Source organism: Bradyrhizobium sp. 23AC, from assembly GCF_054863025.1.
In genome coordinates this window covers 1-56,620 of record NZ_JAVAYN010000026.1, presented here as the reverse complement: position 1 = coordinate 56,620, position 56,620 = coordinate 1, and the positions used below count along the sequence as shown (strand labels likewise).

The 56,620-nt window shown below is 63.7% G+C and carries 51 protein-coding genes, 1 tRNA gene and 1 pseudogene (1 of these 53 cut by a window edge); 17 read left to right on the top strand and 36 right to left on the bottom strand.

Annotation, left to right across the window (positions count from 1 at the left end):
• Nucleotides 1–340, bottom strand: partial view of an HIT family protein gene (locus RAD10_RS37045; protein WP_461621322.1) — the 5' portion only. Its footprint begins 86 nt before the window's first position; the window shows 340 of its 426 coding nt (coding positions 1–340); the start codon lies at nucleotides 338–340; its stop codon lies beyond the left edge, outside the window.
• A 90-nt stretch (nucleotides 341–430) separates the two neighbouring features.
• Here RAD10_RS37045 and prmC point away from each other — a divergent pair, with 90 nt between their 5' ends.
• The gene (gene prmC / locus RAD10_RS37040) at nucleotides 431–1,327 is read left to right on the top strand and encodes a peptide chain release factor N(5)-glutamine methyltransferase (RefSeq protein WP_091966061.1); all 897 of its coding nucleotides are present in this window, start codon (nucleotides 431–433) and stop codon (nucleotides 1,325–1,327) included.
• Between the two features lie 462 nt (nucleotides 1,328–1,789).
• Nucleotides 1,790–2,578 (top strand): DUF4167 domain-containing protein, encoded by a 789-nt coding sequence (locus tag RAD10_RS37035; RefSeq protein WP_461621321.1) that lies wholly within the window; start codon nucleotides 1,790–1,792, stop codon nucleotides 2,576–2,578.
• Nucleotides 2,579–2,671: 93 nt separating this feature from the next.
• On the opposite strand, the gene RAD10_RS37030 is transcribed toward RAD10_RS37035, so the two are convergent.
• Nucleotides 2,672–3,418, bottom strand: coding sequence for a methyltransferase domain-containing protein (locus RAD10_RS37030; RefSeq protein ID WP_038972812.1), 747 nt, complete (start codon nucleotides 3,416–3,418; stop codon nucleotides 2,672–2,674).
• A gap of 108 nt (nucleotides 3,419–3,526) precedes the next feature.
• Here RAD10_RS37030 and gloB point away from each other — a divergent pair, with 108 nt between their 5' ends.
• Together gloB and RAD10_RS37020 are read left to right on the top strand one after the other, a co-directional pair.
• Entirely contained in the window at nucleotides 3,527–4,294 is a 768-nt protein-coding gene (gloB, locus tag RAD10_RS37025; protein ID WP_461621320.1) for a hydroxyacylglutathione hydrolase, read from the top strand.
• Nucleotides 4,295–4,317: 23 nt separating this feature from the next.
• Nucleotides 4,318–4,740 (top strand): cupin domain-containing protein, encoded by a 423-nt coding sequence (locus RAD10_RS37020; RefSeq protein WP_104465135.1) that lies wholly within the window; start codon nucleotides 4,318–4,320, stop codon nucleotides 4,738–4,740.
• A 48-nt stretch (nucleotides 4,741–4,788) separates the two neighbouring features.
• Here the strand turns inward: RAD10_RS37020 and yddG are convergent, their stop codons facing one another.
• From yddG to RAD10_RS37005, 3 genes are all read right to left on the bottom strand, one after another.
• Entirely contained in the window at nucleotides 4,789–5,658 is an 870-nt protein-coding gene (gene yddG, locus RAD10_RS37015) for an aromatic amino acid exporter YddG (RefSeq protein ID WP_461621319.1), read from the bottom strand.
• 114 nt (nucleotides 5,659–5,772) lie between these two features.
• Complete coding sequence (gene phbB / locus RAD10_RS37010) at nucleotides 5,773–6,498, bottom strand: acetoacetyl-CoA reductase (RefSeq protein ID WP_461621318.1); 726 nt, start codon at nucleotides 6,496–6,498, stop codon at nucleotides 5,773–5,775.
• A gap of 253 nt (nucleotides 6,499–6,751) precedes the next feature.
• Complete coding sequence (locus RAD10_RS37005; protein WP_091966056.1) at nucleotides 6,752–7,930, bottom strand: acetyl-CoA C-acetyltransferase; 1,179 nt, start codon at nucleotides 7,928–7,930, stop codon at nucleotides 6,752–6,754.
• Between the two features lie 316 nt (nucleotides 7,931–8,246).
• Between RAD10_RS37005 and phaR the strand changes: the two genes are divergently transcribed.
• On the top strand, nucleotides 8,247–8,843 hold the full coding sequence (phaR, locus tag RAD10_RS37000) for a polyhydroxyalkanoate synthesis repressor PhaR (protein WP_461621317.1): 597 nt from the start codon (nucleotides 8,247–8,249) through the stop codon (nucleotides 8,841–8,843).
• 189 nt (nucleotides 8,844–9,032) lie between these two features.
• A complete protein-coding gene (locus RAD10_RS36995) occupies nucleotides 9,033–9,650 on the top strand; it encodes a class I SAM-dependent methyltransferase (protein WP_461621316.1) in 618 nt (205 codons plus the stop codon).
• A gap of 191 nt (nucleotides 9,651–9,841) precedes the next feature.
• On the opposite strand, the gene RAD10_RS36990 is transcribed toward RAD10_RS36995, so the two are convergent.
• Nucleotides 9,842–10,729, bottom strand: a complete 888-nt coding sequence (locus RAD10_RS36990) for a branched-chain amino acid aminotransferase (protein ID WP_461621315.1) — start codon at nucleotides 10,727–10,729, stop codon at nucleotides 9,842–9,844.
• A 120-nt stretch (nucleotides 10,730–10,849) separates the two neighbouring features.
• On the opposite strand from RAD10_RS36990, the gene RAD10_RS36985 reads away from it, so the two are divergent.
• Nucleotides 10,850–11,785, top strand: coding sequence for an alpha/beta hydrolase (locus RAD10_RS36985; RefSeq protein WP_461621314.1), 936 nt, complete (start codon nucleotides 10,850–10,852; stop codon nucleotides 11,783–11,785).
• Nucleotides 11,786–11,794: 9 nt separating this feature from the next.
• Here RAD10_RS36985 and RAD10_RS36980 read toward each other — a convergent pair whose 3' ends face one another.
• Complete coding sequence (locus RAD10_RS36980) at nucleotides 11,795–12,040, bottom strand: hypothetical protein (RefSeq protein ID WP_091966051.1); 246 nt, start codon at nucleotides 12,038–12,040, stop codon at nucleotides 11,795–11,797.
• 218 nt (nucleotides 12,041–12,258) lie between these two features.
• On the opposite strand from RAD10_RS36980, the gene RAD10_RS36975 reads away from it, so the two are divergent.
• The gene (locus RAD10_RS36975) at nucleotides 12,259–13,131 is read left to right on the top strand and encodes a hypothetical protein (protein ID WP_461621346.1); all 873 of its coding nucleotides are present in this window, start codon (nucleotides 12,259–12,261) and stop codon (nucleotides 13,129–13,131) included.
• A gap of 232 nt (nucleotides 13,132–13,363) precedes the next feature.
• On the top strand, nucleotides 13,364–14,947 hold the full coding sequence (locus tag RAD10_RS36970) for a sensor domain-containing diguanylate cyclase (protein WP_461621313.1): 1,584 nt from the start codon (nucleotides 13,364–13,366) through the stop codon (nucleotides 14,945–14,947).
• Between the two features lie 16 nt (nucleotides 14,948–14,963).
• Here RAD10_RS36970 and RAD10_RS36965 read toward each other — a convergent pair whose 3' ends face one another.
• The 3 genes from RAD10_RS36965 to RAD10_RS36955 all read right to left on the bottom strand — a co-directional run bounded on the left by RAD10_RS36965 (nucleotide 14,964) and on the right by RAD10_RS36955 (nucleotide 17,304).
• Complete coding sequence (locus RAD10_RS36965; protein ID WP_461621312.1) at nucleotides 14,964–15,524, bottom strand: carboxymuconolactone decarboxylase family protein; 561 nt, start codon at nucleotides 15,522–15,524, stop codon at nucleotides 14,964–14,966.
• 108 nt (nucleotides 15,525–15,632) lie between these two features.
• Complete coding sequence (locus RAD10_RS36960; RefSeq protein ID WP_461621311.1) at nucleotides 15,633–16,796, bottom strand: PLP-dependent cysteine synthase family protein; 1,164 nt, start codon at nucleotides 16,794–16,796, stop codon at nucleotides 15,633–15,635.
• Nucleotides 16,797–16,839: 43 nt separating this feature from the next.
• Nucleotides 16,840–17,304, bottom strand: coding sequence for an Lrp/AsnC family transcriptional regulator (locus RAD10_RS36955; protein WP_461621310.1), 465 nt, complete (start codon nucleotides 17,302–17,304; stop codon nucleotides 16,840–16,842).
• 158 nt (nucleotides 17,305–17,462) lie between these two features.
• Here RAD10_RS36955 and RAD10_RS36950 point away from each other — a divergent pair, with 158 nt between their 5' ends.
• The gene (locus tag RAD10_RS36950; protein WP_461621309.1) at nucleotides 17,463–18,479 is read left to right on the top strand and encodes a 1-aminocyclopropane-1-carboxylate deaminase; all 1,017 of its coding nucleotides are present in this window, start codon (nucleotides 17,463–17,465) and stop codon (nucleotides 18,477–18,479) included.
• 209 nt (nucleotides 18,480–18,688) lie between these two features.
• Here the strand turns inward: RAD10_RS36950 and recQ are convergent, their stop codons facing one another.
• The 6 genes from recQ to RAD10_RS36920 all read right to left on the bottom strand — a co-directional run bounded on the left by recQ (nucleotide 18,689) and on the right by RAD10_RS36920 (nucleotide 27,188).
• The gene (recQ, locus tag RAD10_RS36945) at nucleotides 18,689–20,554 is read right to left on the bottom strand and encodes a DNA helicase RecQ (protein WP_461621308.1); all 1,866 of its coding nucleotides are present in this window, start codon (nucleotides 20,552–20,554) and stop codon (nucleotides 18,689–18,691) included.
• Nucleotides 20,555–20,890: 336 nt separating this feature from the next.
• Complete coding sequence (locus RAD10_RS36940) at nucleotides 20,891–21,634, bottom strand: polysaccharide deacetylase family protein (RefSeq protein WP_461621307.1); 744 nt, start codon at nucleotides 21,632–21,634, stop codon at nucleotides 20,891–20,893.
• A 105-nt stretch (nucleotides 21,635–21,739) separates the two neighbouring features.
• Nucleotides 21,740–22,738 (bottom strand): homoserine O-succinyltransferase MetA, encoded by a 999-nt coding sequence (gene metA / locus RAD10_RS36935; RefSeq protein WP_461621306.1) that lies wholly within the window; start codon nucleotides 22,736–22,738, stop codon nucleotides 21,740–21,742.
• 12 nt (nucleotides 22,739–22,750) lie between these two features.
• A complete protein-coding gene (locus RAD10_RS36930; protein WP_461621305.1) occupies nucleotides 22,751–24,052 on the bottom strand; it encodes an O-acetylhomoserine aminocarboxypropyltransferase/cysteine synthase family protein in 1,302 nt (433 codons plus the stop codon).
• 262 nt (nucleotides 24,053–24,314) lie between these two features.
• A complete protein-coding gene (locus RAD10_RS36925; protein WP_461621304.1) occupies nucleotides 24,315–25,886 on the bottom strand; it encodes an amidase family protein in 1,572 nt (523 codons plus the stop codon).
• 120 nt (nucleotides 25,887–26,006) lie between these two features.
• Complete coding sequence (locus RAD10_RS36920; RefSeq protein WP_461621303.1) at nucleotides 26,007–27,188, bottom strand: MFS transporter; 1,182 nt, start codon at nucleotides 27,186–27,188, stop codon at nucleotides 26,007–26,009.
• Between the two features lie 98 nt (nucleotides 27,189–27,286).
• On the opposite strand from RAD10_RS36920, the gene RAD10_RS36915 reads away from it, so the two are divergent.
• The 3 genes from RAD10_RS36915 (at nucleotide 27,287) to RAD10_RS36905 (ending at nucleotide 30,220) form a co-directional block, all read left to right on the top strand.
• Nucleotides 27,287–28,240, top strand: coding sequence for a LysR family transcriptional regulator (locus RAD10_RS36915; protein ID WP_461621302.1), 954 nt, complete (start codon nucleotides 27,287–27,289; stop codon nucleotides 28,238–28,240).
• A gap of 156 nt (nucleotides 28,241–28,396) precedes the next feature.
• Nucleotides 28,397–29,074, top strand: coding sequence for a nitroreductase (locus tag RAD10_RS36910; RefSeq protein ID WP_038950243.1), 678 nt, complete (start codon nucleotides 28,397–28,399; stop codon nucleotides 29,072–29,074).
• A gap of 33 nt (nucleotides 29,075–29,107) precedes the next feature.
• A complete protein-coding gene (locus tag RAD10_RS36905) occupies nucleotides 29,108–30,220 on the top strand; it encodes a L,D-transpeptidase family protein (protein WP_461621301.1) in 1,113 nt (370 codons plus the stop codon).
• 277 nt (nucleotides 30,221–30,497) lie between these two features.
• Here RAD10_RS36905 and RAD10_RS36900 read toward each other — a convergent pair whose 3' ends face one another.
• The 13 genes from RAD10_RS36900 to RAD10_RS36840 all read right to left on the bottom strand — a co-directional run bounded on the left by RAD10_RS36900 (nucleotide 30,498) and on the right by RAD10_RS36840 (nucleotide 46,087).
• Entirely contained in the window at nucleotides 30,498–31,205 is a 708-nt protein-coding gene (locus tag RAD10_RS36900) for an HpcH/HpaI aldolase family protein (RefSeq protein ID WP_461621300.1), read from the bottom strand.
• A gap of 16 nt (nucleotides 31,206–31,221) precedes the next feature.
• Entirely contained in the window at nucleotides 31,222–32,022 is an 801-nt protein-coding gene (locus tag RAD10_RS36895) for an SDR family NAD(P)-dependent oxidoreductase (RefSeq protein WP_461621299.1), read from the bottom strand.
• Between the two features lie 7 nt (nucleotides 32,023–32,029).
• Nucleotides 32,030–33,712, bottom strand: coding sequence for a hydantoinase B/oxoprolinase family protein (locus RAD10_RS36890; protein ID WP_461621298.1), 1,683 nt, complete (start codon nucleotides 33,710–33,712; stop codon nucleotides 32,030–32,032).
• 12 nt (nucleotides 33,713–33,724) lie between these two features.
• Nucleotides 33,725–35,791: a hydantoinase/oxoprolinase family protein gene (locus RAD10_RS36885; protein ID WP_461621297.1), complete on the bottom strand. Its 2,067-nt coding sequence runs from the start codon at nucleotides 35,789–35,791 to the stop codon at nucleotides 33,725–33,727.
• 177 nt (nucleotides 35,792–35,968) lie between these two features.
• On the bottom strand, nucleotides 35,969–36,910 hold the full coding sequence (gene nac / locus RAD10_RS36880) for a nitrogen assimilation transcriptional regulator NAC (protein ID WP_461621296.1): 942 nt from the start codon (nucleotides 36,908–36,910) through the stop codon (nucleotides 35,969–35,971).
• Between the two features lie 78 nt (nucleotides 36,911–36,988).
• Nucleotides 36,989–38,197, bottom strand: coding sequence for an aspartate transaminase (locus RAD10_RS36875; protein ID WP_461621345.1), 1,209 nt, complete (start codon nucleotides 38,195–38,197; stop codon nucleotides 36,989–36,991).
• A 46-nt stretch (nucleotides 38,198–38,243) separates the two neighbouring features.
• Nucleotides 38,244–38,984, bottom strand: a complete 741-nt coding sequence (locus RAD10_RS36870; protein WP_461621295.1) for a branched-chain amino acid ABC transporter ATP-binding protein — start codon at nucleotides 38,982–38,984, stop codon at nucleotides 38,244–38,246.
• Nucleotides 38,977–39,747 carry an ABC transporter ATP-binding protein gene (locus RAD10_RS36865; RefSeq protein WP_461621294.1) on the bottom strand — a complete coding sequence of 257 codons (771 nt, stop codon included), beginning with the start codon at nucleotides 39,745–39,747 and terminating at the stop codon, nucleotides 38,977–38,979. Before RAD10_RS36865 ends, RAD10_RS36870 begins: the two co-directional genes overlap by 8 nt.
• On the bottom strand, nucleotides 39,744–40,754 hold the full coding sequence (locus RAD10_RS36860; protein WP_461621293.1) for a branched-chain amino acid ABC transporter permease: 1,011 nt from the start codon (nucleotides 40,752–40,754) through the stop codon (nucleotides 39,744–39,746). Before RAD10_RS36860 ends, RAD10_RS36865 begins: the two co-directional genes overlap by 4 nt.
• Before the next feature lie 18 nt (nucleotides 40,755–40,772).
• Complete coding sequence (locus RAD10_RS36855; RefSeq protein WP_461621292.1) at nucleotides 40,773–41,645, bottom strand: branched-chain amino acid ABC transporter permease; 873 nt, start codon at nucleotides 41,643–41,645, stop codon at nucleotides 40,773–40,775.
• Between the two features lie 12 nt (nucleotides 41,646–41,657).
• A complete protein-coding gene (locus RAD10_RS36850; RefSeq protein ID WP_461621291.1) occupies nucleotides 41,658–42,842 on the bottom strand; it encodes an ABC transporter substrate-binding protein in 1,185 nt (394 codons plus the stop codon).
• Between the two features lie 871 nt (nucleotides 42,843–43,713).
• The gene (locus tag RAD10_RS36845; protein ID WP_461621290.1) at nucleotides 43,714–44,628 is read right to left on the bottom strand and encodes an aminotransferase class IV; all 915 of its coding nucleotides are present in this window, start codon (nucleotides 44,626–44,628) and stop codon (nucleotides 43,714–43,716) included.
• A 4-nt stretch (nucleotides 44,629–44,632) separates the two neighbouring features.
• Complete coding sequence (locus RAD10_RS36840) at nucleotides 44,633–46,087, bottom strand: amidase (RefSeq protein WP_461621289.1); 1,455 nt, start codon at nucleotides 46,085–46,087, stop codon at nucleotides 44,633–44,635.
• A gap of 154 nt (nucleotides 46,088–46,241) precedes the next feature.
• Here RAD10_RS36840 and RAD10_RS36835 point away from each other — a divergent pair, with 154 nt between their 5' ends.
• Nucleotides 46,242–46,790: a cupin domain-containing protein gene (locus RAD10_RS36835; RefSeq protein ID WP_461621288.1), complete on the top strand. Its 549-nt coding sequence runs from the start codon at nucleotides 46,242–46,244 to the stop codon at nucleotides 46,788–46,790.
• Nucleotides 46,791–47,438: 648 nt separating this feature from the next.
• Here RAD10_RS36835 and RAD10_RS36830 read toward each other — a convergent pair.
• Nucleotides 47,439–48,224 carry an SDR family oxidoreductase gene (locus RAD10_RS36830; protein WP_461621287.1) on the bottom strand — a complete coding sequence of 262 codons (786 nt, stop codon included), beginning with the start codon at nucleotides 48,222–48,224 and terminating at the stop codon, nucleotides 47,439–47,441.
• A gap of 150 nt (nucleotides 48,225–48,374) precedes the next feature.
• Nucleotides 48,375–49,106, bottom strand: a complete 732-nt coding sequence (locus RAD10_RS36825) for an amino acid ABC transporter ATP-binding protein (protein WP_461621286.1) — start codon at nucleotides 49,104–49,106, stop codon at nucleotides 48,375–48,377.
• 378 nt (nucleotides 49,107–49,484) lie between these two features.
• Between RAD10_RS36825 and RAD10_RS36820 the strand changes: the two are divergent.
• Nucleotides 49,485–50,177, top strand: a pseudogene (locus tag RAD10_RS36820) (amino acid ABC transporter permease); the annotation flags it as partial.
• Nucleotides 50,178–50,295: 118 nt separating this feature from the next.
• Here RAD10_RS36820 and RAD10_RS36815 read toward each other — a convergent pair.
• Nucleotides 50,296–50,385, bottom strand: a tRNA-Ser gene (locus tag RAD10_RS36815).
• A gap of 193 nt (nucleotides 50,386–50,578) precedes the next feature.
• Here RAD10_RS36815 and RAD10_RS36810 point away from each other — a divergent pair.
• Nucleotides 50,579–50,920: a hypothetical protein gene (locus tag RAD10_RS36810; protein WP_461621285.1), complete on the top strand. Its 342-nt coding sequence runs from the start codon at nucleotides 50,579–50,581 to the stop codon at nucleotides 50,918–50,920.
• Between the two features lie 187 nt (nucleotides 50,921–51,107).
• Here RAD10_RS36810 and RAD10_RS36805 read toward each other — a convergent pair whose 3' ends face one another.
• The 3 genes from RAD10_RS36805 to RAD10_RS36795 all read right to left on the bottom strand — a co-directional run bounded on the left by RAD10_RS36805 (nucleotide 51,108) and on the right by RAD10_RS36795 (nucleotide 55,120).
• Nucleotides 51,108–52,571 carry a trehalose-6-phosphate synthase gene (locus RAD10_RS36805; RefSeq protein WP_461621284.1) on the bottom strand — a complete coding sequence of 488 codons (1,464 nt, stop codon included), beginning with the start codon at nucleotides 52,569–52,571 and terminating at the stop codon, nucleotides 51,108–51,110.
• A 241-nt stretch (nucleotides 52,572–52,812) separates the two neighbouring features.
• Nucleotides 52,813–53,631, bottom strand: coding sequence for a trehalose-phosphatase (gene otsB / locus RAD10_RS36800; RefSeq protein WP_091966438.1), 819 nt, complete (start codon nucleotides 53,629–53,631; stop codon nucleotides 52,813–52,815).
• Between the two features lie 4 nt (nucleotides 53,632–53,635).
• Nucleotides 53,636–55,120 (bottom strand): MFS transporter, encoded by a 1,485-nt coding sequence (locus RAD10_RS36795; protein WP_461621344.1) that lies wholly within the window; start codon nucleotides 55,118–55,120, stop codon nucleotides 53,636–53,638.
• Nucleotides 55,121–55,302: 182 nt separating this feature from the next.
• Here RAD10_RS36795 and RAD10_RS36790 point away from each other — a divergent pair, with 182 nt between their 5' ends.
• Nucleotides 55,303–55,674 (top strand): DUF3175 domain-containing protein, encoded by a 372-nt coding sequence (locus RAD10_RS36790; RefSeq protein ID WP_461621283.1) that lies wholly within the window; start codon nucleotides 55,303–55,305, stop codon nucleotides 55,672–55,674.
• Between the two features lie 181 nt (nucleotides 55,675–55,855).
• Here RAD10_RS36790 and RAD10_RS36785 read toward each other — a convergent pair.
• A partial coding sequence (locus tag RAD10_RS36785) for a methyl-accepting chemotaxis protein (RefSeq protein WP_461621282.1) occupies nucleotides 55,856–56,620 on the bottom strand: 765 nt, incomplete at its 5' end.

Sequence of the window (56,620 nt, the reverse complement as noted above, 5' to 3'; positions counted from 1 at the left end):
CGATGCCGGCCCTGACAGGCATGACGTGCATGTGAAGGTGCAGGACCACCTGCCCGCTGGCCGGCTCGCTGAACTGCTGGAGGATGATACCCTCCGCGTCAAACGCCTTCATTGCCGCAATCGCGATTCGCTTGGCCGTCCGGGCGACCGCGGCCAGATCGTCCTCCGCAATATCCAGGATGCCGCGCGCCGGCGCCCGCGGAATCACCAGCGTGTGCCCGGGCGCGCGCGGCATGATGTCGAGGAAGGCCAGACTGCGGTCGTCCCTGAAAACCTCGAAGCAGGGAATCTCGCCGCGCAGGATCTTTGCAAAGACGTTCTGATCGTCATAGGCCGCCATGGACCCCTCCGTCACTGCGAGGCGCGATCAAACGTGCTCCTTTCCGTTGACGCAAGCGAGCCGGCCGATCTATCCACGATGGCAGGCAGGATGGCTCCATTGGCGACAAATATCGATCCCGGACATAACGTCGAGAGTGCGCGGCGCGCGCTTGCGGCACGGCTGCAAGCGGCCGGCATCGAGGAGGCGGCCCTCGATGCGCGCCTGCTCGTCGGCGCCGCGCTGGAGCTCGATCTGACCGGCATGGTGACGCAGGCATCGCGACAACTCACGCCTGAGGAGACCACGCAGCTCGAACAATACGCGCAGCGCCGGCTCGCGCATGAGCCGGTCGCCCGCATTCTGGGCGTGCGAGACTTCTGGGGCATGCCATTGCGGTTGTCCGAGGCGACGCTGGTACCGCGGCCGGACACCGAGACCGTCGTCGAATTGGCGCTCGAGATCTTCCGTGGGCTGGCGATTTCGGGGCGGCGCCCGCGAATCGCCGATATCGGTGTCGGATCGGGCGCCATCCTGCTCGCATTGCTGTGGGAGATTCCCGACGCGTTTGGCGTCGGTACCGATGTCAGCCTGACGGCGCTCGATACGGCGCGCGACAATGCGGCCGCCCTCGGCCTCGCCGGCCGCGCCGGCTTCGTCGCCTGCTCCTATCTTACGGCGCTGCGCGGCCCGTTTGACCTCATCGTTTCGAACCCGCCCTACATTCCCTCCGCCGAAATTCCGAGACTGAGCATCGAGGTGCGCGACCACGATCCGCATCTGGCGCTCGACGGCGGCAATGACGGATATGACGCCTATCGCGCTCTGATCCCGCAGGCCGCCGAGCGTCTCGCCCCCGGCGGAGCGCTGATCGTCGAGGCCGGACAGGGGCAGGCCAGAAATATTGAAACCTTGATGATAGCTGGCGCGTTAACGGTGGACAGGCCACCCAAGGCCGACCTGGCGGGCATTCCGCGGGCCGTTTCGGCCCGAAAAATGCCCCCATAAAAGCCGGATTGGCTTGCAAAAAGCTCTTGGAATATCCCTTGGGAACGACTACGTTCCGATCAACACATCGGTGCCGGCCCCGTAGACCTACGGGCGAAAGCCGGGCTCTCGGGCGAGAGCTTTACTGATAAAGGTTCCAAGCCGCAGGTCCTGTGAAGCGCGATAGCCAGTGGAGCTGCGCTGCTCTCCGACCGCAAAGTGAACGAAAGCCTGATATTGCGCTTGAAGACTTACGCAACACAGCTGGGCTTGTTTCGGCAGGCAAAATGAATGGGTTCGCTGGCGATCAGTGCTGGCGGGTGGGGAACGCGTCCTTGTTGAACGCGACGGTCGACGAACATCGGCAGGGTTCGATCCGCTCTTGCGCGCGGTGCGCGCGAGCGATGTGAACCGCTGTCACCAGGTCACTCCTAGCAATCAAGTAATGCGTGCAACGTTTAGGGCTGGAATTAAAGGCAGGACATGAGAAACGGTCAGAACAAGCAGCGGATGCGCAACCGCAACAATAACAATAACAACAACAACCGGCGCAGCCAGAACCCGATGACCCGGGTCTACGAGTCCAACGGACCCGACATCAAGATCCGCGGCACCGCCTCGCACATCGCTGAAAAGTATCTCCAGCTCGCACGCGACGCGCGCTCTTCCGGCGACCCCGTTGCAGCCGAGAACTACTACCAGCACGCCGAGCATTATTTCCGCCTGATCGCCGCGGCCCAGGAACAGTTCCGCCAGAACCAGCAGCCGCGCGGTGACGAGCCGATCAGCAGCAACAGCGACGACGGCGAGGACGACGGCGAGAATTTCTCGAATTTCGGCCAAGAGCCGGGTTTCGTCCCGCAGCCGCAACAGCAGCAGCCCTTCGCGCGCGACCGCGACGGCCAGCGCGATCATCACCAGCGTGATCATCAGCAGCGCGACAACCAGCCCTATCAGCGCGATCAGCAGCAACCGCGCGAGCACCGCGAGCGCGACCATCGCTCGCAGCCGCAATATCAGCCCCAGCCGCAACCGCAGAATCAGCCGCAGCCCGTCGTCACCGACACCGGCAGCGTCGATCGCCTGCCCTCCTTCATCACCGGCGCACAACCGCAGGCGAATGGCGGCGCGAACGGCGGCCAGGCCGGTTTCGAGGGCGGAGCCGGCGGTGGCGAACGCTTCCCGCGCCGGCGGCGCCGGCCGCATGGCCCGCGCCCCGAGCGCGAAGCAGCTCCGGCCGCATCCGGCGATGATCTCGCGCCCAGCGAGTAAGTGAGCTTCTTCTGATCAACTGATCTGGAATCGTCCCGGCCTTGCCGGGACGATTTGTTTTTGACGACCATCTGTCGCGGCAACGCTTGTGACCTAGCTGCGCGTCACCGTCGTCGAGGATGGCACCAGCACGGGCTTCGCGAGCGACGGAATCAGCCGCGCCCGCTCGCGCTTGGCGGGGATCGCGCGGTAGACCTGCTTGGTCGCCTCCACGATATGGACGCCGGCAAAGGGCAGCGACAGTGCCGCACCGGCGCGCTCCCACATCTGCGCCGATTTCAGCACCCAGCCGCCGGCGTAGGGCGGCATGAACAGCGCCTCGCCCCAGGCGGTCGGCGTGAACCAGGTCTGGCGCAGCAGATCGGTGATCTGCGAGCGCGAATAGGGCCGGCCGTGGCCGAATGGCGTGCTGTCAGTGCGGGTCCACACCCCGCGCCGGTTCGGGATCACCGCGATCACGCGCCCGGACGGCGACAGCACGCGCCAGACCTCGCGCAGCAGCGCGGCCGGATCGTCCGACATCTCCAGCGCGTGGACCAGCAGGATGCGGTCGACCGCGGCGTCGGGGAGCGGCAGCGAGAATTCGTCGACCAGCGAGGCCAGCGCCGGCCGTCCCGTCGGCCATTTCAGGACGCCCTGGGCCGCCGGCATGAAGGCGAGGCAGCGCTCGGCGTCTTCGCGGAACAACCCCAGATAGGGGGTGGGATAGCCGAGGCCGAGCACGCGGTGGCCCTCCGCCCTCGGCCAGCGTTCCCTGATGCCGCGATTGATCATTTGCCGCGCCACGATCCCGAGGCGGCGGGAATAGAACTCGCGGAGGTCGACGACGTCGATGGTCATGACGGCAATGTAACATGCGCGAGACCGCGGCCGCGCGCGGAATATTGCATTGCCTGCGCAACGTTAACGCCATATTTGTCTGGCGGGGCTGAGCCCGATGGAGATGACATGGCCGCCGAAATTCGTACTTTCACCTGTTTAAACGACAATTTCGGCTATCTGATCCACGATGTGGAAACCAAGGCGACGGCGTCGATCGACGCGCCTGAGGCCGGCCCCATCCTGGCGGCGCTGGAGCGCGAGGGCTGGCAGCTCACAGACATCCTGATCACCCATCATCACGGCGATCATGTCGGCGGGGTCGCCGAACTCAAGCAGAAATACAAATGCCGCGTCGTCGCGCCGCACGACAAGACCACGAAAATTGCGGACGTCGATCTGCGTGTTGCCAATGCCGACGTGATCAAGATCGGCAATTTGCTGGCGCGCGTCCTGGAGACGCCCGGCCACACGCTCGACCACATCTCCTACGTGTTCGACACCGAGAAGACGGTGTTCGCCGCCGACACGCTGTTCTCGATCGGCTGCGGCCGCGTGTTCGAGGGCACCTATCCGATGATGTGGGATTCGCTTCTGAAGCTGCGTGCCCTGCCCGACGACTTCAAGCTCTATTGCGGCCACGAATACACGGCCTCCAACGTCAAGTTCGCGCTCACCGTCGATCCCGACAATGCGGCGCTCCAGGCGCGCGCGGCGGAGGTGACGAGGCTCCGGGCCGAGAACAAGCCAACCATTCCCACGCTGCTTGGCGACGAGAAGCGGGCCAACGTGTTCCTGCGCGCCGATGAGCCACAGGTCGCGGCGAGGCTGCACATGAAGGGCGCGGATGCCGCCGCAGTGTTCGGCGAGCTGCGCGAGCGCAAAAACAAGTCCTGAAGAACAAGTCCCGACGGGAATCGATGCCGACTGCAGCCGAAATCATCGCGCGCCTCGAACTCCGTCCGCATCCCGAGGGCGGCCACTATCGCGAGACGTTTCGCGACCAGACCACGGACGCCAACGGGCGTTCGCGCTCGACCCTGATCTACTTCCTGCTGGCACGCGGCGAGCGTTCGCACTGGCATCGCGTCGATGCGGTCGAGACATGGCACTATTACGCCGGTAGTCCCTTGATGCTGCGCATCGCCCACGACGGCTGCTCGCAGCACCAGGTGCGGCTCGGCAGTGACCTTGCGAATGGAGACCGGCCGCAGGCGATCGTGCCGGCGCAGGCCTGGCAGTCCGCGGAGACGACGGGCGAGTGGACGCTGGTCGGCTGCACCGTAGCCCCGGCATTCGAATTCGCAGGCTTCGAGCTCGCACCACAGGGCTGGGAGCCGTAGGGTCAACTGTCATTTCGGGCATCGCATGCAGCATCGAGCCAGGAATGATCATCGTTTCCGCAGCACCATATCCTTCGCGGCGATCAAACCGCCGCCGGCAATCAGGATCGCAGCAATCGCGATGTTGGCGCTGGCTTTGGCAAAACCGGCGGCGATGAGGAAGCCGGTCGAGAGCAGCGGCGTCGCGTAGGAAGCGGCGCCGAGCACACGGATGTCGCCCCGCTTCATGCCGATGTCCCAGGCGTAGAACGCGGCACCGACGGGACCGATGCCGAGCGCGATCACCGAGAGCCATTGCAGCGTGGTCTCCGGCCAGACGGTGGTCTCGAGCAGGCCATGCATCAGCGCGGCAAGCACGGCGGTGGCCAGACAGAATCCGGCGACCGCATCGGTCGGCACGGCCTTGAGCCGGCGCGACAGCACCGAATAGGCCGCCCAGACGAACGCGGCGATGAAGGCCGCGGCCAATCCCGGCATCTGCCCCGCCGCGAAGCCGGAGGTGTTGCCGGCGAACAGCAGCACGGTGCCGACGAGGCCGAGCATCGCGCCAACGATGTGATGGAGGGCGAGCCGCTCGCCCGGCAGGAAGGACGAGAACAGCACGATCAGCAGCGGCCACAGATAATTCAGCAAGCCGGCTTCGGCTGGCGGCGCGAAGCGCAGCGCGAGGAAATACAGCGCGTGATAGCCGAACAGGCCGCCGACGCCGACAGCCCAGACGACCAGCGGCTGACGCAGGCTCTTCGCCGCCTCGCCGCGGCCGATCCAGGTGAGCAGGCCGACCAGGCCGCCGATCGCGAAGGTCATCGCGGCGAGCTGGAACGCCGGGATCGTTCCGGTCGCCACCGTCATCACCGACAGCAGCGACCACATCAGGATCGCGGTCAATCCGATCAGCGTGGCTGTGCGCGGGGTCATTGACGAAGGCTCTGAGGACAACGATGCCCGGCACGAGGCCGGGCATTGTCGTCTTCACTATCGCCTTGTCGCGCCTGAAGCTACAGGCTTTTGACCTGAAGGCTTGTCGTCCTATCAGGCCTGATATTGGCCGCCATTGATTGTCATCGTCGAGCCCGTGATGAAACCGGCCTCGTCGGCCGCCAGGAACACGACCGCCCGGGCGATCTCCTCGGGCTCGCCGAGCCGGCTGACCGGGATCTGCGGGATCACGTTCTTCTCCAGAACGTCCTTCGGCACCGCCTGCACCATTTCGGTGTTGATGTAGCCGGGGCAGATCGCATTGACGGTAATGCCGCCCTTGGCATTCTCCAGCGCGAGCGCCTTGGTGAAGCCGATGTCGCCGGCCTTCGCCGCGGAATAGTTGACCTGACCAAACTGCCCCTTCTGGCCGTTGATCGACGAGATCGAGATGATGCGGCCGAACTTGCGCGCACGCATGCCCTCGATGACCGGACGCGTCATGTTGAACAGCGAGCCGAGATTGGTGTTGATGACCGCGTTCCACTGCTCCAGCGTCATCTTGTGGAAGGCGGTGTCGCGGGTGATGCCGGCATTGTTGACGAGCACCTCGACCGGCCCGAGATCGGCCTCGACCTTTTTCACGCCCTCGGCGCAGGCATCGAAACTGCTGACGTCCCATTTGTAGACGGCGATGCCGGTCTCGGCCTTGAACTTCTCCGCCGCCGTATCGTTGCCGGCGTAGCTCGCCGCAACCTTGTATCCCGCCGCCTTCAGTGCCTTGCTGATCGCAGCACCGATGCCCCGCGTACCACCCGTGACCAATGCAACACGTGCCATGTCGTATTCCTTCCCTTGGACTCTTCGGACGTTTCTGAAGCGATTGTTTTTTAACGTTGGATTATGCGGTTGGTTTGACGGACATCAAGAACAAAACGCCCGGCGTTGAGCCGGGCGTTTGTATTTAGTCGAGGCCTGCAAGATTGCGAAGAATATTTGATTTGCAACCGCTGCCTTTTTAGTCGCGTGCAACGCACTCACTGACGTGTGCAGCGCACGCGCAAACTGCGCGTAAGCTGCATGTCAGCTATCTTCAGTCGCGCGCGATGCACATCGCGATGCCCATGCCGCCGCCGATGCACAGCGTGGCGAGGCCCTTCTTCGAATCGCGCTTCTGCATCTCGTGCAGCAGCGTCACCAGCACGCGTGCGCCGGACGCGCCGACCGGATGACCGATCGCGATCGCGCCGCCGTTGACGTTGACCTTGGAGGTATCCCAGCCGAGATCCTTGTTGACGGCGCAGGCTTGCGCCGCGAAGGCCTCGTTGGCCTCGATCAGGTCGAGATCGCCGACATTCCAGCCGGCCTTCTTCAGCGCGGCGCGCGAGGCCGGGATCGGGCCCGAACCCATGATTTTCGGATCGACGCCGGCCTGCGCCCAGGACACGATCCGCGCGAGCGGCTTCTTGCCTTCCTTGGCGGCCTGCTTGGCGGTCATCAGCACCACGGCGGCGGCGCCGTCATTGATGCCGGATGCCGAGCCCGCGGTGACCGTACCGTCCTTTTCAAAGGCGGGCTTGAGCTTGGCCATGCCGTCGAGCGTGGCGCCATGACGCGGATATTCGTCGGCGCTGACGACGATGTCGCCCTTGCGGGTCTTGATGGTGACGGGAACGATCTCGTCGTTGAACTTGCCGGCCTTCTGGGCCGCTTCGGCCTTCTGCTGCGAGGCGACCGCGAACTCGTCCTGCTGGGCGCGGGTGATCTGCCACTGCCGTGCGACGTTCTCGGCGGTGTTGCCCATGTGGTAGCCGTTGAAGGCATCCCACAGGCCGTCCTTGATCATGGTGTCGACGAACTCGACGGCACCCATCTTGACGCCGCCACGCAGATACTGGGCGTGCGGGGCCATGCTCATTGATTCCTGGCCACCGGCGACCACGATTTCGGAATCGCCGTTGAGCAGCGCCTGGTAGCCGAGCGCGACCGTGCGCAGGCCCGAGCCGCAAAGCTGGTTGACGCCCCAGGCCGGGCTCTCCACCGGAATTCCGGCGGCGATCGAGGCCTGGCGGGCCGGGTTCTGACCCTGGGCGGCGGTCAGGATCTGACCCATGATGACTTCCGAGACCCGGCCGGGCTCGATGCCACCGCGCTCCAGCGCGGCCTTGATGGCGATGGCGCCGAGATCGTGGGCGGGAAGGGTCGCGAACGCTCCGTTGAAGCTTCCGACCGGGGTGCGGGCGGCGCTGACGATGACGACATCGTCTGACATGGGCATCTCCTGAGGCTTGAGGTTCTTGAAAGGGGGCAGGCGGGGCTTTGAGAAAACGGCTCGCCAGTCTCGTCAGCCATCCTGTTAACGTCGTTGAGGCATGTCAATCGGCCGGCGACCGAATTCATGCCGCAGCGCATTCAAAATAGCGTTCTTGGCGCTTTCGCAAGCAAGATTTTGCTCTGCGATTAACCGTGCCGCACAAAACGGTAGCGTGAGCCCTTTGAAAATGCTTATTTTGTTGCGTTGCGTACTCTTCCCGCCCTGCGGCATAGCCCGCTGGGTTCCCGTTCTCCGTGCTTGCAAGTGAGAGCCCATGGCGAAATCAGACCAACCCACAACCATCAAGAAATACGCGAACCGCCGGCTCTATAACACCGGAACGAGTACCTACGTGACGCTGGAAGACCTCGCCGCGATGGTCAAGGATGGCGAAGATTTCCTGGTCTATGACGCCAAGACCGGCGACGACATCACCCGCTCCGTGCTCGCCCAGATCATCTTCGAGCAGGAGAACAAGGCCGGCCAGAACCTGCTCCCGACCACCTTCCTGCGCCAGCTCATCCGCTTCTACGGCGACAGCATGCAGATGGTGGTGCCGAAATATCTGGAGCAGTCGATCGCGACCCTGACCCAGGAGCAAGAGAAGTTCCGCAAGCAGATCGCCAACACCCTGTCCGGCACTCCTTTTGCTCCTCTGGAAGAACAAGTCCGCCGTAACATGGAGCTGTTCCAGCAGACATTCTCGATGTTCAAGCCGTTTGCTCCCAATGCGGGCCGCCCGGCGACCAGCGCGGAGCCGGAGCCCGACGCGAACGCCGAGGCGCCGAAGGACACCAACATCGACGATCTGCGCCAGCAGATGAAGGACATGCAGGAGCGCCTCGAGCGCATGTCGAAGAAGGACGAGTAGGACCTTTCGCGCCGACCGGCGCGTCCGCCCGCGGCGGGCGCGCGATTGGCAATTTCGCGCGCGCCTACCATTTCTTCCTCACCGGCTTTAGCCCCGTCATCCCCGCGCAACGGCGAAGCCGTTGTCGCTGGAGGCCTCCGCTCCGCTCCGGCGCCTCAGGATGACGGCTTGACACGCACGGAGCGCGCCATGTCCGATCGCACCATGCATTGGGACAACGTCTACGCCACCAAGGGCGAGGCCGAGGTCAGCTGGTTTCAGGACAGCCCGACGATCTCGCACGACATGATCCGCGCGGCCAATCCGGATCACGACGCGGCGATCATCGATATCGGCGGGGGCGCTTCGCGGCTGGTCGATGCTCTTCTTCAAGACGGATATCGCGATCTCACCGTGCTGGACCTCTCCGCCAACGCGCTCGACGTGGCGAAGACGCGAATCGGTCAGGCCTCTTCGGCGGTCGACTGGATCGTCGCCGACGCCACGACTTGGCGGCCGGCCAGGACTTACGATGTGTGGCACGACCGCGCGGCCTTTCACTTCCTGACCGAACCCCGCGACAGGGCGGCTTACGTCGAGCGCCTGCGATCCGCGATTGCGCCTGGCGGCCAGATCATCATCGCGACCTTTGCGCCCGATGGTCCGGAGAAATGCAGCGGCTTGCCGGTGCAACGCCATGACAGCGCCAGCCTTGCTGCGGAGCTCGGGCCGGATTTCGAGCTGGTCGAGACGCGCAGCGAGACGCATCATACGCCGTGGAATTCGACGCAGGCGTTTCAGTTCAGCCGGTTTAAGCGAAGCCCTTAGAAAGGGTGTCATGCCCCGGCTTGCCGTCTTCGCTGAGCTTCGCCGGCCGAGCGCTCTTGTGGGCCCGGCGCAGCCTAGCGGAGCCGGGACCGGGGCATCCAGTACGCCGCGGCTTATCGAGAAATCACAACTGGCTCTGGAATACTGGATCGCCCGATCAGGTCGGGCGATGACAGCGGAATCAATGGCAGCTACGCCGCCAACTTCACCGCATGCGCAAAGTCCCAATAGAGCTTACGCGCTTTGGCGTAGAACGGGCCCGGCTTCAGCTCGCGCTCGTCGATGCGGATCACCGGGGCGACCTTGGCGAAATTGCCGGTGGAGAAGATCTCGTCCGCAGCCAGGAAGTCGGCATAGCGCAGCGTCTTCTCGACCACGGTGACGCCGTCGCCGCGAAGCAGGGTGATGACGCGCTGGCGCGTGATGCCGTTGAGGAATGTGCCGTTCGGCACCGGCGTATAGACCACGCCGTCCTTGGCCATGAACACGTTGGAATTGCCGAACTCCGCGACGTTGCCGAGCATGTCGAGCATCAGCGCGTTCTGGAAGCCGCGCGAGGCGGCTTCCGCGAGCGCGCGCGAATTGTTGGGGTAGAGGCAGGCGGCCTTCGCCTCGACCGGAGCGCATTCGGCGGTCGGCCTGCGGAATGGCGACAGGGTGATGGCGTTGCCGACGGGTTTGGGCATCGGCGCCTCGTAGATGCACAGGCACCAATTGGTGGTCTCTGGGTCGAACAGCACGCCGCCGCCCGAGCCGTTCTGCGCCCAATACATCGGACGGACGTAGAGCTCGGCATTGGCCGCAAAGCGGGCAATGCCTTCGGTTGCGAGCGTGAGCCAGGTGCCGGCATCGACCACCGGCTTCAGGCCAAAATTGATCGCGGATTGATTGGCGCGGGCGACGTGACGATCGAGATCGGGCGCAACACCCTCGAACGCGCGTGCACCGTCGAACACGATCGAGCCGAGCCAGGCCGCATGCGTGCGCGGGCCCATGATCGGCACATTGCCGTCGTGCCATTTACCTTCGAAGAAGGTCCAGCTCGGCGAATATTCGATCGGCTTCCTGATCTCGGCCATATCAGGCCTCCCCTTGGCGTGCTGCCGCATTATAGCGCCACTATTGGACGCAACATCTAAATGATTCCCTGCGCGGAAGTGGTGGGCTACCCTCTCCTGCCACGGGAAGAAGGAGGCAGCATGTCGCTCGATCCGCTCGCAAAGCGCTTGTTGACCATGATGGCTGCGGCTGGGCCGCGGGCGAGGGGCTGGCCGAGCGTGGAGGCGCGGCGGCAATCGCTGGCGAAGCTGATGCAGTTCGCACGCACCGATGCGCCGGATGTGACGGCGCGCGACGGGATGCTGCCCGGCCGCGCCAGCGAACTGCCCTATCGGCTCTACACGCCCGCAAATGCCGATGAGCGTGCGCCGGGCTTCGTTTTCTTCCATGGCGGCGGCCTCGTCGCCGGCGGCATTGCCACGCATGATCGCATCGCGGCGGCGCTGGCGCATGCCACCGGCTGCCGCCTCGTCTCGGTCGACTACCGGCTCGCGCCGGAGCACAAATTCCCTGCCGCCGTCGATGACGCGATTGCCGCCACAGAATGGGTCGCGCGCGAGGCCGCATCGCTCGGCATCGATGCGGACCGTCTGGTCGTCGGCGGCGATTCCGCGGGTGCAACGCTCGCGGCGATCGTGTGCCAGGAAGCGGCGCAGACCGCGGGTCTCGCCATCGCTGCGCAATGCCTGATCTGCCCGGTGCTGGATTTCGAGGAAACCTCGCCCTCACGCGAGGCCTTTGCAGAGGGCCATCTGATCGACCGCGTCACGATCGAGGCCGATCTCTCCGACTATCTGCCTGACGGTATCGACACCGCCGACCCCCGCGTTTCTCCCTTGCGGGCAACACGGCTCACCGGTCTGCCGACCGCGATCATCCACACGGCCGAGTACGATCCGATGCGCGATGAAGGCAATGCCTATGCCCGCAAGCTGCTCGCCGCGGGCGTCGCCGTCGAGCATGTCTGCCACGACGGCATGGTTCACAATTTCCACGCCATGGGCGCGATCCTGCCGCAGGCGCAGCTGGTGCTATCGCAGATCGGCGAGCAGGTGCGGCGTGCGGTTGCGAGGTGAGAGCGCGAATCAGGCGCGCGCATCGATAACGGCCCTGGCTGCCACAACATAGTCGGGCCAATGCGCGTCCGCATAACGTTCGGCCTGCCGGGCGCAGGTGACGTCGGGCGCATGCGCCGCGGCGATCATGCGCGCGAAGCGCTCTTCGGCAACCGTGGTGTCATCGGGCACTGGCGCAGATGCGGCCGCGACAGCGGTCGGAGCGACGGCGAGCCCCGCCATTCCGGCGAGCAGGATGCGGCGTGACGTGGTCATGGCTGTCGTCCTCCATAGTCCGGCCTGCACTCTGGCCGGCGAAGCGTATCGGTGCAATCACGACAGGGTAGCCGCGCGCATCGATGCAGTCCATCGTTTGCGGATAGCGCTTGACCACGGGAGCGATCACGTTCCATCTAGCACACACGATTTCGCCACACAGTCCCCACGCGTCGGATTGTCACGTGTCCCATCACAGCCCATCGCATCATCAGGCTTTGCGCGCTATCGCGATGGGACTGGCCTGTCTGACGATATCGGCCAGCGACGCCTTCTCCACCGAAGCCGAGGAGGACGCACCGGCAAAGCCGGCGGTCCCAAACATCTACCTTGATCTGCGCACGACCTATGCGACGATTCCGGCGGGCACGCTCGGGCTCGGCTTCGGCAACACGTCACTGTCGGCCGCGCTCGTGGCCCTGGCGGTGCGCAGAGGCGCAACGCTGTCGAACGGCTTGCCGGCTGCGAAATCGATTGCCGTCGACCTGCCGCTGACCGTCGATGTCAACGACCGCGTCTCGCTTTACGGCGGCGTGTCGGGCTCGACGACCGACATCGGCGGCGGCTGGTCGACCTTCGACATCACGAGCTGGAACATCGGCGTGCAGGCCGACCTCTATCAGCAGAATGGCGGAACGATCCCGACCATCACGTTGCAATCGACCCTGACGCAGTCGGTGCCGAACGAGCAGGGCATGACCAATTCGTTCAACAACATCCTTGAATTCGACTACGCACTCGATGAGGACGAGACGCGGGGCTGGCTGGCCGGCATGCAATACACTTACACCACCATCGCCAGCCCGGTCGCCAGCATCCGGCCGAACACGATCCTCTATGCCGGCGGCTATTACCAATGGCCGAGCAACTGGAAGTTCACCGGGCGCCTCGGCATGCAGTCGTTCGGCGGCGCGCAGCTCGCGGGCCGGACCCTGGCGGAGCCCTTCACGCAGCCGTTCCTGCGGCTCGACCTCGATCGCATGGACGACAACGACAACCGCCTGTTCGGCATCACCGCGCAAATCGCCTGGATGCCGAAGCCGTCCTATCAGGTGACGTTGCGAACGCCGCTCTATGCGGTCCGCAACTGACTGGGATCATGGTGGATAGCAGGTAAACCGAATCTCCCGTTTTCCGGACATCGGTACAGCGGTCGGAATAGCCCGGCATTGACGATGAAGGACTTTCGCATTCGCGGCTAGCCGTCAGCGGCCCTCCCGGGCCATGGGCTGCTTGTTGGTCCTGCCGCCTGAGCGCCCATCCGGTTACCTCTCGGCAATATGCTTGCGACAGACTGGGCCGGAGTCACGCGAGAGGCCGCGAATGTCCCATTTGGTCCCGGAACGGACGTTGCTTGCTGGGAAGATCTTCTTCAATTTCGGCCAGTCCTCGATCGATTGCGTCGTGCGGCGGCTGACCGAGGAGGCGGCGACGCTCGAGATGGAGAGCGGCCTCGGGGTGCCCGAGCGCTTCCAGCTCAGGCTCGCGGGGCGCGAGATCCTGACCTGCCGCGTGATCTGGCGATCGGACCGTCAGGTCGGCGTCGCCTTCGAGCATCCGGGCAGCGTCGAGCGCCTGGCGGGCGAGGAACGGGGGCGCTCGTCGGAAGCGCTGATGCGCAGCCAGATGCTGGCGCTGCGTGCCGCGCTCGATCATGTGCCGACCGGCATCGTGTTGCTCGACTCCAGCCTCAGGGCGCGCCTGATCAACCGGTCATTTCGTCACATGTGGCGCCTGCCTGACGAGGTCGCCGACAGCAATCCATCCATCCTCACGCTGCTCCATCACGGTCGTGACACCGGCGCCTATGAGGTGCCCGACCCCGAGCTCGATGCCCTGGTGGCGGAACGCGTCCGTGTGATCGAGGCGGGCGATCCGACGCCGATCGATCTGCGCCGGACCAATGGCGATGTCGTGCGCGTACAGGTCACGCCCCTGCCCGATGGCGGACGCATGCTGACCTATACACCCGTCACCGACATCGTGCGCGCCTCGGACGAGCTGAAGCTGCTGCGGGACGCGCTGGAGAATGTTCAGGACGGGGTGCTGCTTCTCGACCCCGACCTGCACGCCACCTTCATGAACCGGCGCATGCGGCGCTTCTGGGAGGTCAGTGAAGCCGAGGCGGGGAGCCGGCCGGCCTATTCGTCGCTCGTGCGACGCCTGCACCGTGCCAGCGCGCCCAATCTTCCGACGAACGAGCTTGCGAGATTTCCGGCGCGGCGCGTCGCAGAGGTCATGGCCGGCGACCATGTGCGTGACCTGCAAACGCCGGACGGAAGGCGCATCAGGGCCCATTGCACCACGATGTCGAACGGCGGCCGCATGCTGACCTATGTCGACATCACCGACCTGACGGAAAAGGCTGCGATGCTGGAGACGCTGGCGACCACCGACCCGCTCACCGGCCTCTACAACCGCCGCCACTTCCTCGAGAACCTCGATGCGGAATGGAGTCGATTTCAGCGCTATTATCGCTCCGTCTCGGTGCTGATGCTCGACATCGACCACTTCAAGTCGGTCAACGATCGCTACGGCCATGCCGTAGGCGATGCCGCGATCAGGGCGGTTGCGGCAGCGTGCCTCGACGGCAAGCGCAAGTCGGACATCGTCGGCCGCATCGGCGGTGAGGAGTTCGCGGTGCTGCTGCCCGAGACCAGCTTGTCGCGCGCGAGGACTGTCGCCGATCGCATCCGCAAACGCGTGATGAGCGCGCAAATCGTCGCCGGCGAAATTCAGTTCGGCCTCACCGTGAGCGTCGGCATCGCCGAGGCCGCGGTCAGCATGTCCGGCATCGACGCGCTCATGGGCGCGGCCGATCATGCGCTCTACCAGGCCAAGGCCGAGGGCCGCAACCGCTGCATCGCCTTCGCGCCTCCGCCGCCAGCAAGCAAGGCGGCGGAGTGATCCAAGGACGCGACCTTTAGTCCGGTACCGGCACGTCGAACGTGTTGAGCGTGACCGAGACCATGCAATAGACGCCGACGAGATAGGACAGCTCGGCCGCGCCGTGCTCGCCGAACTCCTTCACCGCGGCGCGCCAGGTCAATTCCGGCAGCACGCCACCCCCGACCAGCGCGGACGCCACGTCATACGCGATGGCCTCCTGCCTGGTGAGATCCACCGGCCGCTGGCCGGCGACGATGGTCGCGAGCTTTTCGTCGGACAGGCCACGCTGCTCGGCAACCAGCACATGGGCATAGAGCTCGTAGCCGGAGCGGAAATGCGAGCCGGTGACGAGGATGGCGACCTCGCGCACCGGGGCCGGCAGCAGCGGATTTGACGCGATTGCCTTGACCAGCTCCCACACCGGCTTGCCGAAGCGCGGCTCGCGGACCCAGGGATTCCAGGGCCCGAGCAGCGCGCCGTCATCGCGCATGTTCACAAAGCCCTTGAAGTGGTCCTTGATGCCGGCTCGCATGTCGTCATAGAGCGGCTTCTGCTCGTCGGTCAGATCCTTGGGATCGAGAATGGGAAGGCGCACGGCGGAGACCTCCTCGTTGAGAAGGGGTGAGGCTTGCCCGCAGCTGCACGCAACGCAAGTGAAGTTGCCGTGACATCGCACGCCAGGCGGGCGTTCCGACAAATTCGACTATGTTGCCTCGGGGCTTCGTGCGCTCTGGGGATTTGCGAAATCGTCGACGGTGAGCGTCAGCGGCTCACCTGTCGCGAGAAACGACGACAAATTGGCCTCGAACGGCGCCGGATCGAGCCCGCGCGCCTTCAGCCATTCGGGCTCGTAATAGGTCTGCCGATAGCGCTCGCCGGAATCGCAGATCAGCGTCACCAGCGATCCCGTCGCGTTCGCCTGCCGCATCTCCGAGGCAAGCCGGCACAGCGCCAGGAAATTGGTGCCCGTGGAGCCGCCCACCGGGCGACGCAGCCGGCGCGACAACACGTTCATCGCCGCGATCGTGGCCGCATCCGGGATCTTCATCATGCGGTCGACCACACCAGGCACGAAGGAGGGCTCGCATCGCGGACGGCCGACGCCCTCGATCAGCGACGGGCGGTCGCAAACACGGGAGCGGTCCTGTGAGCGGAAGCAATCGAAGAAGGCGGAATGCTCGACATCGGCGACGCACAGCCGCGTCGGATATTGGCGGTAGCGCAGATAGCGCCCGATGGTGGCCGAGGTGCCGCCGGTGCCCGCGCCCATCACGATCCAATCCGGCAACGGCCGCGGCTCGCCCTGCAATTGCGTGAAGATCGATTCGGCGATGTTGTTGTTGCCGCGCCAGTCCGTTGCACGCTCGGCGAAGGTGAACTGGTCCATGTAGTGGCCGTTCAGGCGCGCGGCGAGCGCGGCGGCCTCCGCATAGAGCGCGCGGCCGTCGTCGATCAGGTGGCAATTGCCGCCATAATGCTCGATCGCGGCGATCTTCTCGGCCGAGGTCGTGCGCGGCATCACGGCGTAGAAAGGCACGCCGATCATCTGCGCGAAATAGGCCTCCGAGACCGCCGTCGATCCCGACGACGCCTCGACGACCGGCGTGCCTTCACGGATGTGGCCATTGCAGAGCGCGTAGAGGAACAGCGAGCGCGCCAGCCGGTGCTTCAGGCTGCCGGTCGGATGGGTGGACTCATCTTTAAGATAGATGTCGATGCCTGATAGCGCCGGCACGATCAGCCGGATCAGATGCGTGTCGGCGGTGCGACACTGGTCGGCCTCGATCGCGGCCACGGCCTCGTCGACCCAGCCGCGCCGATAGGCCGGCCCGGCCGGATTGTGCTGGCGGAAGGGAAATGTATGCATCGAGCGAATCTCTCACGACACGCGTTGCGCATCAAGGGCGCGCTCAAAACTCCAGCGGCGCGTTGTCGACGACCTCCTTCATCACGAAGAAGGTGCGGGTCTGGCGCACGCCGGGCAGCGCGATCAGCTGCTCGCCGTGGATGCGGTTGAAATCCTCCATGTCGCCGACGCGGATCTTGAGGAAATAGTCGAAGTCACCGGCGACGAGGTGGCAGTCGAGCACGAATTTCAGCCTGGCGATCGCCTGCTCGAAGATGGCAAAGCTCTCCGGCGTTGAGCGGTCGAGCACGACGCCGACCATCACCAGCGTGCCCTTGGCCACCTTCTTCGGCGCGACCATGGCGCGGACAGTGGGGATGAACCCGTCCTCGAACAGGCGCTGGGTGCGGCGATGGCACGTGGCGGGGCTGATCGCGACTGATACGGCCAGCTCGGCATTGCTGAGCCGACCATTATTCTGCAGCAATCTCAATATCTTAAGGTCGGTGCGGTCGAGCCGGGCAGACATGAAAGAAGCTTCCATGAAAAGGTGATATTCTGGAAGGAATATTAGCAACTTGCGCTATTCCCGCAAGAAGTTGCGCAATATTGGCGCAAAATTCGAGAGCACCTTTTTCCGACGCGATGCTAGGCAGCTGCCAACACCAACGCCAATCGGGATGACCCATGAAGCTGGATAAATTTCCGCGCTATCCTTTGACCTTCGGCCCGACGCCCATCGAGAAGCTGGAGCGGCTGTCAAAACATCTCGGCGGCAATGTCGAGGTCTATGCCAAGCGCGAGGACTGCAATTCGGGCCTCGCCTATGGCGGCAACAAGCTGCGCAAGCTCGAATACATCATCCCCGACGCGATCGCCTCCAACGCTGACACGCTGGTCTCGATCGGCGGCGTGCAGTCGAACCACACCCGCATGATCGCCGCCGTCGCGGCCAAGATCGGCATGAAGTGCCGCCTGGTGCAGGAAGCCTGGGTGCCGCACGAGGACGCGGTCTACGACCGTGTCGGCAACATCATGCTCTCGCGCATCATGGGCGCCGACGTGCGCCTGGTCGACGACGGTTTCGACATCGGCATCCGCAAGAGCTGGGAGCAGGCGATCGACGAGGTGAAGGCCGCGGGCGGCAAGCCCTATGCGATTCCTGCCGGCGCCTCGGTGCACAAGTTCGGCGGCCTCGGCTATGTCGGCTTCGCCGAAGAGGTGCGCAAGCAGGAGAAGGAGCTCGGTTTCAAGTTCGACTACATCGTCGTCTGCACCGTCACCGGCTCGACCCATGCCGGCATGCTGGTCGGCTTCGCCGCCGACGGCCGCGCGCGAAAAGTGATCGGCATCGATGCGTCCTTCACGCCGGCGCAGACGAAATCGCAGGTGCTCGAGATCGCGCAGAACACGGCAAAACTCGTCGAGCTCGGCAAGGAGCTCGTCGCTGACGACGTCGTGCTGATCGAGGACTACGCCTATCCCGCCTACGGCGTGCCATCGGAAGAAACCAAGGAAGCGATCCGCCTCACCGCGCGTCTCGAAGGCATGATCACCGACCCCGTCTACGAGGGCAAGTCGATGCAGGGCCTGATCGACCTCGCGCAGAAGGGCTATTTCGAGAAGGGCGCGAAGATCCTGTACGCGCATCTCGGCGGCGCGCCCGCGCTGAACGGGTACGCTTACGCGTTCCGGAATGGGTGAGGCAGTAGGCTCCCGCCTCCCCTGCGCTGTCGTCCCCGCGAACGCGGGGACCCATACGCCGCAGCAATGGTTTTGCGAAGACTCGTAGTTGCCAGCGCGTCGCAGCAACTTCTCCCTGTAGTTATGGATCCCGGATCTGCGCGCGCTTTAGGCGCGCTTGTCCGGGATGACGTGTTGAGGGAGTTGGGCGCACCAACACCCTCCGCCGCCTACCGCGTCCTGACGATCTGCAGCAGATCGTCGCCGTAATGTTCGAGCTTCTTGTCGCCGATGCCGGGCACGTTGCGCAGTTCGTCGAGTGTCGTCGGCCAGGCCCGGACGATACCGTCGATGGTGGCATCGTGCAGCACCACATAGGCCGGCACGCCGCGCTCGCGCGCGACCTCCGAGCGCCATGAGCGCAGCCGCGCGCCCAGTTCGGGATCGACATCGCCTTCCGGCGCGCTGGTCGCAGGCGCAAGGTCGCCGCGGCGGGATTTGCCGCGGCTCGCGCGAATGCGCGTGCCGGGCGCTTCCTCGCGCAGCCACACTTCGGTCTCACCGCGCAGCACGCCGCGCGCGGTCTCGGTCAGCTTCAGCGCACCAAACGCTTCGCTGTCGCTCTGCAAATGGCCCATCGCCACCAATTGCCGCAGCACCGTTCGCCACTGCTTTTCGTTGAGCTCGCGCCCGATGCCGAACACGGACAATTTGTCGTGGCCGAACTGCGTGACCTTCTCGGTCAGGCGTCCGATCAGCACATCGATCAGGTGCATCGCGCCGAAACGTTGCCCGGTGCGATAGATGCAGGACAACAGCTTCTGCGCCAGCACCTTGCCGTCGCGCATCTTCGGCGGCGTCAGGCAATTGTCGCAATTGCCGCAGCTCTCGCCCATCACGATCTCGCCAAAATAGGCGAGCAGCCGACGGCGCCGGCAGTGTGGCGTTTCGGCAAGGCCGACCAGCGCATCGAGCTTGCCGATCGAGACCCGCTTGAATTCGTCGGAGGCGCTGGATTCGTCGATCATGCGGCGCTGCTGCACGATGTCGGAGAGCCCATAGGCCATCCAGGCCGCCGACGGCTTGCCGTCGCGGCCGGCGCGGCCGGTCTCCTGGTAATAGGCCTCGATGCTCTTGGGCAGGTCGAGATGGGCGACGAAGCGCACATCGGGCTTGTCGATGCCCATGCCGAACGCGACGGTCGCGACGATGACGATGCCGTCCTCGTTGAGGAAGCGGTCCTGGTTGCGCGAGCGCACCTGGCTGTCGAGCCCGGCGTGATAGGGCAGCGCGGCAATACCGGCCTCGTCGAGCGCGGCGGCGACCTCCTCGACGCGGTTGCGGGACAGGCAATAGACCACGCCGGCGTCCCCGGCATGGCGCTCCCGGATGAACTCCTTCAGCTGCGACACCGCACTGCGCTTGTCGACGATCTCGTAGCGGATGTTGGGCCGGTCGAAGCTGGAGACGAATTGCGGCGAGTCGGTGAGCTGAAGCCGCGCCACGATCTCCTTGCGCGTCAACTCGTCGGCGGTCGCGGTCAGCGCGATGCGCGGTACGTCGGGGAAGCGCTCGGCGATGATGGAGAGGCCGACATATTCGGGACGGAAGTCATGGCCCCATTGCGAGACGCAGTGGGCCTCGTCAATCGCGAACAGCGCCACCTTCGCCTGCGCCAGCAGCGACAGGCAGCGCGGCGTCACCAGGCGTTCCGGCGCGACATAGAGCAGATCGAGATCGCCCGCGAGCAGGCGCCGCTCGATGTCGGAAGCCTCCTGCAGCGTCAGCGACGAGTTCAACGCGGCGGCATTGACGCCGGCCTCGAGCAGGCCGGCAACCTGGTCGCGCATCAGGGCGATCAACGGCGACACCACGATGCCGCAGCCTTCGCGCAGCAGGGACGGCAGCTGGTAGCACAGCGACTTGCCGCCGCCGGTCGGCATCAGCACCAGGCAATTGCCGCCGTCGGTGACGTGCCGGATGATCTCGCCCTGCGAACCGCGAAAGCCCGGCAGGCCGAATACCGAATGCAGCACCGACAGCGCGTCGCGGCCGTTGGCCGGCGCAGGTCGCGGGGCGGTGGAAGGGGCTGACATGAGAGGGCTGGAACCAGGGCCGTGAGATTCGTCACAAGGCCAGTCGCATGCTGGCGCGGGCGTGGCAAGTCCATCTTCTCCCGCTTGCCGGAGGCGGTAGGGGAATCGCAGCTGGAGACGATTTCACCTGTGGCCATCCTTCGAGACGCCCGCCGTTGGCGGGCCCTCAGGATGAGGACCGGGTGTGCGGCACTCGTTTCAACGAGCGACGATGCTGCTTAGCCTCATCCTGAGGAGACCACGAAGCGGTCGTCTCGAAGGACGAGGCGCGCGCTCAGTGCGCGCAAAGCGTCATAGGGGATTGCCCTCCCGTAAGGGGAGAAGGAAGAAAGCAAGCTACGCCCCGATCCTGCGCAGCGCCTCTGCGACCGTCACGATCGGCATGTTGCGCTGTCCGGCGGCTTCCAGCGCATGACGCATCAGATCGGGGGTGCAGCCATAGGGGCTGGGCGCGTCCGCGACGTCATGGCCATAGAAGATGAGCCATCCGCCGCTCGCCACCGCCTCGTCGAAATAGCGATCGACGCCCGCCCTGTCGATCTCGCAATTGACCAAAGGCGACGCACGCAGGAACTGGAGATCGATGACGTCGCTGTTAACGCCGGGAAGGATGCCGCGCGCAGAACGGAAAGCCCTGGCGAGCTGCGGCTTGCGCCAGACCGAGGCAATCCCATAGGGATAGGCGAAGTTCTCCAGATTGATCGAGGAATCGATACTGCGAAAATAAGTGCGGTTCCGCTCGATCTCGCGAGCCATCGCGGCCTCGTCGAGCTTGGCCGAGCTCTGGTGCGAGAAGGTGTGGCAGGCAATCTCGTGACCGGCGCGGTGAAGCCGCACGATCGCGTCATCCGACAGGCCGTGCCAATGGTCCGACGGCTGGCCGATCAGGCTGCCGGCGAGATAGAACGTACCGCGGCCGCCATGCTGTTCCAGGAGCGCCGCGCCCTCGCCTGCAGCGCTATCCGGGGCATCGTCGAAGGTGAAGCTCACCATGGGCGCATGCGCGGGCAGCCGGTGCGGCGCGGCGCGGAAATGCCGGGCCAGCCGATTGCTCACGCGTCCCTGGAGTGCCGACCACACGACTGCGTTTCCCGTGATTCCGTATGCCTGTACTGAAACATTCGCGCGCTGGTCGAGGCAAGCCTAACGCCTGGGTAATCCTAACGCGGAACCAACATCCTTCGGCTAACGCGCAAGGACCGGCGCTTCGGTTTCCACACTGAGATATTGCAACCAATTGCGAAAAAGCACCGCGGCCGCGCTGCCGGCGCCGATATCGGCGCGCAAATCCAGCCCGGGCAATTCGTTGGTGAGCGCGGGATGGCGTTGGTGCGCCGCCTTCTTCTCGAAGCGGGCCAATTTGTCTTCCGTCGCTGCGTCAAAATAGCTCACGGGCAGGCGCGGATAGGTCTCGCGCTCCCGCGCAAGGTAGCGGCCGATGTCGCGCAGATATTCGCGCTGGAGCGACAGCGCGTCATATTCCGGATGCCCCTGGAAGAACACGAACCGGCTGGCATATTGGCGAACGAAAACGTCGACGCCGGCCTTCTCCGAGCGTGTCAGCACCTGATAACCGGCCTGCGCCAGGTCGCTCTCCGCGAGCTCGTTCAGGCGCGAATGCGACACCTTCAGCGGCGCCGGCGCGGTACGCGTCAGGGCATCGCTGGTCACGGCGTCGCAATCGAAGATGCCGTGGCATTTGGCCGGCAGCCGCCGTCGTTCGATGCCGTCGAGGTGCAGCACCGCCGCATGCGCGGCAAGGCACGACCAGATGGTCGATCGCGTGTTGGCCTTGGCCCAGTCAATGAGGTCGGTGAGGTCGCGCCAATAAGGCTCCTGGTCGAGCTCGGGCGCGACCGGCTCGGCGCCTGTCACGATCAGCCCGTCGAATTTCTGGCGCTTCAGATCGGAAAGGTCGGAATATTCGCTCTCGACATGCCACTTCGCCTCCGGCGAGCGCTTCACGCTCGGCAGCGAGAAGCAGTGGAAGCGGATGCGGCGCGGACCGGCCGCTGCCTGAAGCAGCTTCAAGAACTGACGCTCGGTCGCCTTCAGCGCCGGATCCGGCATGTTGTTGACGAGCCCGATCGTGAGTTCGGCGCCGTGATCTCGCGCGAGATCGCGCTCGGCCGGCACCAGCGCCGGGCTCGAGATAACTTGATCCCTGTCGATCAAGATCGTCATTGGCGAGACCGCCTACTCCGCGGCCTCGAGGCGCGCCGCCCGACAGGCCTTATCCAGCGCCTGGTCGATGTCCTCGATGATGTCGGAGACATGCTCGATGCCGATCGACAGACGGATCGTCTCCGGCAGCACGCCGGCTACGCGCTGCTGCTCTGCCGACATCTGCCGATGCGTGGTCGAGGCCGGATGGCAGGCCAGCGACTTGGCATCGCCGATATTGACGAGGCGCGTGATCAGCTTCAGCGCGTCATAGAAGGACTTGCCGGCCTCCATCCCGCCCTTGATGCCGAAGGTGAACAGCGAGGAGGCGTTGCCATCGAGATATTTCTGCACCAGCGGATAATACGGGCTGTCGGGAAAGCCGGTGTAATTGACCCAGGCGACGCGCGGGTCCTTGCGGAGGAATTCGGCGACCTTGCGGGCGTTCTCGACATGGCGCTCCATGCGCAGCGCCACGGTCTCGATGCCCTGCAGCAGCAGGAAGGCGTTGAACGGCGACAGCACCGAGCCCATGGTGCGCTGATAGACGCTGCGCGCGCGCTCGATATAGGCGGTGCGGCCGAAGCGCTCGGCATAGACGAGGCCGTGATAGGAGGCGTCGGGCTTGTTGTAGGCCGGGAAACGGTCGGCGTGCTTGGCCCAGGGGAAGTTCCCGGAATCGACGATGGCGCCGCCGAGCGTGGTGCCGTGGCCTCCGAGAAACTTTGTCAGCGAATGCACGGCGATGTCGGCGCCGTAGTCGAACGGCTTGAGCAGGATCGGGGTTGCGACGGTGTTGTCGACGATCAGCGGCACGCCATGCGCATGCGCGACCTTCGCCAGCGCCTCGATGTCGCAGACATTACCGGCGGGATTGCCGATGGTCTCGGCGAACACCGCGCGGGTGTTCTCGTCGATCAACTTCTCGACCGCCTCCGGCTTGTCGCTCTCGGCGAAGCGGCCGGTGATGCCCTGCCTCGGCAGGATGTGCGAGAGCAGCGAGTGCGTGGTGCCGTAAAGCTGCGGCATGGAAACGATGTTGCCGCCGTGATCGGCGACGTTGACGAAGGCGAAATGCAGCGCCGCCTGGCCGGTCGCGACCGCGAGCGCGCCGACACCGCCTTCGAGCTGGGCGATACGCTTCTCCAGTACGGCGCTGGTCGGATTGGCGATGCGGCTGTAGCGAAAACCCTCGGCCTCGAGATTGAAGAGCGCCGCGCCGTGATCGGCGCTGTCGAAGGCATAGGCCGCGGTCTGGTAGATCGGCACGGCGACCGCGTGCGTGGTCGCTTCGGGCTCGTAGCCGGCGTGAATAGCGATCGTCTCGTTGCGCATCGTGCCACCTCCGCGTGGGGCGGGCCGCACTTATTGGCCTGTATGAGGCATGTGCGTTGTCCGCCGCCCCCGTGTTAGAGGCGGGTGGTAAAGCGGACAATAATTCGCCTAGAGATCGAGGAAGTAACCCTAATGCTTGTCGGCGAATTGACCGAAATCCGGGTTAAAGCGGATTAACGAAGTGCGACCTGCACGGCAGTGGCGGCGCCATGCCTTCTCCTTGCGGAGAAGGTGGCGCCGCCAATGCGGCGAAAATCGTGGGCTAAACCATGCTCTCCCACAGCCGATGTGTGAGAACGCCGGCGCGCTTCTCGATCGCGGCGGCCGCGTCGAGCGCGAGGTCCTCGCGATAGCGCCCGGCAATGAGCTGCACGCCGATCGGCTTACCATCGTGCACGGCCACCGGCACCACGGCGCCGGGCAGGCCCAGCACGTTGATCGCGGAGATGAAGCGGATCTCGCCCCAGAAGATCTCGCGCACGCGCTCGGGGCTGACGGTATCCTCGCGCGGGCCCGGCGTCGGCTTCACCGTGGTCGGCGCCAGCACGACCGGATACTCCTCGAAGAACAATTGCCAGGCGCGGATGTGGCCGTTGCGCGCGGCGGTCGCCTGCATCCAGGCCTTGAGATCGAGCACATTGGCCTTGGCCTTCATGCCGCCCCAGGCCTTGTGGAAATCCTCAGAGGTGACTTTCAGCATGCCCGCCTCCTGCATCACCACGGTCTCGTTGGTGATGATGTCGCACCAGGTCTGCCAGACGCCGTTGATGTCGGGCACCTCGACCTCGCTGACGCGGTAGCCGGAACGTTCGAGATGGTCCGCGGCCCGGCGCAGCGCCGCGCGTACGGAGGGGTCGACCTCCATGTCCTCGGGGATCTTGGCCAGCGCCACCTTGATCGGCCCCTTCGGCCTCTCGCCGACCAGCGGCGCCGGCACCCACCAGGGATCGCGCGGATCGCGCCGGCTCATCACCTCGAGCGCAAGGCGAACGTCGCCGACGTGGCGCGCGAGCGGCCCCTGCGCCGACATCAGATGCGCCAGCATCGGCCGCTCGGCGGTTGCGCTTGCATTGAACGCGGGGATGCGTCCCTGCGTCGGCTTGATGGTGGCGACACCATTGCAATGCGCGGGCCAGCGCAGCGAGCCGCCGATGTCATTGCCATGGGCGATGGTGCCGATGCCGGCGGCGACCGCCGAACCCGCACCGCCCGACGAGCCGCCGCAGGTGATGTCTGGATCCCAGGGATTGAGCGTCAGCCCGTGCAGGGGATTGTCGGTAAAACCACGAAAGGAGAATTCCGGCGTGTTGGTGAGCCCGATGACGATCGCACCGGCCTTCTTCAGGTTGCGCACCACGGGCGCATCCGACGGCGCGACCAGGTCCTTGTTGGCGGGCACGCCGTTGAAGTTCGGCCGCCCCTCGTAATCGACGTTTTCCTTGATGGTGATGGGCACGCCGTGCAGGAGGCCGAGCTCGCCGCCCTTGGCGCGCTGCTTGTCCGCGGCATGCGCCGCCTTCAACGCCTCCTCCGAGAGATCGACGACGACGGCGTTCAGCTTCGGATTGACGGCGCGCATCCGTTCGATATGCGCCTCGACGGTTTCGACGGCGGAGATTGCGCCGGAGCGGATTGCAGCCGCGGTCTCCATCGCCGACCATTGCCAGGCCGGTCCCTTGGGGGGGCGCGATGAAGCAGGCTTGAGCTGCGCGGCCTTCTTGGCCTTCTTCGCCACGACGGCCTTGCGGCTTGCGCTGGACTTGCTGGAGGTTTTCGTCGGTTTCTTCGAAGCAGTCTTCTTCTTGGCAGTCTTCTTGGCCGTCTTCTTCGCCACGTCGCATCTCCTGAAATTGCGCCGAGGAAGTTACGGATGGCGAAAGGATGTGTACAGGTGCGTTTTCTGCATGGGCCAGCGGCGCGACGCGGCGAATTGTCCGCGATCGCGCCGCTTGCGCTATTCCGCGGGGCAGGCCGCGACGGCTGCCGGAGCGCGGTCGAGCCGCAGGCTCCACAGCGCGAGCACCAGACCGACAGCGGTGATGCCGGCTGCGACCAGAGGCAGCGCCGAGAGGCCGAGCCCGCGATCGATGGCGACGCCACCCGCCCAGGCGCCGAGCGCGTTACCGAGATTGAACGCGGCGATGTTGAGGCTGGAGGCGAGCGTCCGGCCGCTGGGGCCGGCCGCTTCCAGCACGCGAAGCTGGAGCGGGGCGACGGTCGCAAAGGCCGCGATGCCCAGCAGCAGGATCAGCACGATCGCCGGGATCTTGACCGACAGCACGGCGGCAAGGCCAAGCAGCACGATGGCGAGCGCGGCGAGCGTTCCGATCAATGCGCCGGCGAGGCCCCGGTCGGCGAGCTTGCCGCCGGCAACGTTGCCGATCGCGAGCCCGACGCCGAACACCAGCAGGATCGGCGACACCGCTGCTTCCGAAAAACCGGTGAAGCGCGTCAGGATCGGCTGGATGTAAGTGAAGACGACGAACAGGCCGGCAAAGCCGAATACGGTCATGGCAAGGCCGAGCAGCACCTGCGGGCGGCCGAGCACCGATACTTCCTCGGCAAGCGAGACCGGCTTGTCGCCGTTGCCGACATGGCCGGGCACGAGAGCTGCGACCACGGCAAAGGCGATCACGCCGATGACCGTCACGGCCCAGAACGCCGCGCGCCAGCCGAGCATCAGGCCGAACCAGGCGCCGAAGGGCACGCCCAGCAGCGTCGCGACCGTGAGGCCGATGAACATGGTGGAAATCGCGGAGGCCCGCTTGTCCTCGGCGACGAGGCTCGTCGCCACCACCGACCCGACGCCGAAGAAAGTGCCATGGGCAAGCGAGGTCAGCACGCGCGCGGCCATCAGCAATTCGTAATTCGGCGCCAGCGCACAGGCGGCATTGCCGAGCGTGAAGATCGCCATCAGCGCGAGCAGCACGGTTTTGCGCGGCATCCGCCGCGTCGCCAGCGTAAGGATGGGCGCACCGACGAACACGCCGAGCGCATAACCGGAGATGAGCAAGCCCGCGACCGGCACCGAGACGTGCATGTCGGCGGCGACCTGCAGCAAGAGGCCCATGATGATGAATTCGGTGGTGCCGATGCCGAAGGCACCGGCGGTGAGCGCGAGGACGGCGGGAGGCATGCGTAGCTCCAATGGATGAGACGAGCCACGCAGATAGCCGTGCCCGTGCAAAACCATTAGAATGTCCGCAATCCAATCATTTGTGATGTGAATTCAACATGGCCCGCTTCGACACCAACCGATCCGCCGAGATGGAGGTCTTCGTCCGTGTCGTCGATCTCGGCGGGTTCACCCAGGCCGCGCGAAAGCTGCGCCTGACGCCGTCTGGCGTGAGCAAGCTGATGTCGCGGCTGGAGGCCCGGCTCGGCTCGCGCCTCGTCAACCGCACCACGCGCAAGCTGACACTGACGGAGGAAGGCCAGGCGTTCTACCAGCGGGCCGTGCGGATCCTCGCAGAGATGGAGGAGGCCGAACGCGAGGCGGCCTCCGGCGCGGCGCCGCGCGGCCGCCTCACCGTGAACAGCAACATCCCGTTCGGCATGCTTCATCTGATGCCGCTGATCCCGCGCTTCCTGGAACAGCATCCCGACGTCACGCTCGATCTCGTGCTGACGGACACGACGATCGACCTGATGCAGGAGCGCGCCGACGTTGCTATCCGGGTCGGCCCGTTGCGCGCATCGCGACTCGTCGCACGAAAACTCGGCACCAGCCGCATGGTCGTGGTCGGCACGCCCGACTATCTCGCCCGTTGCGGCACGCCGAAGACGCCGGCAGATCTTGCCGCGCACCGCGGCATCGGCTGGACCTTTCCGCGCATCCGCGGCGGCTGGCCGTTCAAGCGCGGCGACCGCACCGAGGAAGCCGTACCGCCGCCGGTCGCGCGCGCCAGCGACGGCGAAGCCGCCCGCCGCCTTTGCCTCGGCGGCGTCGGCCTCGCCCGTCTCGCCCTCTTCCACATCGGCCCCGACATCGAATCCGGCCGCCTCGTGCCGGTGCTGCAAAACTACAATCCCGGCGACCGCGAAGACATCCACGCCGTCTATGTCGGCCACACCGCCCCCCTGCCCGCGCGCGTCCGCGCGTTCATCGACTTTCTCGCCGAGCACGTGCGGGTGAGCGATCCCGCGCTGAAGCGGGCGGCGGATGGGAGGTGGAAGGTGGTGGGGTGAGGCGTGATGGCAGAGAGAGCGTCAGTCAAGCCAGACTGATGCGATCGTGTTCCGCGTGGCTGGACCGTTGAGGACACGCCGCCGGCGCTTGCGCGAGGGTGCCGAAACCGCGAAAGTCCTAACCGTTTCAGAACTTGTCAGGGGAATTCCACACAAATGCAGTTCGATGACGTCATCCTCGGTCGCCGGAGCATCCGCGGCTACAAACCCGATCCGGTACCCAAGGAGCTGATTGCGGAAATCATTGGTTTGGCGATGCGCGCTCCGTCGTCGATGAACACCCAGCCCTGGAATTTCTATGTCATCACCGGCGAACCGCTGGATCGGATCCGCGCCGGCAACACCGAACGGATGGTGGCGGGCATCCCGCAGTCGCGCGAGTTCCGCACGGGCCAGGCCTTTGCAGGCAAGCACCGTGACAGGCAGGTCGGCGTCGCCAAGCAATTATTCTCCGCAATGGGAATCGAGCGCGACAACACGGAAAAACGCCAGGACTGGGTGCTGCGCGGCTTCCGCCAGTTCGACGCGCCCGTCTGCGTGATCATCACCTATGATCGCGTGCTTGACGGTAGCGACGATACGCCCTTCGACTGCGGCGCCGTGGCGACCGCCCTGGTCAATGCCGCGTGGTCCCGCGGGCTCGGCGCCGTGATCAACAGCCAGGGCATCATGCAATCCCCCGTGGTGCGCGAGCACGCGGGCATAGCCGACGATCAGGTCATCATGAAAAGCATCGCGCTGGGCTGGCCGGATGAAACTTTTCCGGCGAATGCGGTGGTGTCGGAGCGGAAGTCCGTCGAGGAAGCGACGGTGTTCGTCGGGTTCGAGACGTAGCGGCGTGCGGTCGGAAGGGCTGGAGGCACAGCAGTGATCCGCGCCATGGTCCGACGTGTACTCGTGCTGGCGGCGGCTTGCACTGCCTTGACGCCGGTCATTTGCCTTGGCGAAAGCAGCAAGCCGTTGCCAGCCAAGGCAACGAGGGAACTACCCGCTGAGCTGCTCTCGCTGCTCGAACAGAAGAAGATGCCGAAATATTCACCTATCGTCGTGCGCCTGTTCAAGGAGGAGGCCGAGCTCGAGGTCTGGAAGCAGGACGCGACCGGCCGTTTCCAGATCCTCAAGACCTATCCGATATGTCGGTGGTCGGGCGATCTCGGGCCGAAATTGTACGAGGGCGACCGACAGGCTCCGGAAGGGTTCTATACGATTACACCTGAGCTGATGAATCCCAACTCCAACTTCCATCTTTCGATCAACCTCGGCTTCCCCAACACGTTCGACAAGGCGAACAAGCGCAACGGCAGCTTCCTCATGATCCACGGCGACTGCTGGTCGAGCGGTTGCTATGCCATGACCGACGAACAAATAAGCGAAATCTATTCGCTGGCGCGCGACTCATTCCTCGGCGGCCGGCCGTCGTTCCAGGTCCAGGCCTATCCGTTCCGCCTGACGCCGGCAAACCTGGCGCGGCATCGAAATAGTCCCAACCTGGCCTTCTGGAAAATGCTCAAGATCGGCAACGATCATTTCGAGACGACGCGACTCGAACCAAGGGTGGATGTGTGCGACCGCCGCTATGTGTTCGATGCGCAACCTCCGGCGAATTCGCCGTCGCCTCCAGTGTTCAACCCTGCCGAAAAATGTCCCCCCTTCGTCGTCAACCCGGACATCGCGCGGCGGGCGCTGGAGAAGAGGCGCTCCGACGAGCTCGAATACGCGCGATTGCTTGAAGACAATTTGCCGGCTGCCCCGATATACAGCGGACTGGACGGCGGAATGAACAAGGCATTCCTCACACAATTTCCGGGCAGAGTGACGCTTGCGAAGGTCATGCCGTATGCATCCTACCTGCCGCAATTGCCACCGATCCCCTGGATCGAGAATGACGGCTCGTTGACGAGCAGATGGTTTGGCAGCTCGTTGGACAAGCCGCCGGAGTGTAATCCGACGCGTGTCGGCTTCCCGTCAGGTCGGTGCTGAACGCTCGTGCGGCGTCCGCGGTGGATCATCAAGGAGGATGGCATCGGCATTCCGTCCAGGGAATGCTGGCGGCGTCGGAGCGGAGACCTTGAAAAAAAGTTCGTCCCGGCTTGCTGAACCAAAGCAAACGGCAACGAGTCCGCCTCCGCCCCGCGGGCTTCGGCGCGACAGCCTTGCGCAAACTTTGTTTGCGAAGGCTGGCGGAGAGAGTGTCAGTCAACTCGCATTGAAAAATAAGGCATTTTCGATCGTTAGAGAACAAAACCTACCGGTTGAGCTACGGCTGCCGTCCAAGCAAAGTCTTGATGCCGGCCAAACCGATGCGCAGGAACGGGTCCGAGTGGATGTAGAAATATTTAACGCCGCGTTCGAGCCAGAACGGTAACTCGTCAGATGTCACGAGCGTCCCGGCGATCCTGCCAGCCGCGCGGATCTTCCGAACCGCAAAATCGACTCGCTCCGTGACGGCCTGAGGCCTCGGCTGTCCGAAAGGCGGAGCCGGAGGATGGCCCATGTTCTGGGAGAGGTCGCCAGGCCCGATGAAGAAGACGTCAATGCCCTCCACTGCAAGCAGTGACTCGATGTCGTCAATCGCCTTGGGCGTCTCGATCATGGCAATGACGAGCCGCTTCTCGTGGTCGGCCGGACATGCGTAGCGGACCGCGTCGACAATGGCGCGGGCCTGCTCCGCGGTATCGACCATCGGCACCATCAGGCCGTCGGCGCCGGCATTGAGATAGCGGATCAGGACGGGACGCTCGTGCGAGTGCGGTCGAACGATCGCCGCACCAGCAGCGCCGCGGATCGCCTGCGCGGTGATACGCACGTCCTCAAAGCTCCAGGTGCCGTGCTCGCAATCGACGAAGATCGCATCCGCACCGAGTTCGACCAGGCGGACCGCCAGTCCAGATGACGCATGATGCGGCGTGAGCATCGTGATCGCCTCGCCTTTGGCAAGGCGTTCGCGTAATTTGGCTCCGTTCATGGGAGATCCTTTCAGTTCAACTCTTCTTGTCGCCGAGACCTTCGGGCGCGCCGACCCACCGCGCCGTCTCGATGTCGGCCGACGTATCGCGCAGGAAGGTCGGGCAGATGTGCAGTTCGGGAATCACGGCGCCCTTCTGCAAGCTGGCGCAGAGCAGCACCGCGCGCGCGACGTCGTGGGGATTGAGCATCAGCGCCCGCTCGCCCTCGAGCGGCGGCCGGGCGCGATTGTCCATGATCGGGGTGTCGGTCTCGCCGGGCAGAATGGTCGTCGCGCGGATACCCTGGTTCCTGTAGGTGTTGTGCAGGAAGGTCATGAGATTCTTCACGCCAGCCTTGGCCGCGCCATAGGCCGCGCCACCGAGCAGGTTCGGATTGACGACGGCGAGCGAGGACACCGTGATGATCGTGCCTTCCTTCTTCCCGAGCATGTCCTCCAGCACCGCCTGGGTCAGGTTGAAGACCCCGGTGAGATTGACGTTCACCGTGGCGTTCCACTCGGTCTCGCTGAGGAAGCGCGCGTTCAGCACCTTGCTGGCACTGCCGGCATTGTTGACTAGGATGTCGATGACGCCAACGTTGCGCTTGGCCCAGGCCACCGTCTCCAGGATCGCCTCGCGCGACGCCACATCCAGCACATGGGCGACGGCCTTGCCGCCGGCCTTCTCAATCAGAGTGACGACATCGCGCAGCGGATCGATCCGGCGCCCGGTCAGAACGACCGTTGCGCCCTCCTGTGCCAACAGGATCGCGGCCTCACGCCCGATCCCGGTTCCGGCACCGGTGACGAGGGCGATCTTTCTATCGAGCAGACCCATGATGTTCCTATTCGGCTGCGGTCGCCGCCATGCTTGAGCGCTGATAGTCGTAAATCTGCCTCGCCGCCGCAGGCGTGATCAAGCCTTCGGCGAGGTCGAGCTCAATCGCCGCCGCCGCGCGCTCGGCGGTCCGTCCCCATCCGCCGCCGCCCGGCGTCTCGACCTCCAGGCGATCGCCTGTCCTGAGCACCACCTTGCCCTTGGGAAATTGCGGCTCGCCGTTTCTGTACACCTTGCCGGCGCTGCCGGACTTGCCGCCGACCACACCGAAACAGGGATGGCGCACGCGCTCCGAGGCCAGATAGATGTTCATCGGATTACGCCCGAGATTGCGCAGCACGACCCGCTGGCCGAGGCCGCCACGATTCTTGCCGGCACCACCGGAGTCCGGAATCAGTTCCTTGCACTCGGTCAACGCGGGCACCGCGATCTCGAACATCTCGATCGCCGTGACCTTGCAATTCGACGGGAAGCTGAGCGTATCCAGGCCGTCGAATTCGGCGCGTGCGCCCTGCCCGCCGTGAAAGTTCTGCACCGAACCATATTGCGAACCATCGTCACGCCGTCCGACGCAATTGGCGGCCCAGATCGGTGCGCCGCCGCTGTCGCCCATCACCTTGCCGGGCACCACGCCTTCGAGCGCCTTGAAGATCAGCGATGGGATAACATGCCCGATCAAGTTACGCGAATTACCCGCCGTCCACTCCTCGGGATTGAGGATCGAGCCGAGCGGCGCCTCGTCCGTGATCGGCGTGATACAACCCTCATTGTTCGGTGTATCCGGGTCGAGCAGGCATTTCAGCGCATAGACCGAATGGGCGTAGCGATAATTGGTACGGCAATTGATCGAGTGAAGAATTTGCTCGGACGTTCCGGTGTAGTCGACGTGAATGGACTCGTCGCGAACGATCACGGCCGCCTTGAGCGTGACATCGGTGTCGTAGCCGTCGAGCAGAACCTCGGCGCGATAGGTGCCGTTCGGCCATTGCCGGATCGCGCCGCGGGTCTGCGCTTCGGAGCGGGTGTGGATGGCATCGGCCAGCCCGTCGATGCCGTCGAGATCATACTCGTCGAGAAACTTGACCAGTTCGCGGCCCATTACGTTGTTGGCCGCGACCATGGATTCGAGATCGCCCATCACCTCGGTGGGAAGGCGAACGGAAGCGGCAATGATATCGAGCACGTCCTGGTTGGGAACGCCGGCCTTGTGCAGCTTCACGATCGGAAAGCGAATGCCTTCCTCGAAAATGTCGCTGGCCTCTGAGTGCAGGGGTGCGCCGCCGATGTCGGGCAGATGCGCAATCGAGCCGGCATAAGCCACGACCTTGCCGTTCTTGAAGATCGGCGTGATCATCGTCACGTCTGGCAGATGGCCGGTGCCGATCTCCGGATCGTTGGTGGCGAGCACGTCGCCTTCCTGCAGCATTTCGGCCGGAAATTTCGGCAGGAAGTATTTTTGCGCGGCCACCGGAAGGGAGGTGATGAACACCGGGATCGACCAGGTGCACTGCGCCAGCGCGCGGCCACGGCTGTCGAGCAGCACCGTGACATAGTCGTGGTTCTCGCGCACGATCGGCGAAAACGCGGTGCGGCCGAGCACGATGTCGGCCTGGTCGGCGATGAAGATCAATCGGTTCCACATCACCTGCAGATTGATGGGATCGTTGAAATCGGCAGCATTCACGGACATGAGGCGTCGTCCTTAGGCGATGTTGATCACGAGATTACCGTTGATGTCGACATGCGCCGTACCGCTCGGGCCGACGACGGCAGTCGATTCTCGCTGTTCGACGATGGCAGGTCCCTGGATCGCCGCGTCCGCGGGCAGCTTGTAGTGATCGTAAACCGGCGTTTCGACGAAGCCGCCGCGCTCGCTGAAATAGACCGCGCGCGTGCCTTTCTTCGCCTCGGCAGCATGGCGCGTGTGCGGCCGGGTCACCTGATCCTTCTCGCCACTGGAGCGCAGGCGCCAGGTGATCACCTCGACCGACGAGCCCGCGACGGTGCGGCCGAACAGTTCGCGATAGAGCTTGTAGAAATTGCCGAGCAGCTCCTCGAAGAACTTATCGCGCGGCAGGCTGCGATCGGGCAACGCTACCGTTATCTCGTGGCCCTGACCGACATGGCGCATGTCGACCGTATAGCTGTTCACAATCGTCTCCGGTGCGACGCCGGCAGCACGGACGACTTCCGCACCTTGCGCGGAGAGATCGCCGAGCAGGCGATCCATCGTCTCGAAATCCCAATTGTCGACCTGCATCGGGAAGCTCGCGGAGAGATCGACCGCGACCGGCGCAATCAACAGGCCGATCGCCGACGTCACGCCGGCGCCGGTCGGGCAGATGATACGCTTGATGCCGAGCTTGCGCGCGATGCCATAAGCATGCACGGGGCCGGCGCCGCCGAAGGCGACCATCGGCAGGCTGCGCGGATCGACGCCAAGATCGGTCGCATGCACCGCGGCCGCCTTGCTCATGGATTCATTGACGAGATCGTGGATGCCGAAGGCGCAGCGAGGTACGCTGACGTCGAGCGATGCTGCGAGCTTCGTCATCGCCGTAAGCGCGGCATCCTTCGACACCTTGAACGAGCCGCCGACGAAGGATTCGGTACCCATATAGCCAAGAAGAATGTCGGCATCGGTCACGGTCGGTTCGGTGCCGCCGCGCTGATACGCGGCCGGCCCTGGCAGCGCGCCTGCCGAACGCGGGCCGACGTCGAGCAGGCCGAGCGGATTCTTGGCCGCGATCGAGCCGCCACCGGCGCCGATCTCGATCATGCGGATCGACTGGATCTTCAGCGGAAAGCCTGAGCCCTTGCGGAAGCGATGATAGTGCGCGACTTCGAGGTCGGTGCCGACCGTCGGCTCACCGTTCGGGATCAGACACAGCTTTGCGGTGGTGCCGCCCATGTCGAATGACAGTACGCTGCCTTCGCCAGCGATGCGGCCGAACTCGGCGGCGGCGACGGCGCCGGCGGCCGGACCCGATTCGATCAGGCGCACCGGCAACTCCGCGGCGCGGCTGCTCGGCACGAGGCCGCCCGACGAGGTCATCCAGAGCACCTGGCGATTGATGCCCTTGGCCGCGAATTCGCGTTCAAGATGGGCGACATGGCCGGACATCTGCGGCCGCGTATAGGCGTTCACGACGGTGGTCGAGGCGCGGTCGAACTCGCGGACCTCCGGGCAGACCTCCGAGGACAGCGACACGAAGATACCGGGATGCTCTTCGCGGAGCAGCGCGGCGATGCGCTGTTCATGGCCAGGGTATTTGTAGGCGTGCAGCAGACAAACGGCGACGGACGTGATGCCCTCCTCGCGCAACCGGCCAGCGATCTCGCGGACCGTGTCCTCCTCCAGCGCGGTGATGACCTCACCGTCAGCCGACATCCGCTCGACCGCGCCAAAGCTGTTGGCCCGCGTCACGAGCGGGTCGGGATATTTCAAGTTCAGATCGTAGAGATCGTAACGTCCCTCATTACGAATCCGCAGCATGTCCTGGAAACCGGCGGTCGAGATGAAGCCGGTCTTAACGCCCTTGCGCTCCAGCACCGCATTGGTGACGACGGTGGTCGCGCCGAGCACCTGAAGATGATCGAGATCGACGACGTCGCCGAATTCCGCCAGCAGTTCGGACACGCCGCGAACCACGGCCTCGGCTGGGTTGGCCGGCGTGCTCAGGACCTTGTGGAGATGCAGTTCGCCCTTGTCGTCGAGCAGCGCGAAATCGGTAAAGGTGCCACCGGTATCGAATGCGAGCTTGGCCATCTGTTTCCTCGGAGCGATTGTCTTCGAGGGTAGGAAATGCGCCTCCACGCGACCACCATAACTCCGGTCTGCCGCCATAGGTTTTGTTTATGGCCTGACGAAACCGGCACGCAGCGCCAACATAAAATCGCGAAAACAAATGCACAGTAGAACGGCCGAGGCCGCCAGCCGTGTTGCTCAGACCGCCCGGATACCCTGCGGGTGGCTGCGCATCAGCTTCTCGACGACGGTCAGAAGCACCGAGCGCGTGGCGAGCGCGGGCTCCGACAGTGGCAGATGATCGGAAACGCACAGCGAGACGGTCGCCTCGATGGCGGGGCGCACGAGCCGCCGCACCTCGACACCGGCAAAACTCGACGCGCTGGCGGCGGCGACCGAGGCCGGCAGGATGGTCGAGCCGAGCCCTTCGGTCACGGCCGCGCCGAGTGCAGAGACGGATTCGATCTCGGAGGCGACGTTCGGCGTCACCCGCGCCCGCGCCAGCGATTCGTCGATCAGGCGGCGCAGGAAATGCCCCTGGCTCGGCAGCAGCAGCTTGACGTCGGCCAGCGCCGACAGCGGCAGCGGCTCGTCGGTCGGCTTCTTCGCAGGCGTCTCGGCGCGCGAGACGAGATAGAGTTCCTCGCGAAACAAAGGCTGCAGCTTGACGCCCTTGATCGGACCGGAGCCGTAGATCATGGCCATGTCCATCTTGCCGGTCATGATCAGCTCGCTCAGCACGTGACCGAAGCTGTCGTTGATGTGGACGATGATCTGCGGATGCAGCGTCGACATCTCTTTCAAGATCGGCAGCGACAGCGTGCTCGACGCCGAATAGGTCGCCAAGCCAATCGACACCCGCCCGGCCAACGCCTTGGTCGATTGGTCGATGTCGATCTGCGCCTGCTCGATCTGTTTCAGCAGCAATTGCGCATGGCGATAGAGGATCAGTCCGGCTTCGGTCGGGACGATGCCGTGGTTGCTGCGCAACAGCAGCTTGTGCTTGAAGTGGCTCTCCAGCGCCGCGATCTGCTGGGAGAGCGCCGGTTGCGCCGTGCGCAACAGGCCGGCGGCGCGCGAGACGCTGCCGGCATCGACCACCTTGACGAAGCTCTTCAGCTTCCTGAAATCGACGCTCATGAGGATCGAATGCTGCTCTGGAAATGCGCTCCTGGCCGGCACTATCCCTTATCTAGCCCGTTGATTTCAATCGGTTTCTCAGCGCAGAGCCCGGCAGGCCTGCTCGATGCGGTCGCAGGCGTCCTTGATCGCCACCATCGAGGTCGCAATCGACAGGCGGAAATACGGCGAAAGCCCGTAAGCCGCGCCCTGCACGGCGGCGACGCCGACGCCGTCGAGCAGATACAGCACAAAGTCGAGATCGTTCTCGATCACCTTGCCCTCAGGCGTGGTCTTGCCGATCACACCGGCGCAGCCGGGATAGAGGTAGAAGGCGCCGTCAGGCACCAGGCACGACAGGCCCGGGATCGCATTCAGGCGCGCACAGGCATAGTCGCGGCGCTCCTTGTAGAGCTTGACGCTGTCGCGCACGAAGGACTGGTCGCTGATCAGCGCGTGGGCCGCGGCAGCCTGGCTGATCGACGACGGGCAGGACGACATCTGCGATTGCAGCTTGTTGATAGCCGAAACCAACGCTGCTGGCCCTGCGGCATAGCCGATCCGCCATCCGGTCATGGCGTAGGTCTTGGACACGCCGTTGGTGAGCAGGATGCGATCCTTCAAGGCCGGCACCGCGGCGGCAAGCGTCGTCGCCGGCTCGTCGCGATACCAGATCTGGTCGTAGATGTCGTCCGAGAGCACGAGCACGTTGGGATGGCGCAGCAGCACGGCACCGAGCGCCTCGAGGTCGCTGCGCGAATAGGCCGCGCCGGTCGGGTTCGACGGCGCATTGAGGACCAGCCAGCGCGTCTTCGGCGTGATCGCAGCCTCCAGCGCTTCCGGCGTCAGCTTGAAGCCCTGGTTCTCCGAGCAGCGGACGATCACGGGCTTGCCGTCATTGGCGATGACCATGTCGGGATAGGACACCCAATAGGGCGCGGGAATGATGACTTCGGCCCCCTCCTCCACGCTCGCCATCAGCGCGAGGAACAGGATCTGCTTGGCGCCGCCGCCGACGCAGATCTCGTTGTCGGCATAGTCCAGACCAAGGCGCCGCTTGTAGTCGGCAATAATACCCTTGCGCAGCGCCACGGTGCCGTTGACGGCGGTATATTTGGTTTCACCGCGATCGATCGCCGCATGCGCGGCCGCCTTGACGTCATCAGGCGTGTCGAAGTCGGGTTCGCCGATCGCCATATCGACGATGTCGCGGCCGGCGGCCTTCAGCTCGCGCACCCGCGCGGAGGCCGCCGTGGTCGGAGATATCTTGATGCGCGAGACGCGCGCGGCCGGCACGAAGATTGTCACTGTGGTCATCCCTGTGTTGTCTGCGCCCGCCAAGCGGGCGCCTCTCTCAATGTTCGACGTCGGTCTCACCGCGCATGCGGCCGGTAAGGAAGAGCTCGCCGAGCTCGTCATGAGTAATGTCGGCGGGCCGGCCGTCCCAGATCACCTTGCCGAGCCGCAGGATGACGGCGCGCTGGGCGACCTGCATGGCCTTCTTGGTGTTCTGCTCGACCAGCAGAATGGTCTGGCCGGCCGCGTTGATGCGCGAGAGCTCCTCGAACACGATGCCGATTGCGGTCGGCGACAATCCTACCGAGGGTTCGTCGACGAGCAGGATCTTTGGCCGCTGCAGCACCGCCATCGCGACCTCCAACAATTGCTGCTCGCCGCCGGACATGTTGCCCGCCAGCGTGTTGCGCCGCGTCTTCAGGATTGGGAAGAGATCGTAGACATAGTCGCGCTCCGCCTTCACCATGCTGTCGCGCAGCGTGTAGGCGGCCATTTGCAGATTCTCGTCGACTGTCATGACCGGAAAATTGCAGCGTCCCTGCGGTACCCACGAAATACCTTCTGCCAGGATCGCGCGCGACTTCAGCCCGCTGATGTCCTTGCCCTGCCAGTTGATGCTGCCGCCCTTGACGGTGGTCATGCCATAGAGCGTCTTGAGCAGCGTCGACTTGCCGGCGCCGTTCGGGCCCATCAGCGCGACAAACTGGCCCTGCGGCACGTCGAGATCGACGCCGTTGAGGATATCGAGCGAGCCGTAGCCCGCGCGCAGGCCCTTGATCGAGAGAGAGGGTTCAGCCACCGAGATAGGCCTCCCGCACCGCCTGGTTCTGGACGATCTCGTCCGGTGTTCCCTCCGCGAGCTTGCGGCCCTGGTCGAGCACGACCACGCGCTTGCAGAGACTTGTGACAACATCGATGTTGTGCTCGATGACCAGGAAGCTGACGCCAAACGAAGTGTTGGCAAGACGAATGCTATCGACCACACGCTCGATCAGTTTTGGATTGATGCCGGCCATGGGCTCGTCGAGCAGGATGAGCTTCGGCTCCGGCATCAGCATCGAAGCGAACTGGATCAGCTTTTGCTGTCCGCCGGAGAGTTTTCCCGCAGGCTGGAAGCGCACATCCCAAAGACCGGCGATCTTGATCAGCTCGCGGGCCCGCTCTCGCAGGGCCGCGACGCGATTGCGCGCGGCGGCGCCGATGCCGAAGGTCGACCAGATCCCGGGAAAGGTGAACATCTGGCCGGCGATGACGAGGTTCTCCTCGATATCGAGCGCCGAAAACACCACCGTCTTCTGGAACGAGCGCAGCATGCGCCCTTCGCGTGCGATATCGTTCAGCGACCAACCCGTGATGTCCTGACCGTCGAGCTTGACCGCCCCTGCGCTTGGCTTGGCAAGCCCGGTGACGCAGTCGAAGAAGGTGGATTTTCCGGAGCCGTTAGGCCCGATCAGCCCGCAGATCTCGCCACGATTGACGTGCAGGTCGATCCCGTCGACCGCGCGCACGGCGCCGTAGGATTTGCAGAGGCCGGAAATGTCGAGGATCGGCAGCCCGCTCATTTGCGCCTCTCGAGGAATGACCAGAAGCGACCGATCAACGGCGCGAACCCGTTCGGGAAGTAGAACACGAGGGCGAGCAGGAAGAAGCCGTAGGCAATCATGCGCAGCTCCGGCGCGACGCGCAGCGCCTCGGTGAGGCCAACGAACAGCAGGCTGCCGAAGATGACGCCCGAGATGGTCCCCGCGCCGCCGCCGAGCACGATGATCAGCATCGTCGTCGAATAGTACATCTGGAAGGTCAGCGGGCTGACCACCGTGAGGTAATGCGCATAGAGGCTACCGCCGAGCCCGGCGAAGATCGCGCTGATCATGAACACGACCAGCTTGTAGTGCAAGGTGGGTATCCCTACGGATTCGGCCAGCGTCTCGTTCTCGCGGATGGCGATCATGTTGCGGCCGGCCGGTGAGCGCACGATCAGGTAGACCGCAAGTGTCGCCAGCGCCGCGACGACGAGCACCAGGTAGTAGAATCCGACGGTGCCGGAGACCGTGAACGAGGCCGGCCCCAGCGCGAAGTAGGGTTTTGGCACCGCCGCCAGCCCCATGTCGCCGCGCGTCAGGCTGATCCAGTTTTTCGCGATCGCCTGGCCGATGATGACGAAGCCGAGCGTGCACATGACGAACGAGGTCGAACGCAGCCGCAGCGCGGGAATGCCGAGCGGCAGCGCGATCGCGCCGGTGACAAGCCCGGCGGCGAGGAAGTTCAGGTAGAACGGCGTGCCGAAATGCACCGCCAGCAGCGCCGAGGCATAGGCGCCGATGCCGAAGAACGCCGCCTGCGCTAGCGACAACAGCCCCGTGTAGCCGAGCAGCAGGTTGAGGCCATGCGCCGGTAGCAGGAAGATCAGCGCGATGATGATCGCGTGCAGCGGATAGTTGCCGAGGAACAGCGGCGCGGCGCAGGCCAGCGCTGCAAGCGCGAGTCCAAACGGCAGGCGCAGATCCGGTCTCGTCGCAGCTTTGCGTTCGGCTGGTGTCACGGTCTGGTCTCGGACGATCTCGGTCAAGGTGTCACATCCCTGCGATCAGAAGCGCGCCTGCGCGGAGAACAGCCCATGCGGACGCCACATCAGCACCAGCATCAGGGTCGCAAACCCCACGGTGTCGCGGAACTGCAGCCCGACATAGGTCGCAACCAGGCTCTCCGCGATGCCCAGAATCATCGCCGCAACGAAGGTGCCGCGGACATTGCCGAGCCCGCCCATGATGATGATCGGCAGCGTCTTGAAGGTGATGAGCTCGCCCATGCCGCCATAGACGCTGACATTCACCGGCGCGGTGAGCACGCCTGATAACCCCGCAAGGCCGGCACCGAGGATGAACGTCCACAATGCGACGTGGCGGACGTCGATGCCGACCACCGCGCAGCACTCGATGTTCTGCGACACCGCACGCATCGCCTTGCCGATCCGACTGTAGGTCACCATCAGCTCGAGGCCGACGAACACGATGAGGCCGACGATGATGATCAGGATGCGCTGTTCGGCCAACGTGAAGCCGAACAGCGTCACCGGCTCGATGTAACCGCCCGAGAAGAATTTGTAGCTGCCGCCGAACACCAGGATCACCGTGTTCTGCAGGATCAGCGCGACACCGAGCGTCGCGAGCACGCCGGCCTCTGCCGGCGCGCCGACGATGCGCTGCATCACGATATTGCCGACGACGACGGCGATCACTGCCGTCGCTATCACGCCGATCACGACCGCCACCGGATAGGGTAGATCGAAATACTCGATCGCAAACCAGGCCCCGAAGGTACCGAGCATGTAGTATTCGCCGTGGGCGAAGTTGATGGCGCGCAGCACGCCGAAGATCATCGTCATGCCGACGGCAACGATCGCATAGACCGATCCGGATACGATGCCGTTAACGACCTGCTCGATGACCGTGTAGAACATGTGCGTGTCGCCCTATTTGGGATAGTCGATCTCGGCCGAATAGGCGCCCTTGATGGCCGGCTTGCCATTCTCGATTTCGAGCAGGATCATCGGCAAGCGCGCCTGATTGTGATCGTCGAAGGTGACATCGCCGACCGCGCTCGCATAGTGGATGCTGGAGAGCGCGGCGCGAACCTTCTCCCGATCGATGCTCTGCGCCTGCTCGATCGCCTTGGCCAGGAGGTGCACGGTCTCCCAATGCACATAGGCGTGGTTGTTCGGCGCTTCGCGGAACTCGGCGGTGAACTTCTCGACAAAGGCCTTGCTCTTTTCGGACTCGTAGGCCGGCAGCCAGGCCGCCGCCTCGATCGCGCCTTCGAGCGCCTTCGGCGCAGCCTTGATGGTCTTCTCGGTATTGAACTCGGCATTGCCGATCAGCGGGATCTTGCCGGCGATCCCGACCTCCATCATCTGCCGTCCCACGATCGGCGTGGAGTCGGCGTTGCCGTACATGATGATCGCCTGGGCGCCGGAATCGCGGATCTTGGAGAGCACGCTGCGGAAATCCACCTCGCCCTCCTTGTAGTAGTCTTCGGTCAGGATCTGGCTCTTGAAGCGCGGCAGATACTTCTTGGTGAACTCGATCGCCGCACGTCCATAGTCGCTGTCGACCGACAGCACGGCGTATTTGGTAAAGCCCTTCTTCTCGGCGGCATATTGCAGCACGATGAGAGCGCGGTTCTCGTCGGTCGGATAGTTGCGATAGGTCCATTTGAAGCCGCCGACGCCGGCCTTGTAGGTGATCTTCGGGTTCGACGATGCGGCATTGAGCAGAAGCACCCCGGCATCCTCGGCCACCGGCTGCATCGCCAATGTTACGGAACTCGAGACGTCGCCGATGATGAAGTCGACCTGGTCCTGGTCGATCAGCCGCTTGGTCGCCGAGACACCCTCAACCGGGGTGCCCTGGCTGTCACCGGGGAGGATATTGATCTTGCGTCCGCCGATACCACCGGCCGCCGTGATCTCCTTCGCCGCCATCTGGGCGCCGCGCAGCGAGAAAGCACCGTAGCGGGCATTCGGCCCGCTCATCGGCGCGACGAGACCGAGCTTGACGGTGCCGTCCTCGGTTCGAGCGAAGGCACCGGAAGAGATGGCCTGAACTCCGATCAGCGCCGTTCCAATGCAAAATCCCCGCCGGCTCAACTCGATCGTCATGTCCCTCTCCCGTGCTGTTGCAGATCGCCTTTGCCAACTCCGCCGCTTTTTTTGGCTCTTACCGTTGGAATTTTTGCTGCGGCTGACGGTAAAAAAATAGATTTACGTCACTCGTCGGGGGAAGCACGACTGCGGTCTGCCGCCATAGCGAATTCTTATGGCGGCGCTGCCTGCGCTCCGTCGGTTTGCCACGCTCGATATGCAAGTGGCGCGCGAGGGCGAACGCACTCGGCAGTTTCGGACGCACGGACCAGCCACCCTCGAGGTCCGGATTGCAAAAACCAGGGCCGATGATCGATGTGTGGCAGCGGCGCGACCTCGTAACAGTCGACGCGCACGGCTGCCCGCGTCGGCTCAGCCGTCATCGAACCAGCACGAGCGACACCCCGTGCGGGCAGCCGATGTGATGCCATCGGGCGCACGGTGTCGCGGAAAGTCGTAGTTTGGCGCGGAAAATCGTGCAAATGGCGGAGAGAGTGTCAGTCAATCCTCATTGAAGGATAAGGCATTTTTGAGCTTTCTAGACCCAAACCCACCACTTGAGCTACGGCCTGAAATGGGATTTCGCTGCCTGGTGCAGCAGCGAATCACCTGATTGCGCTCCAGATTGGTCGAAAGCAGTTGTGCAGAGGTCTGAACGCGCAATGGGGTTACCGCATGCGCTTCGTCCAACCACACAAGCTGGAACGAGCCGATCTCCGCCTTTGCCCGCGCGCGCATGTTTTGAAACGGTCACGACAGACGCGAGAAATTTTGTGTCCGTGAATTCAATGCGCCCAGCTTGACGTTTTCGCTGAAGAGGCGCTTGACCACGGGCGAGCTTTGTCATTCCTCACTGGCCGGTGTCAGAGGGTCTCATCATTTGCTCCTACTAGGTCTGATAGACTATCGGAGTCGATAGAGCGTCGTCATCGTGAAGCCGCCAGTAGATATCGAGAATCCGCTGAGTGAACGGACCTGGCCGTCCATCACCAATCGGCCTCCCTTCAAGGTAGGACACAGGGGTGATGCCGCCAGCCGTGGTGCTGGTGAAGATCTCATCCGCTTCGCTCAACTCCTCGACGCGCACGTCGCGCACCTCACAGCGCATTTGCAGATCGGCCGCAATCTCGATCACTGTACGGCGGGTAATGCCTTCGAATAGGCCATAGTCGGGCGTAACAACCGTACCGTTCTTGACGATAAAGACGTTGAAACCAGGCCCCTCGGTAACATTGCCGTTCGCATCCAAGAGCACGGAAACATTCCCCCCGCGATCGTAGGCCTCGAAGAGGCTCATCGTGAGGTCGTGCCAGTGAAAGTTCTTCAGACGCTGATCCAGCGATTCCATCGGGATGCGCATGGTCTTCGCGACCATCATGTGGAAGCCATCCTTTCGCTGCTGCTCATCGGCGACCCATACAAACGGCTGTGCGAACGCATAAAGTCGATTGCGGCAGAGTCGAGGGTCGCGCGTGCCCGGCTGCGGCAGGCCTCGCGTGCATGCAACCAACACAAACGCGTCTCGAAGCTGTGCGCGAGCCACGCACTCCATCATGATGTCGCCGATTTGCCCCGCCGAATACGGAATCGACAAGCGGAAGCCCGCCATAGAAGCCTGAAAGCGCTCGACGTGATCCTTGAGCCTGAAGAAGCGTCCCTTCCACACGTGCGCAACGTCATAGGTTGCATCGGATCGAAGAAAGCCGCGGTCTAGAACAGGTACGGCGGCTTCGGCCAGCGGCACCCAACTCCCGTCCATGAAGGCCACCCCTTTGATGGCCTTCTTCTCGTCGTCAGCATTCATCGAATTATTCTCCCACCCATCTGGTCAGCGCGTAGCACCGAAACTGAACCGACGAAGGCGCCCAGATTGCCGGCCAATCATCAAGAGCAAGAACGTCTTCAACCCTCTTTGCGACCTGGAGAACCAGATCGTCGCGAAACATTGGCCCGACTATCTGCAATCCGACGGGGAGGCCGTCGGATGCGACGCCGATCGGCACGCTCGCTGCCGGTTGCACACTCAGGTTGAAGGGGTGAGTGAGGAACGATCGCATGTGATCATCCTCGGAGAAGCCAGGAGGTACCGAAAGATCGGCGTCGAAGGCCGTGGTGCAACACACAGGGGAAAGGAGAATGGGACAGGCCTGCGAAAACTGCTTCGCTCTGCTCCCAAACTTCACGCGCTCCATGACAGCAGCAACGTACTCGGCTGCCTCGACTTTCCGTCCCTTGGCAATGAGACCTTGCAGACCAGGATCGAGCAAGGCCAGCTGCGCATCGGTGAAGTCTCTGACAGCAGCGGCCATTTGAGATTGAAACAGCACATCGAACGTCGGCGTCGGATCGCCAAGATCGAAGGCACAATCCTCGATCGCCAGACCTTCCCGCCGGAGATGATCCACCACGTGGTCGACAACCTTCAAGACTTCTGAGTCAACCTTCACAAAGCCCATGTCGCGCGTATAGCCGATCCGTACGTTGTCAGGTGCCGACTTGAGCGCGCCAAAATAATCGACATCCCCAGGCGGCAGTGCGTACCAATCGCGGGCGTCCGGTTGGGCCAAAACCTGAAGCATCAGCGCGGCATCGGTCACATTTCGGGCCATTGGTCCCACATGCGTCATGGTCTGGTGTACGCTACTGGGCCAATGCGGCACTCTGCCGCCGCTCGGTTTCAGTCCAAACAGGCCCGAATACGAGCATGGGATTCTAATGGAGCCGCCACCATCGGAGCCCGCCGCCAATGGCCCGAGCCCGCTTGCCACAGCCGCCGCGGCACCGCTGCTGCTGCCTCCTGGTGTCTTGCGGAGATTCCATGGATTGCGTGTCACTCCCGTCAACCGTGAGTTACCTGCACCCTTCCAGCCGTATTCAGGCATGGTGGTCTTGGCGAACAGAACAGCGCCGGCCTCACGGAGGCGCGCCGCTGCGGGAGCGTCGAACGAAGCCCTCGCCTTGCCGTCGGTTATCACCGTCCCATTCCGCGATACCCAACCGGCGACAGAGATATGGTCTTTCACTGAAACGGGTACGCCGTCCAACGGACCGATCGCGCGTTGCTCGGTCCATCTCTTTTCCGAAGCGCGCGCCTGCTCGTGCGCTTCTTCAAAGTTCAGCGACAGGAATGCATTGACCTGAGGGTTGACCTGCGCCGTATATCGCTCGATCGCGCCCAAGACTTCAACTGGCGAGAACGTGCGAGACCGGAAGCCTTGAGCAAGCTTTTCGGCCGAGAAAGTCAGCAACTCGGGGCGATGCATGTTCAATCCGCTCCTGATCGCGCATTTTTTTGCTGCCGACACCAAGCAGCGGGGATACTTCGATGCCCGCCCACAACCCGGCAGATGACAATGGTATGCGGCTGGGTCGTCTATTATTCTAGACAGGCCACACACTGCGGAATGGAGATCTGACGTGCCCAAGATCGGTGCAAAACTTCGAGAGCTGAGGCTGCGACGAAAGCTTGGTGTCAGAGAGATCGCCGTACGATCAGGTACTTCGCACTCGACGATTTCGCTGATTGAGCGCGACAAGATCAGCCCGTCGATCGACACATTGAACGCCATACTCGACGCCCTCGGCACAACACTGATCGTTTTTTTCTCCGACCTGAAGCCCCAACTGGCGTACAAGCCCTTTTACCGTGCTGCCGACTTCATCGAGATCGGAAATGGCGAAAACATCTCCTATCGGATGTTGGGACTGAGCCATCCGAACAGACAGCTCCTCGTTTGCCACGAAAGCTACGCACCTGGCGCAGGAGCTCAGCAGCCTATCATGCACGCGGCCCAAGAGGCCGGAGTGATCGTGCGGGGTGCGATCGAGCTGACCGTCGACGGCAAGACTGAAATTTTGCAAACCGGAGATGGTTTCTACTTCGACAGCAATCTGCCCCACCGATTCCGAAACGTCGGCAAGGAGAGCTGTGAGATCATCAGTGCCGTCACTCCACCGACATATTGAGCTTCGCCATCGGGATTTCGACTGCACAACCTCTTGTGAAGCGACCGGGTTGTCCCTCTGACCGAGGAACGCATTGTTTCGTTTACGACTTGAGAAGGCGCGTGCTTCCCCCCGTCTTCGCGCCCATTGACCTGGGCGATATGGATCACCGTGGAGATGGGCCTGGAGTACCAAAAGCTGGCGAGCAAGATTGCAGACTGGCGCCGGGATGGTTGATGTAGCAGTTTATATGGTGGCGGGGAGTGGCTCGAGCTCTGCGGGCAGCGCCAAATGACAATCCGGGATCAGACATCAGAAATGCTGGCGGAGAGAGTGTCAGTCAATCCCCGTTGAAAGATAAAGCATTTCCGAGTTACGTGGACCAAAACCTACGTTCTAAGCTACTGGAAAGCGGCATTTTGTCTCCGGCGAAATCTCTCTCTACCAATAGACCCTTTCATCGCCAAAAATGCCTTATTCGCAGTTTCGGGACGCAGCGTGGTGCGGCGTATGAATGAGCGCGGCGGTGACGTCACGGGTTCTGCAAAACGCGAACCTTGTGATGGTCGGGCGCGTTGTCCCTTGCTTGTCGGGCGACCAGATCGCAACATTTCGGACCCCACGATTCGGAGCGTCCATGGTCATTGCCAACTCCCGCTTACCTGATCGTCATATGCTTGCGATCAAGCCGCCGTCAATGCGAATGACGCTTCCCGTGATGTAGCTGGCTCGATCACTCGCCAAGAACGTAACGACGTCGGCATATTCTTCAGGCCGGCCGTAACGACCAAGAGGAATCGACGCCACGCTCTCTTCGGTGACTTTGTCGATACTCCGCCCCTCCTTCTTCGCTTTGGTTTCGTCCAGGAAGCGGATCCGACTGGTTGCAATGCGGCCAGGCAACACGATGTTCGCTGTAATGCCGTCGTTTCCAACTTCCCGAGCGAGAGTTTTCGACCATCCGACAAGCGACAGCCGCAGCGCGTTCGAAATGCCGAGGTTCGGAATCGGCGAGACGACGCCCGAGGAGGTGCTGGTGATCACCCGGCCCCATTTTCGCGCGCGCATGCCTGGTAGAACCCTGTCAGTCAAGGCAACAACCGAGAGCACCATGGAATGGAAGTTGGACGACCAAAGCCCCGGGTCTTGACCGGCAGCAGGCGTCGGCGGCGGGCCACCGGTGTTGTTGACGAGAATGTCCACCGGGCCGAATGTCTTCTCGATTGCACTGACGTTCCGTTCGATGGCCGAAAGATCGGCAAGATTCCAGGGCAGCGCCAGGCTTGCACCGTTCTCGCGCAAGATCGCGGCACTCCGCTGCTCGAGAGCCGCCGCATCAATATCGCCGAGCGCCACGCGAACACCCTCATGAGCCAAGGCGCTCGCGATCGCACCGCCGAGGCCACCGCCGGCGCCCAAGATGAGTGCAGTTTTTCCCGCAAGTCCCAAATCCATTTCGATAATCCTTCGGCTTGGTTGATGTTGGTTTGAAAAGTTGAGCCAATGTTCGCCGGACGATCTGACCCAGCAATCGCGGCAGACGCCGAACCCGCGACAGGAACGCATGCAAGCTTGGTGCGCAAATTCACAGCCAAAATTGCTCGATCAGTGAGACAGTATCTTCGACAGAAATTTCTGCGCGCGATCGCTCCGCGGCTGACCAAAGAAGTCAACCTTGTCCGCGTCTTCGACGATTTCACCGCGATCCATGAAGATCACTCGGTTGGCTACCTTTCGGGCAAATCCCATTTCATGGGTCACCACCATCATGGTCATACCATCACGCGCGAGGTCCACCATGACGTCGAGCACTTCGCTGATCATCTCAGGATCAAGCGCAGAGGTCGGCTCGTCGAACAGCATGGCGATTGGATCCATTGCCAGCGCGCGTGCGATAGCCACGCGCTGCTGCTGACCGCCGGAGAGTTGCGCCGGAAATTTCTGCGCGTGCTCCTTCAGGCCGACACGATCTAGCAGAGCCATACCCTTCATCACCGCCTTTTCATGCGGCCTGGCCAGCACCTTCACCTGAGCCAGGCAGAGATTGTCGATGATCTTGAGGTGAGGAAACAGTTCGAAATGCTGGAACACCATGCCGACGCGCGATCGGAGTTTCGGCAGGTTGGTCTTGGCATCATTCACCATCGTTCCATCGATTATGATGTCGCCGCCCTGGAACGGCTCCAGGGCGTTGACGCACTTGATCAGCGTGGATTTTCCCGAACCGGAGGGACCGCAGACCACGACCACCTCGCCCTTGGCGACGGTCGTCGTGCAATTCTTGAGCACCTGAAAGGCGGTGCCGTACCATTTATCGACGTTTCTGATCTCGATCATGATTGGCTCTATCGAATGATGGCAAGACGCCGATATCGACGGAGCTGAAGAACGAGTTCGCCAAGCCGTCTGATTCTCCAAGTCCGGACGACTACAAGTGATTCGGGTGGCGCTCGGGAGCGCGGACGAACTTGGATTTCACGGATTGAGACTTCCGCCGCGAAAGGCCACGAGTTCAAAGTTCTGACGGCGGTAAGGCGGCGTCGGCTGCGCGACGGAATACGCGTCGCGCCGACCGGGCTCTGGGGCACCTGCTCTTCGACGCGGCGCGAAAGCTCGACTTGGAGGTGATGGGTCTTTTCGAAAGGAAACGCATCCCTCGATCGTAGATCAGCACGAAAGCAGCAGTTGCAATATGTCCGTCGGCGTGGGGGGATCGTGAACTACAACTGGAATTTGATGATCTTCTTCCAGCCAAATCCGTTGGGGACCGGCACCTATCTGGATATGTTGCTGTCGGGATTGGTGGTCACTCTCGAAACGGCACTCTTAGCCTGGTTCATCGCGCTGGTCACAGGGGCTGTCGTCGGCGTGATGCGCACGCTGCCATCGCAGCGCGCTAACTGGGTAGGCTTCGCTTACGTCGAGTTCTTCCGCAACATCCCGATTTTGGTGCAGCTATTCCTGTGGTTCTTCGTCCTGCCGGAACTTATGCCGAAGTCCGCCGGATTGTGGCTCAAGCACCTGCCGAATGCGCCGTTCTGGACCGCCGCGATCGGCATCGGCTTCTTTATGTCGGCGCGCGTTGCGGTGCAGCTTCAGGCCGGCATCAGCTCGCTGCCCCGCGGCCAAAGGCAGGCGGCGACAGCGCTTGGGCTGACTACAGTGCAGGGCTATCGCTATGTCCTGTTGCCCATCGCATTTCGCATCATCCTGCCGCCGCTGACCTCCGAGTTCCTAAGTACGATAAAGAACACCTCCGTCGCGATCACCATTGGTCTGCTCGAACTGACCGGGCAAGCGCGCTCGATGCAGGAGTTTTCATTCCAGGTCTTCGAAGCGTTCACAGCGGCGACCATTCTATACCTTCTGGTAAACGTGGTCGTAGTGATCGGGATGCGCGTGCTCGAGGGCTACCGCCTAGTTGAATCCCTCAGTACAAATCGTGTCCGCGACTTGCCGCCCTGCCGGGGGTTCGGCCGGGGATTATCGGTAAAAACCGGAATTTCAGCAATTATTTCAGGCATCATGGCGGAGAGAGTGGGATTCGAACCCACGGTACGGTTTCCCGCACACACGCTTTCCAAGCGTGCGCCTTAAGCCACTCGGCCATCTCTCCGGAGCGCCTCTCTTGAAGGGGCGCCGACGATTTTGCAAGAGATCGCGGGTAAATCGGGTGAATTTTCCGTAAGATGTTGTATTTACGGGATAATATCTGGCGTGTCAGATGCCCTGACCGGCCTGCCAGCTGAACCGGTGACGGGTTTGGCGCGACGATTCACGTGAGAACAGCAAACACGCTCGGGGACGCCATGACCATCCGCAGCACCATCGCCGCCGTCAGCCTGATTTCGGCCCTTGGCTCCGCCTTCGCGGTGCCGGCGGCCGCCCAGGTCTGCACCCGGCAAGGGGTCGATGTGAGCTGCAACGACGGCCGGCGCGGGGTGCTGTCGGGCGATGCCATCATCTGGCCGGACGGCACGCGCTCGAGCGCCTCGCCGCATCCGAGCGTGATCATCGGCAACAAGAGCTCGGTGCATGTCGGGCCCGGCGTGTTCGTCGGTCAGGGCAAGGGCATGGTGCCGATGGACGATCCCAACGCGCCGAACAAGCGACAATGCGCGATCCTGGATGGCGTGTCGTATTGCTATTGATGTCCTCTTCCCTTCTCCCCTTGGGAGAAGGTGGCGCGAAGCGCCGGATGAGGGGTGTGCATCAACGAAGTATGCTGCGGAAGATTTACGCGAGGAGAGAAACCCCTCACCCGTCTTGCCGCATATGCGGCGAGCCACCCTCTCCCGCAAGGGGAGAGGGGAAGAGCGTCGAGCAAGCTCTCGATAGCTAAATCAGCCTTACGCCTGAGATCGCCGACCTCAGCCAGCGCAGTGCCTGCGGCGGCTGCGTGGCGAGCGGCGCCACCGCGGCCTTCTCCGTCCGGCACTTCTCGAGCTCGGCGACGAAATCGGCCGACCATTGCTGGATGGTGTGGCCGCGCAGCTTCTTCATCATCGCGTCCCAGCGCATCTTGCGCTCGGTGAGCGGCATCGCGGCGGCGATCGCGATAGCGCGGGCCATGCCGTCGATGTCGTGCGGATTGACGACCAGCGCGGCGTCGAGCTCGTTGGCCGCGCCTGCGAATTTCGACAGCACCAGCACGCCGGGATCGGCCGGGTTTTGCGCGGCGACATATTCCTTGGCGACGAGGTTCATGCCGTCATGCAGCGGCGTCACCACGCCGATCTGCGCGGTCCGGTAGAGCCCTGCGAGCACCGCCTGGCTGAAGCCCTTGTTCAAATAGCGGATCGGCGTCCAGTCGACCTCGCCGTGGCGGCCGTTGACGTCGGTGACGAGGCGCGCGACGTCGTTCTGCAGATTGCCATAGGCTTCGATGCCGCCGCGCGAGGGGTTGGCGATCTGCAGCAGCGAGATGCTGCGCGAGAATTGCGGCTGTTCGGTCCAGAGCCGGTCGAACGCGCTGATGCGGTTGACGAGGCCCTTCGAATAGTCGAGCCGGTCGACACCGATCGCGAGGCGCTCGCCATTGAGGCTGCGCCGCAGCCGCGACACGTCGGGATGCGAGGCCGATTTCGCCGCATATTGCGCGAACTTCTCCGCATCGATTCCGATCGGGAAGACCTCGCAGCGGGTGCGGCCATGCTGCGAGATCGCAACGCCATCCTCGACGGCGAGGCCAAGCTCGCTCGCGACATAGCTGAGAAAATTCTGGCAATCCTCCTCGGTCTGGAAGCCGAGCAGATCGTAGGCCAGCATTGCCGTGATCAGCTCGCGATGATTGGGCACGCCCTGCATCACCGCGGCGACCGGCCACGGCGTATGCAGGAAGAAGCCGATCGGATCGTCGACGCCGAGATCACGCAGTTCGGCGCCGAGCGCGAGGAAATGATAATCCTGCACCCAGAACGCGGTCTTGGCTTTTCGGAACCGCATCAAGGCGCGCGCCATGAAGGCGTTGACCTCGCGATAGCTGACGTAATCGTCGCGCGAGACGCGGATCAAATCGCTGCGCGAATGCAGCGCGGGCCACAGCGCCGAATTGGCAAAGCCTTCATAATAGCCGCCGTAATGCGCCGCCGGCAGGTCCAACGTCGCAATCGCGCCCGATCCGAGCGCTTCGATCTCCGCGAACGGTTCCTTCTGATGGCCGTCACGCACACGGCCCGAAGAACCCACCCAGATCGCGCCCGAATGTTCCACAACCGGCAACAAGGCCGCCGCGAGGCCGCCCGTCATGGGCTCGTTAGGCTTGCCGCGGGCGACGCGATTCGAAACGACGACTAAGTTCACAGGTCGTCCCCTCCTGTTTCATTCCACCCCGTTTAACTGCCGTTCATCAATATGGTTCCTGATCATCGTTTCAACCAATTGAAACCAAAATCGGGCACGCGCGTTGGAACTGGTTTCGCTTCGGGAACCCTAGATTTCGTTGCAAAGACAGCCTGTGCGGCCATGTTGCGCAGCACGCATCGCAGCGCGCGGCGACGCCGTTCCCAGAGCATCATGTCCGCGACATGGCGCTGCCTTTGTTTCACCTCGGGTCGAGCAGGCGGGCAAGGAACGCACGCACATCGCTCGGCGCGTCGAAATGGCCATTCACGCCCATGGCACGGCGGCCGACCGAGAAGGCAAGCCCGTTCATGTCGGGCATGATCGCGAACACGGTTTCATCGGTGACATCATCACCGATGAAGATCGGACGCCTTCCCTTGAACGGCTCCCGCTTCATCAGTTCGCGCACGCCGGTCGCCTTGGTGAATCCGGAATGCTTGATCTCGCAGACGAACTTGCCGGGAAGCACTTCGATCGGCGCATTGGGCAGGTCGGCGCGGATCACCGAGACCGATTCGTAGATCGCTTTCTCCGCGTGCGGCGCGAGGCGGTAATGCAGCGCGAGTGAATAACCCTTGTCCTCGAGCAGAATGCCGGGCGAAAGCTTGGCGATCGCGGCCAGGCGCCGCTTCAGCTCCTTGTCCAGCGGCGGCGCGTGCACGTCATCGGCCTCATTGTCGATCGACAGCCGCATCTCCGCGCCGTGGCCGGCGACGGCGCGGAACACATCGGGTGCGAAGATCAGGTCGATGTCGTTGAGCGAGCGGCCGCTGACCAGCGCCAGCGCGCCGGAGGTGCGCTCGGTCAGCCGGTTCAGCGTGTCCGACAGGCCCGGCGGCACCCACACTTCGCGTGGCGTCGGCATCAGGTCGAGCAGCGTGCCGTCGATGTCGAGCAGTATTGCGGTCTCGTTGAGATGCGGCACCAGCGCATGCGGCACCGGCACCGCATCGGGTGCTTCGTCGTCCGGCATGGTGCGCTTCTGGTCCAACGCCATTTCTGCAAGTTCCGATTTCATCAGTCTACTCCATAAAGGCGAGCGGCCGCGCGATTTGTTCGAGCGATTTGCGCTCCGCAGGGACGGCATAGCGCCACGCCACGATCGCGGCTGCGATCATCAGGAATGACCCCAGCAGATAGCCGGCGAACACGCTGGTGCGTGATCCCGTGTCGATCAATACGCCGAACAGCGCCGGCCCGATCACGCCGCCGATGCCGGTGCCGACCGCGTAGAACACCGCGATCGCCAGCGCGCGGACTTCGAGCGGAAAGGTCTCGCTGACGGTGAGATAGGCCGCGCTCGCGGCCGGCGAGGCGAAGAAGAAGATCACCATCCAGGCGATGGTCTGCCCCTGCGCGGTGAGCACGCCGATGGAGAACAGATAGCCCGAGATCGCCAGCAACAGGCCCGACACGCCATAGGTGAACATGATCATGATGCGGCGTCCGAGCGTATCGAACAGCCGGCCGAGCAGCAGGGGACCAAGGAAATTGCCGGCGGCGAAGGGGAGCAGGTACCAGCCGACATGATCGGCGCTGATGCCGTAGAAATCGGTCAGCACCAGCGCGAAGGTGAAGAAGATGGCATTGTAGAAGAACGCCTGCGCGCTCATCAGCACGAGGCCGACCAGCGCGCGCTGGCGATATGCCGAGAACAGCGTGTGCACGACCTCGCGGATCGGCGTGTGATCGCGCATCTTCAGCCGGATTTTCGTGAAGCGCCTGTCGCTCGTATCCTGGTCATGTCCGATCACCGAGCGTTCGATCTCGTCGACGATCGCGTGGGCCTGATCGGGGCGGCCATGGATCATCAGCCAGCGCGGACTTTCCGGAATCCACATCCGCATCAGGAGCACGACGAGACCGACGGTCGCGCCGATGAGATAAGCCAGGCGCCAGCCGATATCGGGGCTGATCACAGCAGGGTCCAGCAGCACGATGGACGCCACCGCGCCCATTGCGGCCCCGATCCAGAAGCTGCCGTTGATGACGAGATCGGTCCAGCCGCGATAGCGCGCCGGCACCAGCTCCTGGATGGTCGAGTTGATCGCGGTGTATTCGCCGCCGATGCCGGCGCCGGTGAGGAAACGAAACAGCGCGTAGCTTCCGACATCCCATGACAGCGCGGTCGCGGCCGTCGCCGAGAGATAGAGCGCCAGCGTGATGAAGAACAGCTTCTTGCGGCCGATGCGGTCGGTCAGCCAGCCGAAGCCGAGCGCACCGAGCACGGCGCCGGCGAGATAGGCGGAATTGGCAATACCGAGATCGAGATTGGAGAATTGCAGCGACGGGCTCTGCTTCAGCGCACCGGAGAGCGCGCCGGCCAGCGTCACCTCGAGCCCGTCGAGGATCCAGGTGATGCCGAGCGCCAGCACGACGCGGGTGTGAAAGCCACTCCAGGGCAGCGCGTCGAGCCGCGCGGGGATACTGGTCTCGACGATGCGATCGGCCGCGGCTGGCGCGACCACAGGAGCATAGTTCGGCGCTGGGCTTTGCTGCAATTCCATCGGGTTGTTGTGTCTGATCAATGGAAGCGCCCCCGGTTCACATGATGTGGACGGGGTCGATCCGATCATCGGGGTGCGGCATTCCGCCTGCCACCTGCGACAACGTCTGCGGCGAGGCCGGGTTCCCACGGGAACGGCCCTTCGTACCGTCCGTTTCCGATGGAGCTGCAAGGAGTTGACGCATGGCTCATGTCAGAAAGACGACACAATCCCGCAAAACAGCCGCACGCAGGACGACGAGCGCCAAGGGCGGCACCGTGCGGACGAGTGCGAAACGCGCTGCGCCGAAGCGCTGGTCGCAGCGCGTGACGAAGCAGAGCGACGCGCTCGACCTGAAGCGCGGCGTGTTCAAGCTGACCAGCCCAAAGAGAATCGCGACGTCGCTGAAGCGATCCGCCGAGCACAGCTCACGCCGCAAGACCGGCGCCTATCGCTCGGCGCTGTCGATGCTGACCTTCTACATCAACCGCGCCGGCAAGACCTTGCCGAAGACGCAGCGTACGCGATTGGAGAAGGCGAAGCTCGAACTGAAGCGGGCGTTCGGGAGGGAGTGATTCTCGCACCAATCACTCCGATGTCGTCCCGGACGAGCGAAGCGAAGATCCGGGACCCATAACCACAGGAAGATGTGTTGCGAAGACTCGGAGTTATCAGCTTGGCGTCCCAACTTCTCCCTGGGGTTATGGGTCCCTGCGTTCGCAGGGACGACAGAGGAGTATGACGCGGCAGTCAGCCTTACGCCGCCCGGATATTCCCCATGAACCGGTCGAGCTCGGCGCGGAGGCGGGTGCTTTCGGATGACAGCGTCTTGGCCGAGTGCAGCACCTCCTCCGAGGCCGAGCCGGTCTCGGCGGCGCCGCGGTTGACCTCACCGATGTCGGTGGCCGCGGTCTGGGTGCCCTGGGCGACGGTCTGGACGCTGCGGGCGATCTCCTGCGTCGCCGCGCCCTGCTGCTCGACCGCGCTCGCGATCGAGGTCGAGATCGACGAGATCTGGCCGATGGTCGCGCCGATCTCCTTGATCGCGGCGACCGATTCGGCGGTGGCCCCCTGCATGCCCGTGATGTGCGAGGAAATCTCGTCCGTCGCCTTCGCGGTCTGGCTCGCCAGCGACTTCACTTCGCTGGCAACCACGGCGAACCCTCGACCGGCTTCACCGGCGCGCGCCGCCTCGATGGTGGCATTGAGCGCGAGAAGATTGGTCTGCTCGGCAATCGCGGTGATCAGTTTCACGACTTCGCCGATCTGCTGGGCGGCATGCGACAGCTTGCCGATGCGGCCATCGGTCTCCCTGGCCTGCACGACGGCGGCTTCCGCAATCCGGCTGGAGTCGCGAACCTGGCGGCCGATCTCCTCGACCGAGGCGGAGAGCTCCTCCGTCGCGGTGGCGACCGACTGCATGTTGGAGGACGCCTGCTCGGACACGCCTGCGACCTGGCTCGACAGGCTCTGGGTGGTCTCGGCAGTGCGAGTCAGCGTGGAGGCCGCCGATTCCAGCTG

Excerpts from the sequence above, each read along its gene's own strand:
- prmC (WP_091966061.1), top strand. The coding sequence starts at position 431 with ATGGCTCCATTGGCGACAAATATCGATCCCGGACATAACGTCGAGAGT.
- RAD10_RS37035 (WP_461621321.1), top strand. The coding sequence starts at position 1,790 with ATGAGAAACGGTCAGAACAAGCAGCGGATGCGCAACCGCAACAATAAC.
- RAD10_RS37030 (WP_038972812.1), bottom strand. The coding sequence starts at position 3,418 with ATGACCATCGACGTCGTCGACCTCCGCGAGTTCTATTCCCGCCGCCTC.
- gloB (WP_461621320.1), top strand. The coding sequence starts at position 3,527 with ATGGCCGCCGAAATTCGTACTTTCACCTGTTTAAACGACAATTTCGGC.
- RAD10_RS37020 (WP_104465135.1), top strand. The coding sequence starts at position 4,318 with ATGCCGACTGCAGCCGAAATCATCGCGCGCCTCGAACTCCGTCCGCAT.
- yddG (WP_461621319.1), bottom strand. The coding sequence starts at position 5,658 with ATGACCCCGCGCACAGCCACGCTGATCGGATTGACCGCGATCCTGATG.
- phbB (WP_461621318.1), bottom strand. The coding sequence starts at position 6,498 with ATGGCACGTGTTGCATTGGTCACGGGTGGTACGCGGGGCATCGGTGCT.
- RAD10_RS37005 (WP_091966056.1), bottom strand. The coding sequence starts at position 7,930 with ATGTCAGACGATGTCGTCATCGTCAGCGCCGCCCGCACCCCGGTCGGA.
- phaR (WP_461621317.1), top strand. The coding sequence starts at position 8,247 with ATGGCGAAATCAGACCAACCCACAACCATCAAGAAATACGCGAACCGC.
- RAD10_RS36995 (WP_461621316.1), top strand. The coding sequence starts at position 9,033 with ATGTCCGATCGCACCATGCATTGGGACAACGTCTACGCCACCAAGGGC.
- RAD10_RS36990 (WP_461621315.1), bottom strand. The coding sequence starts at position 10,729 with ATGGCCGAGATCAGGAAGCCGATCGAATATTCGCCGAGCTGGACCTTC.
- RAD10_RS36985 (WP_461621314.1), top strand. The coding sequence starts at position 10,850 with ATGTCGCTCGATCCGCTCGCAAAGCGCTTGTTGACCATGATGGCTGCG.
- RAD10_RS36980 (WP_091966051.1), bottom strand. The coding sequence starts at position 12,040 with ATGACCACGTCACGCCGCATCCTGCTCGCCGGAATGGCGGGGCTCGCC.
- RAD10_RS36970 (WP_461621313.1), top strand. The coding sequence starts at position 13,364 with ATGTCCCATTTGGTCCCGGAACGGACGTTGCTTGCTGGGAAGATCTTC.
- RAD10_RS36960 (WP_461621311.1), bottom strand. The coding sequence starts at position 16,796 with ATGCATACATTTCCCTTCCGCCAGCACAATCCGGCCGGGCCGGCCTAT.
- RAD10_RS36955 (WP_461621310.1), bottom strand. The coding sequence starts at position 17,304 with ATGTCTGCCCGGCTCGACCGCACCGACCTTAAGATATTGAGATTGCTG.
- RAD10_RS36950 (WP_461621309.1), top strand. The coding sequence starts at position 17,463 with ATGAAGCTGGATAAATTTCCGCGCTATCCTTTGACCTTCGGCCCGACG.
- recQ (WP_461621308.1), bottom strand. The coding sequence starts at position 20,554 with ATGTCAGCCCCTTCCACCGCCCCGCGACCTGCGCCGGCCAACGGCCGC.
- metA (WP_461621306.1), bottom strand. The coding sequence starts at position 22,738 with ATGACGATCTTGATCGACAGGGATCAAGTTATCTCGAGCCCGGCGCTG.
- RAD10_RS36930 (WP_461621305.1), bottom strand. The coding sequence starts at position 24,052 with ATGCGCAACGAGACGATCGCTATTCACGCCGGCTACGAGCCCGAAGCG.
- RAD10_RS36920 (WP_461621303.1), bottom strand. The coding sequence starts at position 27,188 with ATGCCTCCCGCCGTCCTCGCGCTCACCGCCGGTGCCTTCGGCATCGGC.
- RAD10_RS36915 (WP_461621302.1), top strand. The coding sequence starts at position 27,287 with ATGGCCCGCTTCGACACCAACCGATCCGCCGAGATGGAGGTCTTCGTC.
- RAD10_RS36910 (WP_038950243.1), top strand. The coding sequence starts at position 28,397 with ATGCAGTTCGATGACGTCATCCTCGGTCGCCGGAGCATCCGCGGCTAC.
- RAD10_RS36900 (WP_461621300.1), bottom strand. The coding sequence starts at position 31,205 with ATGAACGGAGCCAAATTACGCGAACGCCTTGCCAAAGGCGAGGCGATC.
- RAD10_RS36895 (WP_461621299.1), bottom strand. The coding sequence starts at position 32,022 with ATGGGTCTGCTCGATAGAAAGATCGCCCTCGTCACCGGTGCCGGAACC.
- RAD10_RS36890 (WP_461621298.1), bottom strand. The coding sequence starts at position 33,712 with ATGTCCGTGAATGCTGCCGATTTCAACGATCCCATCAATCTGCAGGTG.
- RAD10_RS36885 (WP_461621297.1), bottom strand. The coding sequence starts at position 35,791 with ATGGCCAAGCTCGCATTCGATACCGGTGGCACCTTTACCGATTTCGCG.
- nac (WP_461621296.1), bottom strand. The coding sequence starts at position 36,910 with ATGAGCGTCGATTTCAGGAAGCTGAAGAGCTTCGTCAAGGTGGTCGAT.
- RAD10_RS36865 (WP_461621294.1), bottom strand. The coding sequence starts at position 39,747 with ATGAGCGGGCTGCCGATCCTCGACATTTCCGGCCTCTGCAAATCCTAC.
- RAD10_RS36855 (WP_461621292.1), bottom strand. The coding sequence starts at position 41,645 with ATGTTCTACACGGTCATCGAGCAGGTCGTTAACGGCATCGTATCCGGA.
- RAD10_RS36850 (WP_461621291.1), bottom strand. The coding sequence starts at position 42,842 with ATGACGATCGAGTTGAGCCGGCGGGGATTTTGCATTGGAACGGCGCTG.
- RAD10_RS36845 (WP_461621290.1), bottom strand. The coding sequence starts at position 44,628 with ATGAATGCTGACGACGAGAAGAAGGCCATCAAAGGGGTGGCCTTCATG.
- RAD10_RS36840 (WP_461621289.1), bottom strand. The coding sequence starts at position 46,087 with ATGCATCGCCCCGAGTTGCTGACTTTCTCGGCCGAAAAGCTTGCTCAA.
- RAD10_RS36830 (WP_461621287.1), bottom strand. The coding sequence starts at position 48,224 with ATGGATTTGGGACTTGCGGGAAAAACTGCACTCATCTTGGGCGCCGGC.
- RAD10_RS36825 (WP_461621286.1), bottom strand. The coding sequence starts at position 49,106 with ATGATCGAGATCAGAAACGTCGATAAATGGTACGGCACCGCCTTTCAG.
- RAD10_RS36810 (WP_461621285.1), top strand. The coding sequence starts at position 50,579 with ATGACCATCCGCAGCACCATCGCCGCCGTCAGCCTGATTTCGGCCCTT.
- otsB (WP_091966438.1), bottom strand. The coding sequence starts at position 53,631 with ATGAAATCGGAACTTGCAGAAATGGCGTTGGACCAGAAGCGCACCATG.
- RAD10_RS36795 (WP_461621344.1), bottom strand. The coding sequence starts at position 55,120 with ATGGAATTGCAGCAAAGCCCAGCGCCGAACTATGCTCCTGTGGTCGCG.
- RAD10_RS36790 (WP_461621283.1), top strand. The coding sequence starts at position 55,303 with ATGGCTCATGTCAGAAAGACGACACAATCCCGCAAAACAGCCGCACGC.